The sequence below is a fragment of the Butyrivibrio sp. XPD2002 genome (assembly GCF_000423945.1).
Taxonomy (GTDB): Bacteria; Bacillota; Clostridia; order Lachnospirales; family Lachnospiraceae; genus Butyrivibrio.
Window position 1 is genome coordinate 57672 of the sequence record NZ_AUIY01000021.1, and the last position, 44643, is coordinate 102314.

Sequence of the window (44643 nt, forward strand, 5' to 3'; positions counted from 1 at the left end):
GGATAAATATGGACCAGGCGAAAAATGAGAGATTTATTATTCTCCTTATTTCCGTTGCTTGCGTAGGCCTTGCGATAGAGACTACCCTGGCCGGCTGGGAATTTTGGGTTCCGCCGATCATTATTATTGGTACTCTGGGTCTGTGGCTCATGCATATTTCCGGGAATCCTGAATACAAGGTGCGCAAGGTTGCAGGTCTTGCCTTTGCGATGCTGGCGATCTTTTTCCATGGCGTCCACGAGAGCAGCTTTTTTGATGTTGCTCTGGTGGTTGGTATTTCCATGGTCGCTTTTTCCTTCTACGATGATATATATATGATGAACCTGCTGCTGGCTGAATACATCCTGATCATGGGAATGCAGCTTGTCATGGCCATCGGCAATCTGAACTTTACATTTGATTCCATGACAATATCGAGAATCGTTCTCCATGTAGCCATCGTTACCATGATCTATTATTGCTGCACTAAAGCCATTGATAACAGACAGGAGATGATGCAGTCTGACTCGGAAAAGGAGCGGCGTATCGAATCTGTTGATATGGACATGGAGGACTTTCTTTCCAATATTTCCCATGAGCTCAGAACCCCTGTAAATGTAGTAAACGGCATGTCAGAGATGCTGATTAAAAAGAATGTGGGCAACGAGGCATACTCCATTAAAAATGCCGGAATCCGCCTTGCCTACCAGATCGAGGATATTCAGGATTACACGGAATGTAAGAGAGAGAAGGTAATTCTTGAAGAGGATGAATACATGAGCACATCACTTCTAAATGACGTTGTGGTGGGCTTCCGTTTTCTGAACAATGAAAAAAATCTTGAGATGATCGTGGATATGGATCCGAAGGTCCCTTCAAAGATGCTGGGAGACGTTAAGAAGATCCATAAGATATTCAGGCACCTCTTAGAAAACGCTATAAAATTTACCAGAAAAGGCGGAATCTATGTAAAGGTCTTTACGGAGAACACAGACTACGGTGTAAACCTCTGTATAGAGATGACTGATACAGGTATCGGTATGGACAGATGGTCGATAGCATCTGTCTCCAAGGGCATGTATCAGGTCAATAAGAAAAGAAATCGCAGCTCAGGCGGAATCGGTCTTGGGCTATTTATCGTGTATGGCTTTGCCCACAAGATGGGAGGCTTTGTAAAAATCGACAGTGAGAAGCACGTAGGAACCACTGTCCGTGTGACAATCCCTCAGAAGGTTGTGGACAAGAATCCATGTCTTATGCTGTCAAATGATTTCAGCGGAGACATCATTTTCCATGTCCGCTCGGATAAGTACAAGGTTCCCAGAGTCCGCGATTTCTATCGCTCTATGGCGACTAATCTTGCAGCAGGAATCCGAGTTCCGCTATATCCCGCAGAGACAGTAGGTGAGATAGAAAAGCTGAAGGAAAAGCTTGATATTTCAGTTATTTTCATGGGGCAGGAGGAATACGAGGAAAATCCCGAATACTTCGATGAGATGAGTAAGGGAGATGTCGTGGTGGCAGTATCTGCATCACCTGGCTTTAAGCCAAATACAGGTAGTGCTGTACTTGTAATGCCTAAGCCTCTCTATGCATATCCTGTAATCAAGGTCCTCAACGAAGGTCGCGAAGCAGGTGATCTTACAGATATCGGACAGAATCCAAGACCGTCATTTAAGAATGTCAGAGCCCTTGTTGTTGATGATGAACCCATGAACCTTGTGGTTGCAACAGAGCTTTTCAAGGACTATGAAATCATTACGGATACAGCAGGAAGCGGAAAGGAAGCTATAAGCAAGTTCCGCAATAATGACTATGACGTGGTATTCATGGACCACATGATGCCCGGTATGGACGGCGTTGAAGCCATGAAGCAGATTAAATCCGTGGCAGCAGATATGCATAAGAGCATCGTGGTAATAGCACTTACTGCCAATGCGGTTTCCGGTGCGAGAGAGATGTTCATACAGGAGGGCTTTGACGGCTTCATTGCAAAGCCCATAAATATCGCTGACTTTGAACGCGTTTTGACAAGGGAACTTCCCAAATCAGTTGAAGATAAGGGAGGTCAGTCATTATGAAGAAAAACGGGCTTATAAGAAACATCATGGATGCCATAAGAGATCCTGAGAGAGATATCAAGGAGAGAATATATATAGCCCTTTCCTGCATTTCTGAGGTGACAGTACTGATCGCACTTATCGGCGATATTATTGAGCAGGAAAACCCTCATGAGATCGCCGTCATTGCAGGAACGCTGATATTTGTTCCGGTCATAATGATAATCTCTCTTAAGCTTAATAAGGTTTATGTGGCTACGAAAATTACAGTCCTTGGCCTGGTATTTATCATCCTTCCTTCGCTGTTTGTCTTTGGAGGCGGTGTAGAAGGCGGAGGCGTTCTGTGGATCATCTTCATATTTACTTATGCAGGTCTTGTCCTCACAGGTATGTGGAGAAGAGTGATATTTGTACTCATTGTAAGCATGTCCCTTGGCTGCTACATGCTTGAATACTATCACCCTGAGCTGGTTTATGAGCATTCAAAAAGTGTATTCCTGTTTGATTCGTACATGTCCATTGTACTTGTAGGTATCATCTGCTTTGCCATGACCTGGCTTCAGAATATGTTTTTCAAGGATGAAAATTCCCGTGCCAGAAAGTCTGCGGAAATGGCTGAGGAGCTTACAAAATCCCAGAACAGATTCTTTTCCAGCATGAGCCATGAAATCCGCACGCCCATCAATTCCATATTGGGATTAAATGAGCTGATACTTCGTGACCCTGATGCGACAGATGAGATAGTGCGTGATGCCAATGGAATCCAGGGCTCAGGCAAAATGCTCCTGTCCCTTATAAACGACATTCTGGACTTCTCCAAGATGGAAGCCGGAAATATGAGCATCGTTCCTGTGGACTACAAAATAGGTGACATGCTCTCTGAGATAGTTAATATGGTCTGGCTGAAAGCCCATGAAAAGGGCATCAAGCTGGGCGTCAGCGTTGATCCTTCAGTACCTACGGTTCTCTATGGTGATGAGATACGCATCAGGCAGATAATCATCAATCTTCTTAACAATGCGGTTAAATACACAGGTGCCGGTAGTGTCGACCTGCGCATTGAGAGTGAGCAGAAGAATGAAAAAACAGTGGCCCTTACCATTTCAGTTTCAGATACAGGTATGGGTATAAAGAAGGAAGTTATTCCCTATCTTTTCGATGCCTTTAAGAGAGTGGATGAAGAGAAGAACCGCTACATTGAAGGAACGGGACTTGGACTTTCCATAGTAAAGCAGCTTGTTGACCTTATGGGCGGAACCATCACCGTAAACAGTGTATACGGAGAGGGCTCAACCTTCACTGTTGTGTTAAACCAGGGTATTTCCGACGCCACACATATCGGCGAGCTCAATATTCACAACCAGAGTGCTGTAAACAGGACAATTTATACCAGCAGCTTCAGCGCACCTGAAGCAAGAATCCTCATCGTTGATGATAATGTTATGAATCTCGAGGTAGAGACCAAGCTTCTTGCAGATACCGATATGACGATCGATAAGGCTGTGAGCGGTAAGGAAGCCCTTGAGCTTGACTTAAAGCACAAATACGATGTCATACTGATGGATCATCTGATGCCTGAGATGGATGGTATACAGTGCCTTGAGAAGATAAGAAACCATGCAGGAGGACTTAATCTTGCAACACCTGTGGTGGTTCTTACTGCCAACGCAGGAAGCGATAATAAGGAGCTGTATAACCGTGCAGGCTTCGATGGTTACCTGGTAAAGCCGGTATCCGGTGAGGCTCTTGAAAAGCTGCTTATCAAGTTCATTCCGATAGAGAAGCTTGTTGTGGGCAGAAGCAAGGTTATGAACCTGAGAGAGGACATAAATACCGCTGCAGGCTATTCAGGAAAAGCTCCCGTAATAATCACATCTACAAGTATGTGTGACCTTCCGGGATCACTTCTTAAAAAATTGCACATTCCTATTTTGCCCTTCCAGATCAGGACAGAAGAGGGAGTATTTAAGGACGGCATTCAGATGGGAGCAGATGAGCTTATGCGCTACATAAGAAGCGGCAGAAATGCTACGTCAACACCACCTGATGAAGCGGCGTACACAGATTTCTTTGCAGCAGGATTAAAGAAGGCTCATCATCTTATCCACATATCACTTACTACCAGTATGAGTGATGAGTACAAGATAGCTTCGGAGGCCGCGAAGTCCTTTGATAACGTTACAGTAATCAATTCAGAGTGTCTCTCCTCAGCTACAGGCTTACTTGTTCTCATAGCCTGCAAGCTGATGCAGATGAAGGATAATGTAGAAGAGATAGTAGAAGAGCTTGAGCAGGTAAAAACCCGCTTAAAGTGCAGCTTCATCATGGATACTACTGAGTTCATGGCAAGAAAAGGTCTTGTGAGCTCCGGAATCGACAAGCTGGCAAGAAGTCTTAATTTACATCCGAGCGTTGTCATAAAGGGCAATAAGTATCGCGTGGGAAGCATCTGGATGGGCAACAGCAGGAAGGCCTATAAGGGATATATTGCAAGCGCATTTCCTGTTGATGTGATTCCTGATCCCGAGGTGTGTTTCATAACCTATGTGGATATACCCATGGATATTCTTATGTGGGTTAAGGAAGAGATAAGAAAATATGCTTACTTCGAAAATGTAGTGTTTAAGCAGGCATCAGCCGCTATTTCCTCAAACTGCGGTCCCGGATCCTTAGGAATTATCTACTTTGTAAAGACCAACAAGTCCTACAATCTCTCAAGCTTCTTTGAGAAGGAAAAGATTATCGAGGACGAAGAAGAGGAAGAGCTTCTTTTGGAAGAGGAGCAGGATACAGAAGAAGCTGATGAGGAAGAAAGCTCTGAGGAAGTAGCTGTAGAAGCAGTAGCAGCGGGGGCCCCTGGGCCCAAATGGTACGACGAAATAGAAGGAATTGAGGGCAATGCTGCAATTAAGAACAGCGGCTCAGAGGATGCCTTTAAATCAGTTCTTAAGATATTCTATGAGTCCATCGAGGATTATTCCAAGGAGCTGGAGGGCTATTTTGAAAACAGTAACTGGCCTTCCTACACCATTAAGATTCATGCCCTTAAGAGCTCCTGTAAGCTCATAGGCGCACTTAAGACCTCCAAGAAGGCTGAGAATCTTGAGATGGCAGGAAAAGCTGATGACATAGAATTTATCAAGGAACACCATGATGAATTCATGGAGGAGTACAAGGCCTATAAGGAAAAGCTCAGTAAGGTATTTGAGGAACCCAGGGATGAAACGGCGGGAAAGCGTAGTAAGCCTGTAGCGGATGCGTTCCTTCTGGGTATCGTCTACGACGGACTTAAGGAAGCAGCTGAAGCCATGGATTACAGCGCAGTTGAAGACATCATGAACGACATTAAGCGCTATGAAATTCCTGACGATGAAAAGGAAAAAATTGAAGCTCTGTCAGCCAGGGCGTCGCAGCTTGATTATGACGGAATCCTGGAGATATTAAAGTGATGATGGTGTAATGTGTATTAGAAGGGAAATTCTGCATGGAAACAGTAATCCGGATAAATGATGCGGTGAATAACTTTGCATGGGGAACCTTCGGCCTTTTCCTGCTTTTGGGAACAGGTCTTATCTGCACGGTCATTACGGGCTTTTTCCAGATCACACACGTTGTACACTGGGTGAAGAACACCTTCGGGATAATGAACGGAAAGGGCCGCATCATAAATGATGCAGGAGCCTTATCCCAGCGAAGGGCCTTCTGGACATCGTTATGCGCTACCATAGGTACCGGCAATATTGCGGGCGTTGCCACAGCTATATGCATGGGCGGCCCGGGAGCTGTATTCTGGATGTGGGTTGCGGCCTTTTTCGGAATGATGGTCAAGTACTCAGAGAACCTTCTTGGAATGTACTACAGGCGAAGAAACATAGAGGGTGCCTGGTCGGGCGGACCTATGTATTACCTTCAGGATGGCCTTGGCTCCATGAAGCATTGCAAAAGGCTAGGGAAAATTCTTGGAATTTTGTTCTGCGTTTTTACAGCGCTGGCGTCCTTTGGAATAGGTAATATGGCGCAGATAAATAAGATAACTTTAAATGTTGAGGCCGCCTTCCTGGCGGGGAAGGATACCGGAGAGTATATAGGAATTCCCAATGCTGAATGGGCAATAGGACTGGTTTTACTTGCTGCCACGGCTGTCATTATTCTTGGTGGCTATAGAAGAATGACAGCGGTTTCAGAGCTATTAGTGCCGTATATGTCCTTCTTTTATGCGGTGGGCTGCATCATTGTTATCATGATGAATATCAGAGGAATACCTGCTGTATTTGCAGCTATTTTCCGATTTGCACTTGGCCCTTCTGCAATAAAAGGAGGGGCAGCAGGATCAGCTGTGGCGCTGGCCTTAAACACTATTAAAAATGGCTGTAAGCGAGGCGTATTTTCAAACGAAGCAGGACTTGGCTCCTCAGTTATGGTTCACAGCACCAGCTGCGTAAGAGAGCCGGTTCATCAGGGACTCTGGGGCATAGCAGAGGTGTTCCTTGATACGATGGTTATATGCACGATCACGGCTGTTGTAATCCTTAATTCGGGATTCATAGACTTAGAGACAGGACTAGCAAAGGAAGGCGTAAATGATGCCACACTGGTGACACAGGCCTTTGGAGCACACTTTGGAAAACCGGGAGAGTGGTTTGTGGTTCTGGCGATTACCCTGTTTGCATTTACAACGGTGCTTGGCTGGTCTTACTATGGCGCGAAGGTTACGGAGTACCTGTTCGGGGTTACGATGGGTAAGCTATACAGATTTCTTTTTGTAGGACTTATACTTTTTGGTGCGGTTATGGAGTCCAATCTGGCATGGGATATTTCAGATACCTTCAACGGTCTTATGATGATTCCAAATCTCATTGGACTTGTAGCTCAAATACCCCTTATAATAAGATTAACAAAGAATTATACTGATAGAAAAATCAAAGGTAAAAATGTAGACGCTATTCTGTCCTATGACGCAGACATTCAGAAGGAAGCTCTAAGAGCTGTCCTTAAGGGTGCAGATTAACTCGTGGTGATGGAGGAAGGTGCATAAATGGAAAAGATAACAGCTATGCTTATCAGTGATAAGGAAAGTATAATTGTTCGAAGCATTGAGATGAAGCTGACTGAGATGAAATTCCATTCAGTTATCACAAAGGCTAAGATCGAACGTATAGAAGCGCACAGGAATGATGCGGATCTTTTCATTATCTATCTGCCTGATGAAATATCCGATGACCTTATGAAGTCATTGGTTTATCTTGCTGATTATTCACTGGATAGCGGTAAACCGATCGTTCTCATCGGTGAAGTTGAGATGAAAGGAATACTTGTTTCAAGGCTGAAAAAGCTGGGTGAGTATCTCATCTGGTTTGACAGACCGCTGGATATAGAGGACTTCGGATTCATGGTCAAAAGGGCTATGGAAAAGAACAAGAAGCAGGCTGTCATGAAGCGAATCCTGATAGTGGACGACGATCCCAATTATGCCAAGATGGTAGCAGAGTGGCTTAAGGACTCCTACAGAGTAGATATCGTGGCATCAGGTGCACAGAGCCTTACCTTCCTTACCAAAAACAAGGTTGACCTTATTCTCCTTGACTACGAGATGCCGATCGTTGACGGGCCCCAGGTGCTGCAGATGCTAAGAGAGGATCAGACAACAGCCTCAATCCCCGTAATCTTCCTTACGGGAGTTGATAAGAAGGAGAGCGTAGCTAAGGTTATAAAGCTTAAACCTCAGGGGTACGTTCTGAAGTCAGCGACCAAGTCAGACCTTCTTGTTACCATAAGAGAATTTTTCAATAAGTAAAAAATGTTTTGTTTTAAAACATCATATTGATATAAAAGCATTAAAATTGGTATAATAAGTACAAGATATTGCATTTTGATTATCTATTTGTGATTGAAAAGGTTTGGAGTAGTATATGAAAACAGTAACGATAGATTTCACTAACAATGTACTTAAGATTATGGCCAAGAAATATGCGGATACACGTGAGTTTGAGGGATTAAGGAAGGAAACTCTGGCATCGTTTTTCCCGGAAAAGAAGTTTATGGAAGATTATAATTCATATACATGGGATTTTGATGCGGATATTTTCATAGTTAATCAGGATAAACGCAAAATTGTGGCAGAATCCGGAGATATCCGGTATTTTCCGGAACTAATTATTCCGATGCCGAATCTATCAAGAAAATATAAGGACTTTATGAATATAGTGATGACAGTCTAAAATGGCTGTCATCTTTTTGTTTGCAAGGGCATGCCGCTTACGCGGTGGCTGGTGGATTACCTCGGGCTCAGAATCTAGGAACAATCAGATCCTGCCGGGAATTTTGGAGATTTTTAGGATGGTTTTGAGCTTATTCGGGATTTTCTGAGGGAGCGTTTTGAACTTTCTGAGTAGAAGTTACGTCTGTATCTGTGAAATGTGAAAGTTGGGCTAAAGGTAAGGCTTTTTGGAAATATGTGGTGAGTCAATCATGGTGAGAGATGGATAATAGGTGTAATGAATTTTGAATTAGAAATCTGCTGTTACGTCGATGATTGGCAAAAGAAATAATTGGTGAATCCGCAAAACAAAGTTGATAAGTCAGGAGCATAAAATATATAAAACAGGTGTAAATATATTTTTGATATGTACACCAGGAGGCAAGATAATGCAAGGGTTGGTGTAAAGGGTATTCGATGAAGAGCTTTTTCTTACACCAGGGGCAATATAAAAGGGAGAACAGGTGTAATTGATATCGATAACAAGAGCCATAGTTGCGCCGGGAGCGGCATAAATAGAATACCGGTGCAACGATTTTTGTAGTTTAGACCTGTAGTTACAACAGAGGAATAAATAATGGAAAAGGAAGTAATGATTTCTGCTTCTCATTTAAAGAAGAGTTTTCGTATAGGCTGGAATAAGCAAAGCTGTGTAATTAAAGATGTAAGTCTGGATATTAATAAGGGTGAGACTCTGGCCCTGGTAGGCGAATCAGGCTGTGGGAAGAGTACCCTTGCAAGACTTCTTCTTAGAATGCTTAAGGCTGATGAGGGAACCATATTATTTGAGAACAGGGAGATATCAGGTCTATCCGAGAAAAATTTTAGGTCCTACAGAAGGGAGATGCAGATGGTGTTTCAGGATCCTGCATCGTCACTTGATCCCAGAATGAAGGTAAGGGATATCATAGCAGAGCCCCTTAAAGCGTGGCATGTTTACAACTCCCGCAAGGAGCTTGAGGAGAGAGTATTGGAGCTTGTGGACATGGTGGAGCTGCGGACTGACTGCCTTGACCGCTATCCGCATCAGTTTTCGGGAGGACAGCGTCAGAGAATCGGGATAGCAAGGGCGATAGCCTTAAATCCTAAGCTTCTTGTCTGCGATGAATCCGTATCTGCGCTGGATGTCTGTGTGCAGGCACAGATATTGAATCTTCTTAAGACATTAAAAAAACAGATGGGGCTCACCTGTCTTTTTATCAGTCATGATCTGTCTGTTGTCAGCTTTATTGCTGACAGAGTATGTGTAATGAAAGATGGCAGAATCTGTGAAACAGCGCCTGCCGCTGAGCTTTATGCCAATCCTCAGAATGAATATACGAAATATCTGTTGTCGTCTGTGCCGCAGATTATACGACCTTAAGCTCCCTACTTATATGTGTGCTGACTTGGTTCAAGACCAAGCTCTGTAACCAGCTCGGAACTATCGGTAAGTCCGATATAGTATGCGGTCAGCTCACTTACTTCATTATTGATTCTGTCATACAGATATCTGGTTGATCTTAAGTCAGAACAGCAATACATGAGCTCGTTAGGCATATTGTTTTCGAAATATTTTACCGCTGTCTTATCAATTCCATAGGTATCATCGGTTGTATACAGATCAGGTGCTCCAAAGGTATGCAGTATCTCGTGAGCATAAACCGCAGGGCAGTTTGCTTCCGTATCATCTATTGTGAAAAGGTATACGATCTCATAGGGATAGGGCATACCCTCATACCAGTCTCTGGTACTTGTGATGTTGCGATTATTCCAGTCGGTGTTAGTTATAACGAAATAAATCACATTGTCAGCATCATACTTGTCCTGAAGAGCATATGTATCAATGTTCTTATCTATATATTTCCATACACGGTAAGCGCGGGATTCTGCATCAGACATATCACAGTTTAAGCTTACGCTGTAGAACAGATCAGGGTTTTCATGAAAATCCGTTATGAATTCTGCTTCCTTTCCATAGCTTTCTGCTACATCTTCAATATAGTCGCCTGCTATCTGCATATAACGGTTTACTTTATTAACAGTATTCTGATCTATCTTAGAATCAAAATCCCAGGAATAGGTGTCATCATCACAAAAAATGCTTACAACTATGGTTCTGCCCACCGGCGTATTGGCAGTACCGAGAGGGTATAACTGGTTGGTCATTTCTGCAGTCTGAGTCCTTAAAGACTGTGTGATAAACGTAAGTAAATGTATTAAAAAGATTAAAAATGTTTTTATGATTCGCATTACTAGAATTTAACGTATCAGCAAATAAAAATCAATCCGTTTTAGTATCCGTTTTAGTACATCCGTTTTGATGAACATAATTTAGAAAAAATTTAGATTATTCAACGTTAATATTTATTGTTAGCAAATTAAATAAACTTATAATTATATTGAGGCATTATTCATAATTTACCGGGAGGAAACTCAGTAATGAAAAAGACATCAGAAGAGGCGCTGCTTACAAAGCTATACTTCAGACTGCTGTCTTATCAGGTTCTTTTGCTAATTATTAACGCTCTTACAGGCATAGTTGATAGCCTTTTTGCCAGCAACTTTATAGGAAAAGTTGCCATGAGTGCTATCGGTTATTATTCGCCGCTTAATCACTTTTTATTTGCAGTCAGCATAACTCTTGTCAGTGGTTCACAGCTTCTAGTGGGTGAGGCTATGGGCAAAAACGACATGGATTCAGTTAACAAGTTTTTCTCCACGGATGTCATTGCCGCGGTAGTGATTGGAATTACCACATCAATCATTCTTGCACTGTGCGCACTTACCAATTTCACGCAGCTTTTCATCCCTGATCAGCCAGAACGAAGTGCCATGAATCTGTACCTTATAGGTCAGGCCTTCGGAATCCCGGCTCTTGTTCTGGGGCAGCAGTTCTTTGCTTTTCTTTCACTTGAAAACCAGACTAAACGTACCATGGTAGCCAGCTTTATATGTATCATTACCAACACCGTGATGGATGGCATTTTGGTAGTAGGTATGAAGCTTGGAACGCTGGGGCTCGGGCTTGGAACAGCTCTTGGTATGTGGGGCTTTCTTATTACTATGGGACTGTTTTATTTGTCGGGGAAATCGGAGATGAAATTCCTGGGCAAAGTCTTTTCATTCAGTGATTCAATCCATATCATTAAGCGTGGCTATCCCGGGGCGTTGTCGAGATTTGTGGAAATGTTCAGGTGTTTTATCATAAACGCTCTTATATTGACCTATGTGGGAAGCGTTGGACTGTCAGCCTTTGCTGCTGTTAATTCAGTAATGGCTGTTTTTTGGCCACTTCCATATGGAATGCTTGCGGTAACGCGTATGCTGTTTGGAATTACCATAGGTGAACAGGATCGCAGATCCCTGCAGAATATAAATCGGATAGTTCTGGTTAAGTGCACTATTTTTCAGGTCTTAGTAGCAATGCTTATAGTCGCACTTGGAACACCGCTTACTCAGATGTTTTACCGTGATATGAGTGACCCCGTTTATAACATGACACTTATGGGTTTTAGGATATTGCCGCTATGTATGGGATTTTCCGTGTGGTGTCTGCATTTTGGCTGTTACGGTCAGACCATGCAGAAGAAGGGCCTGTCACATGTACTGCCTATTATGGATGGAGCGGTCTTCGTGATTGCGTGCTCAATATTACTTATCCCGATAATGAAAATGAACGGTCTTTATGTAGCAAATGTTCTTAATGGCGTTTTGTGCTGCTCGTTTATAGTTATATACGCGGCGGCATGTCTTAGGCGCCTTCCGAGGAACCTGGATGAACTATTGGTTATTCCCGATGAATTTGGCGTTTCGGATGACGAGCGAATAGATATCAGTATTACGCAGATTGAAGAAGTGACCGCTATTTCAGAGCAGGTTGTGGATTTTTGCAGAAAGAAAAATATTGATGAAAAGAGAGCTTTTTATGCCGGACTTGCCCTTGAGGAAATGGCAGGAAACGTTGTGGAGCATGGATTTACCAAGGACACCGAAAAGCATTCAATCGATATACGCGTAGTGCATAAAAACAATGATATTATCCTTAGAATAAAGGATAATTGCAGAGCTTTTAATCCATTGGAAAGAACTACGATTCTTCAAACAGATGAAATTACAAAGAATGTGGGAATAAGACTTGTAAACAAAATCGCTAAAGAGATGAATTATCAGAGTCTGCTGGGACTCAATGTTCTTACAATAAAGATATAATTCCAAGGAGACAATGACGCTATATGTTCATAAATGAAGAGAGCCAAGCTTACTGCTTGGGGAATGGCAATCTGCTTTTTGCTGGTCCATATTCTTATGATCAACATTTCGCATGAATCAGCCTAATCCAGGAACTGTATCAATCTGTTTTGGAAATCATGGTAGTAGGGCTTCTCGATATAAGCAACATGAGAAGCGCCTTCGATTACTTCCAGTACAGAGTCACCTGGCAGCTCATCAAGGCACGCGCTTATTCTGTCATAGTTAAGATATGGATCGCAGTCTCCGCATATAACAAGTGTGGGGACTGTTATTTTTGAAAGGTCTATAAGTGACTGTGATTTATCAACACAGATATCTCGCCTGCCACCGTTGGGGCTGGTCTCTTTATCATAGTGCCAGGAGCTTGAACAAAAGAGCTCAATGACAACAGGATCTGTAACTTCGTAATTAATGGTACCATCCTCATTTTTTTGAAAATCATCAGCAGCATGTTCCCAGCTGTTATGATGGAAGGGCTCAGTTATTTCATATTTACCAACGCCGGAGAGTATCGGTGCATACAAAACAAGCTTTTCTATATGCTCAGGATGAGTAGTCACAAAACGGCCGGTTGTCACGGTTCCCCAGCTCCATCCGAGAAGGTCTATCTTATTTTGTCCTGACACTTCACATATCTTTTCTACTGCAGCATTGATATCTTCTGCTGCGTAATCCGAATCAGGAAGGAAGCCATCAGACACTTCTCCCGATTGTCCAAAGCCTGCTATATCAAGGCGCCATACAGCATATCCTTTTCGTGCAAGAAAACGCACAAGACTGTAATCTTCATAATCAATATCAAATTCGTGGGATGAATAGGTGACGCCGTGAATTAGAAGAATATTCTTATTGGCTTTTGTGCTTTCTGAAGTCATACAATCCAGATGCAGGGCGATACCGTTTCTTTCAAGCGGAACTTCTTTATAGCTATATTCCACAGCAGCTTCAGGAGTTTTAGTGCCAGCACTGTTTTTGTTAGTAATTCCGCAGCCTGCAACCGCTGTGATACATAAAAATAGCATCACTATAAAAATCGATATTTTTCCGATATTCTTATTGTTTTCAAATTTGGACTTATATGTTCTCATATTATGCTCCTTCAAAAATAATTATAAAGTTATTTGGTTTGCGAACAATGCGGATTAACGGTGAATAATCTAAAATTTTTCTAAATTTAGTTATGATGAAGTCAGGAGATTATGGTTATTTAAGAAAAACTTTAGAAAATGTGACACTATTTATGATGCAGTCTGTCTTATAATAATTTGAGTAAGACAATTCCTTGGTGAGAGGAGGATATCATGAGTAGATTTGACAAAAGATTTTTAGCATTGTTTTGTGGAATACTGATAACGGTAGCAGGCTGTGGTAATTCAGAGCCTCTCGTTGGAAGTGATGCAGTACCTGAAGCGGAAGTCGAAACGACAGAGGTTGTTGATGGCGAAACTGCAAAAGCATCCTCCGTTGCTGATGCGTCGGAGAAGCTTCCTGTTTATGAATATCCTGACAAGACGTCGCTTCTCTATGAAGTGAATAAATATCTTATAGAAAATGTTGCGACTAATTATGAACCTGCAGATGTCAGCATACCTGTTATCACTATAACTACTACAGATGACAGCAACCCGGATGACATTGTTGTATACGGTGATTTCTATATTGATAATTACAATCTCAACGTAAATATTCTTGAGTGTGAATCAGGTGGTGATTATCCCGGAGCAATGCACCTTAAGAAGACTGACACAGGCTATGAAGTTACTTCCTTTGATGTATGCAAGGATGGTAGCAGCTTCGATTCCAGTGCTAAGGAGATTTTCGGAGAGCATTACGACGATTTCATGAAGGTGTTCCAGACAATACAGGGAACAAGCAGAGAGGAACAGAGAAAGCAGATTATTTCCGAGTATGTTAAGACAAATAATCTCTCAATCACTGCTTTCCAGGACTACGGATGGGATCCGGTTATGCTGGATTAAATAAGATATTATTTGTGGCTTTAGTAAAGTCCGCTCATATAAAATAATATGTGACAAAAAAGGCAAAACAGGTAGCAAAAAACTGTCTGTTTTGCTCTTTTTTTATTGAATAGGAAATTCCTATTCAATAAAAAAGCACTCCGTGGGATGCACACTCGCGCGAATGGAAGATGTTGCATTCTGCAACCGCGCTCGGTGCGAGAGTTTTGCAAGCAAAACTCTATTTTATGGAAATTTAAGTTTGGTGATACGACTTTATTTCCACTTAATATTGTTATTAAAAATTTCAGAATATGTTACATTTAGTGACATTTTTTTTCAAAGCACCTCACGTATAATATTTTTAGAAAACTAAGTCAGGAACAACCTCCTATCACCAGAGAGGCGACCTCGGCAATGATGTTATCCGTGATCTGATGGCTGTTACACCTGAGGCAACTGGTACAAAATATTAAAGAATGAAGAAAACTTCCGGACGAAATAAATACATATTAGTTCAGTATGGAAACTTGTTTGTTATGGCCTTTGCTGTCATGGCTGTTGTGGTGGCAGTTCTTGCCCTGCGTGGCTTTAGACAGCAGGCCAGAATAAGCGAGAGTGAAACTGCGTATTCACAGGCGCAGCAGACAGAGGAATACATCGAGACCTTTAAGGCGTATCCATTCCTTTTGGAATATTGGCATGAGCATAAGGATGAGCTGTCGGAAAGTGACGATGTGATGCTGGAATTCATGAAAAATCCTGCAGCCATGTTTGAAGAATTCAAAGTGTCTTCTATATATGATTTCACTATGGAAGACGTAGAGAACATGGATGATGGACAAAAGCGTAAGATAGCATTACTCAGTTACTGGATAGCGGTTGATCACTTTACGTTCATCAATGATACGGAGAAGGATACCCTCGATGGTCCAATGCTTACTACGGCCAATGAAGACCGGGAATACTGCGTGCTTATCAACACCTCTGAGAATCCGATTCCTACAGGGGATAATCTGATCTTTAAGCAGGCTCAGAAGATTTATAATCCTGAGAAGGAAATAGAGGATGTTGATGACAGTATTTTCTATATTGAAGATAATGAGGGCGGATATTTTACAGGAGTGCTCTATCCTGTGAAATATGAGGATAAGCTGATAGGACTTATAATCATTGAGCTCCGGGAGGCTTATCTTAAGGAAACCAGTTTTAACTACACCAATACTCTGCTTATAATAATTGTCTTTTTGTCATTTTGTATGTGCGGATTTTTGCTGGAAAAAACCAATCGTGCTGTCATTAAGCCGATTACTCAGATCCAGCAGGGACTTAGAGAATACACCAATAATCTGAATTCTCTTACAGTGATCAGCAAGATGAGAAGCATAAAGAGCAATAATGAGATAGGAAGACTTGCCGATGATATAGCTGCTCTTGCCGAAAGGGTTGCTAAATACGAGGAAGAGAAAAGTGCACATATTGCAGAACAGACAAAGATAAAGGCTGAGTTAAATGTAGCTAACAATATCCAGCGCAAAATGCTACCGGACAGCTTCCCTGACAGGGACAGCGAGAAGAGATTTGATATCTATGGAATCTTAGCTCCCGTAAAGGAGATTGGAGGAGATATATACGATTTCTTCTTTGTTGATGATGACCATCTGGTGCTTATTGCAGCTGATATTACAGGTAATGGCATTCCTTCCGCACTTTTCATGATGGAAGCAAGGACGCTGATTAAGCTCAAGGCAGAGGAGGGTAAAACTCCTTCACAGATTCTTACTGAGGCCAATGACTGGATAATCGGACAGAATGAGGACAATATGATCATTTCACTCTGGATGATGAAAATCGAGCTTTCGACAGGAAGAGCTCTTGAAGCCAATGCAGGTTATGAGAATCCGGCCTATGCCCAGGGCGGTGGCAAATTCGAATTTATAAAGAATAAGCATTCAGTGGTTCTTGGAGCGGTTGATGGAGCAACATTTAAAGAGACGGAATGGAAGCTTGAGCCTGGAGATAAACTGTTTGTTTTCTCAGATGGTGTTATTGATGCGACCAATCATCACAGGCAGTTCTTTGGAGCAGAGAAGCTTCTTGAAACACTAAATGAGGTCAATGACCTTGATCAAAAGGAAATTCTGGAGCATGTAAAGGGTGGTATAGATAAGTTTATCGGGAAGGTTCCGTTATTTGACGATCTTACAATGATGGGGATTACATATTGGGGTTCGAGCGATGCAAAAAAAGAGTAAAGGAGAGATACAATATGAAGAGATTTTACAAATGTTGTTTTTCGCTTTTTTGCGGAGCACTTATAACGGTTACCGGCTGTGGGAGCAGGGCACAGGCTTTGGCAGCTAATGATGTAATGCCTGAAAGGACTGCAGTGATCAGTGAGGATCTGGTTGCAAAGGCAGCTACCCCCGAAAAGAAATCCACCGTTGCACTTCCTGCTTACGAGTATCCTGAGAAGGATTCCGTTCTTTATGCGGTAAGTAATTACCTTATAGATAAGCTTGGAAGTCAGTATGAGAAGGCTGATGTATGCATCCCTGTTATTTATGACATTTTCATCGATGAGAGTAATAGTGATGATATCCGTGTTGGTGGAGATTTCTGGATATTTAATTACAATCTTAAGGATGACACATTGGAGACTGATTCCTGCGGAAACTATCCCGGACTGATTCATCTGAAGAAGTCAGGTAGTGACTATGAGGTTACAAATTTTGAGATACTTGAGGAAGACGAAGAATTTGACGCTAAAGTAAAGGGAATATTCGGAGATTACTACGAAGCCTTTATGTCAATCTATTCAGATGCAGATGGCAGAGAGGAAATCAGAAGACAGGTTATCGCCGAATATGTATTCAGTAATGAGCTTCCTATAACCCAGTATCAGGATTATGGCTGGGATCCGATTCTGCTTGGCGATACCGGAGGTCGTGAGGAATTTGAGAAGCTTTTGACCGAAAGAGAGAAACATCCCGTATTGGAGTTTACAGCTATTAAGTAATTACTTGCATTAGAAGAACGTATTCTTTCGAAAACCTTGAAAACACTAGTTCTGGAAGTTTCAATATCTATTTTTTACAAGAATAATCAGATTTTTTTGACACTTATCACCAAAAAAGGCTTAAATACGGAAAAATTCGACACTATTTGCTAAAAAAGGCTTGTTTTTCAGCATTTTGGGTGCTAGTATAGTCAATGTAGTTAAATTTTCTTATTATTGGAGGAAAAATAATATGAACAAGACAGAATTAGTAGAAGCAATTGCAAAGGAGACAGGTCTTTCTAAGAAGGATTCTGAGAAGGCTGTAAAGGCTTTCGTTGACGTTGTTTCAAAGCAGCTTAAGAAGAAGGATAAGGTTCAGCTTGTTGGCTTTGGTACATTCGAGACCACAAAGAGAGCAGCAAGAACAGGTAAGAACCCTCAGACTGGCGAGAGCATCAAGATTCCCGCTTCTGTAGCTCCTAAGTTCAAGGCTGGTAAGGCTCTTAAGGATCTTGTTAATAAGAAATAATTAAAACTTCAAATAGAAAGCCGGTAGTCAGATGACTACCGGTTTTTTATTATAAAAAAAATTTTTATTTTTTATGTCGCCTTTTTTGTCTTTGATTCGTATTAATATATAGAGAACAGGAGGTGAAAGTAAATGGGATGAAAGAAATAGAAGAGATTTTTAAAAATGCAACATTTACCGATGAATCGCATAAAGCCCGCTTGCGAGCCCAGCTGTTCAGTGAAAATATAGTAGCGTATAACACTTATGGAGGTGGAAAAATGTCTGACGAGAAGAAATTACAGGATGCAAACTTAGCAAATGAGCTTTCTGATGATGATCTTGATAATGCAGCCGGTGGATTGGCTTTTGGTGTAATAGCAAGTGAACTTGTTATGAGATCAAAAACTCCTGTTTTAGCACAGGATTGTGTTTTAAGACCTGAACAGCTTAAACAGAATACACTTTCCGGAGGCCCTCAGAGAAGACCTAACGATACTACAATTTGCTAAATTTAATTGAATAAATGACAATATAAAGTAGAAACCTTGCATATTTCCCAGTAAATATGCAGGGTTTTATTTTTTTTATGAAATATTCTTACATAGTTTATAAACGGAAAATCGTCATACTGTACAATAAAAGTGGTATATCGTGTCGAAGGAGGATGACTTATGGAAGATAATAAGATTTTCAGAGAAAAAAGTATAGAACGTGTATCTTCTCCTGAACAGTTAAACGATTACATCCAGGTTACTACGCCTTCGATCTGGATTATTTTGCTTGCGGTTATAGTACTTTTAACCGGAACTCTCATCTGGGGAATTTTTGGTGAGATCCATGTTAATACCGAAGCTGGCGAAAAGACTGTTGCTCCTATTACGTGCATTCTCAATTGAGAAAGGAATTTCGTATGAGCATGGGCAGTAATAAAAAAATTAAAATGCCTGTAGAGAAGGGGGTTGCAAAGGTTCCGGTGGTGATGCAGATGGAAGCACTGGAATGCGGCGCAGCCAGCCTTGCTATGATCATGGCATTTTATGATAAATGGATTCCGCTGGAGCAGGTACGAGAGGACTGCGGCGTATCCCGTGATGGCTCGAAGGCCGGCAATATTGCAAGGGCTGCCAGAGCTCATGGGTTTAATGCCAAGGGCTATCGCTTTGAGATAGAGACTCTTAGGGAAAACGCCACCTTTCCCTGCATTGTTCACTGGAATTTTAACCATTTCATAGTTCTTAAGGGCTTTAAGAACGGAAAAGTATATATTAACGATCCTGCAAGAGGTGATGTGGTCCTTACAGACGAGGAGTTTGATGAGGGCTTTACCGGCGTTACGATTCTTTTTTCTCCCGGAGAAGGGTTCGAGCCATCCGGTGAGAAGAAGAGCATGATAGAGTTTGCAAAAAAGAGACTCGAGGGAACGGGGGTAGCCTTTGCATTTGTAGCAATTACCACATGTACGGCATCGCTTTGTCTTCTTATTGGTGCCGGATTAGCAAGGTTCTTCATGGATTATATGCTTCCGGGCACTAATCCGGGGCTTGTAAATGTGTTCTTGCTTTTTTTATCTGTGATCACAATGGTCCACATAGTTGTGCTGTGGATTTGCGCCATTTATTCCCTTCGCATCAGCGGTAAGTTTGATGCGGTAGGGAATGCCACTTATTTCTGGCATGTACTTAGGCTTCCGATGAAGTTCTTTTCACAGAGAATGGCCGGTGACATAGAGCAGAGACGTCTTACAAATGCGGTCATAGCGGATGTTCTTGTTAACACCTTTGCTCCGCTCCTTATAAATGCCGCGATGCTTGTGTTCTACCTTCTGTTCATGATCAATTATTCGGTGGTCATGACTCTCGTAGGAGTGAGTGCGGTTTTCATAAATCTGTTTCTGTCGCACCTTATCAGTGCCAGGAGAGTGAACATAACCCGCGTACAGATGCGTGATATGGCAAAGCTCTATTCAACCACTGTATCCGGAATTGAGATGATAGAGACCATTAAGAGCAGCGGCGCAGAGAACGGCTTTTTCAGAAAATGGGCAGGCTATCAGGCCAGTGTGAATGCGCAGAATGTTAAGCTTTCAAAGCTGAATGCCTACTTTGGAAATGTGCCTTTTATTATCATGACGCTGACCAATAATCTGATCCTTATAATGGGCGTTTACATGGTCATGACTGGAAGATTTACAGCAGGTACAGTGCTTGGATTCCAGGGACTTTTTGCACAGTTCCTTGTTCCCGTGGAGTCATTTATAAATGCCGGTCAGAGTCTTCAGGAGATGCGTACCGAGATGGAGCGTATCGATGATGTTATGGAATATCCACTGGATCCTTCGGTTGTTAAGGAAAAGGTGGATGACACTATTGATGCATCAAAGGGTAAGCTCTCCGGCAGGCTTTCAATGAAGGGCGTTACCTTTGGCTATTCAGGTTTGATGCCACCGCTTATTCAGGACTTTAATCTGGAGCTTTATCCCGGGAAAAGCGTTGCATTTGTGGGTGGCTCCGGCTGCGGAAAGAGTACCTTGAGTAAGCTTATTTCAGGACTGTATCAGCCCTGGGAAGGTGAGATATTATTTGACGGCGTTCCCGCTGAAAAGATAGACAGAAGCGTTTTTACATCCTCAGTAGCTGTCGTTAATCAGGAGGTAATCCTGTTCGAGGATACGATCGCCAACAATATCAAGATGTGGGATCAGTCCATAGAAGATTTCGAGATGATCCTTGCTGCCAGAGATGCCCAGATCCATGAGGACATCATGCAAAGGGACGGCGGCTATCAGTATAAGATGACGGAGGGTGGCCGGAACTTTTCAGGAGGTCAGCGTCAGAGAATAGAGATAACGAGGATTCTTGCTCAGGATCCGACGCTTATCATTATGGATGAAGCAACCAGTGCCCTTGATGCACAGACGGAATACAGCGTTGTAAAGGCGATCAAGGACAGAGGAATTACAAGTGTGGTAGTTGCCCACAGGCTTTCTACCATAAGGGACTGCGACGAGATCATAGTGCTTGATCACGGAATGGTTGTAGAACGTGGAACACACAGTGAACTGATGGCGAAGAATGGTTTGTATACTCAGCTTGTTACCAGTGAGTAATCGGGGAGCTTTTATATGAGCTGGTTTGATGAACAAATCAAAATACGTGAAAACGCCGACATGGAGGCCTTCGAGGATTCATGTCTTAGAATAGCGGGTTCCGTTATGGGAAAAAGCCTGACCGCAGCTCTCCATGATGAGAGGCAGCAGGCTAAGGACGCTGTCGGTGAGGTGCTTAAATACTACCATGTGGCAGAAAGAGAGATTCCCGAAAAGCTCACTTCTCTTGAGGATATTCTGGAATATCTACTGCGACCAAATGGAATGATGATAAGGGAAGTGACTCTTAGAGAAGGCTGGAGAAAGGATGCCTCCGGTGCCATGCTCACCACCCTAAAGGGCAGTAATACGCCCCTTGCGCTCATCCCGGCAGGTATGTCCGGCTATAAATACAGAGATGCCGAGACGGGAAAATATGTAAGGGTTACGGCAGCAAGGGAGAAGCAGATAGCCACTGATGCTATAGCTTTTTATAAGCCCTTCCCCATGAGGAAGCTGGGGATGAGAGATGTGATCTCTTATATTTGGGCAAATATTGATAAGGGAAGTCTGTACGCATATTTAGGGATTTTTACCCTTATAGCTCTGCTTGGACTTATTGTTCCTTATATTACAAAGAGCATGTTCGCAGACGTTGCTGTGTCAGGAAACATGGTAGCTCTTATAGCAATTTCGATATTTATGATAAGCGTATCTCTTGGAAGAATGCTGTTTGGAACGATTCGTGATCTTTTCCTTGAGAGGATTGCACTTAAGCTTGATCAGACCGTTGAAGCTGCCACCATGATGAGAATTCTTGCACTTCCTACGAGGTTCTTTGGGAACTATGCATCGGGTGATCTTAGCACAAGAATAAACTACATGAACCTCCTTGTTACGCAGCTTATTAATATAGGACTTTCAACAGGACTGACGGTGCTTTTGTCCTTTATATACATAATTCAGATATTTACCTTTACGCCAACGCTGGCTGTTCCGGCGCTCACCGTTACGCTTCTTATCATCATAGTTACGGCTATGGCGGTTGTTGTAAGCACAGGCATAAACCGCGTTCAGATGGAGCTTGCTGCCAAGGAGAGCGGTCTTGCGTATGCGCTTATTGCAGGTATTGAGAAGATTAAGCTTTCGGGTGCTGAGAGACGTGCCTTTGCAAAGTGGGGCAGAGCGTACTCCGAGCAGGCTGTTTATAAATATGATCCGCCGCTTTTCGTAAAGACAAGCTCAGTTCTGATAACGGCGATTTCTCTTATCGGAACTGTGATCATATACATGATAGCCATAAAAACTCAGGTCAGTATCCCTGAGTACTATGCCTTTAACTCAGCCTTTGGAATGGTGAGTGCTTCCTTTGCAACCTTCTCCGTTATGGTTACATGTGTTGCTCAGATAAAGCCTATTCTGGAGATGGTAAGGCCTATCATGGAGACTGTTCCCGAGGTCGCAGAGGATAAGCCTGTTATAGAAAGGCTAACCGGAGCAGTTGAGGTTAATAACGTAACCTTCAGATATGATGAGGACGGACCGCCTGTACTTGATAACCTTAACCTTAAGATCAAGCCGGGTCAGTACGTTGCGATCACTGGGAAAACCGGCTGCGGAAAGTCAACGCTTATGCGTATTCTGCTTGGCTTTGAGACTCCTCAGCGAGGTGCCATTTATTACGACGGCAAGGATATAAAGAGTATCGACCTTAAATCCCTCAGAAGCAGGATCGGAACTGTTATGCAGAACGGTTCACTTTTCATGGGAGATATTTATGCAAATATAGTTATCTCCAATCCTGAGCTTACTCTGGATGATGCCTGGGAAGCGGCTGAGCTTGCCGGGATGGCAGATGATATAAGACGCATGCCAATGGGCATGTTTACGATGATAGCAGAAGGCGCCGGCGGAATATCAGGCGGTCAGAAGCAGCGACTTATGATAGCAAGAGCTATCGCACCAAAGCCTAAGATTCTGATGTTTGATGAGGCTACAAGTGCCCTTGATAACATCACTCAGAAGCAGGTGTCGGATTCCCTTGAGACACTTAAGTGTACAAGGATTGTTATCGCTCACAGACTTTCAACCATTAAGAACTGCGACAGGATTATCGTGCTTGATGGCGGAAAGATTATTGAAGATGGAACCTATGACGAACTTATGAAGCTGAACGGATCTTTTGCGGAGCTTGTTAAGAGGCAGCAGGTAGAAACAGATGAAGGATAAAATGCCATTTGAAGAAGTTTATAGTTCTTGCTACGACAGGGTATATAAGAGTGTGTACATGCGCATTCTTGACCGGGAGAGCACTGAGGATATCGTACAGGACGTATTTATCAAGGCTATGAATGCCTATGACACTTACGATCCTGAGAAGGCCTCGGTATTCACCTGGATTTCCAGGATTGCGACTAATACTCTTACGGACTTTTTCAGGAAGGATAAATCGGACAAGTTAGTTTCATACGATGTATATTTAGAGAACGGCTTTGACCCCGGGGCAGAGGATCCGGAGCTCGACAGACTGTCAGATGATTACAGCAAAGAGGCGTATATCATACTTAAAGCGCTGACGGACGAGGAACGAGAGCTGTTAATGCTCAGGTTTGGTATGGAGCTCTCCTACGGTGAAATTGCAGAGCGCATCGGATCAAATGAAAAGGCAGTCGCCAAGCGCATGCAAAGACTTCTGACAAAATGCAAAGAAATGAGGGATAAGGGATGAGCGCAGGCAATAAAACTTCAAAGGATTTATTGAGTAAGCTTTTCTTTAATATGCTTCCTGTTCAGATTCTGATATTTGCCATGGGATCCATAAATTCCATCGTTGACGGTGCCATGGCAGGAAGATTTATCGATGCAGCATCTGTCGGAGTTATTGGACTGTTCTATTCCGTGGTTCGGCTTATTTTGGCGATAAGCTCAGTATTCTTAGGAGGAACCTCAGTACTGTGCGGAAGATATATGGGAAAAGGCGAGATGGATAATACGGAAGGTGTTTTTTCATTAAACCTGACCATTACTGTAATAACAGGTCTTGTCTTCACGGGCGTATGTCTTGGAGCTCCTTCTCTTGTCGCGGATATTCTTGGCTCAAGCGAGGAACTTAAGCCCAGTCTGATGACATATATTGTCGGTTATTCCTTCGGTGTTCTTCCAATGCTGCTTTCTGACCAGTTGGCATCATTTCTTCAGCTGGAGAGACAGAACTGGATCGGATATATCGGAGTAGCCGGAATGATAATCTCAAACGTTACTCTTGATGTACTTTTGGTAGCTGTTTTTAAGCTTGGAGTCTGGGGCCTTGCCCTTGCTACCTCCATCAGTAATACAATCTATCTGCTTATTCTTTTACCTTATTATTTTACTTCCAAAGCGCAGCTTCACTACAGCTTTAAAAAGGCTAAGTGGAGTGATCTTGGGAGCCTTATCGGTATAGGCTTTCCCGGCGCGCTTCTTATATTCTGTCTGTCCTTTAGAGGAATTGTCATAAACAGAATCCTTCTTAAATATTCAGGTAATGACGGACTTTCTGCCATGGCCTCCTTTAGCATGGTCAGCGGAATGTTTATCGCATTTTGCCTTGGAAACGGATCTATTGTTCGCATGTTTGTCAGCATCTTTGTAGGAGAAGAGGATAAGTATTCCATCAAAAAGGTTATGAAAATAGTTATGACAAAGGGTTTGCTTATCAGCATAGTATTTGCGGCATTTATTTACATGATTTCACCCCTGCTCACCAGTATATTTTTTGCTGATAAAAATTCCAACGTATACCACCTTACATATCAGCTTTTTGCCATATATGCCTTTTGTATTCCCCTGGTACTCATATGTCAGGTTTTTACCAACTATCTTCAGGCTTCGGGGCATTATATTTTTGTGAATGTTCAGTCGGTATTTGATGGATTCTTTGCCATGGTAATACCTGCCATAATTCTGGCACCTGTTATGGGAACACTTGGAGTATGGATAGCAAACCCCATCGGAATTATTCTGACTATACTGACTGTTCCTGTATATAGCCTTATCTATTGGAAAAGAATCCCCCGGAACATGGATGAGGTATTTTTCTTCAAGCCCAACTTTGGTGTTGAACCCAAGGATTCACTTGATCTTCCGATAAGGGATATGAACGATGTGGCAGACTCCTCCGAGAAGGTACAGAATTTCTGCGAAGAGCATGGTATAGGAAAAAAGGCCTCCATGTACTCGGCTCTGTGTCTGGAGGAGATGGCAGGAAATGTAGTAAGGCATGGTTTTACTGCAGATAAAAAGAAGCACGCTTTGAATATCAGGGTTGTCTACTTAAGAGGCGATGTAATGCTCAGAATCAAGGATGACTGTATACCCTTTGATCCTTCAGAGATGGCAGAGATGGTTGCTCAGAATGAAGAGACTGAAAACATAGGAATCAGGATGGTATACAAGCTTTCCGAGGAGGTTACCTATCAGAATCTGTTGGGATTAAATGTCCTTACAACCACTATAAAAGAGGATAACCTTGCATCTCTTGAGGCTAATGATTTCCTTCTTGAGAAGACCCTGCTGAAGCTTGATAAGGATCTTCACAAGAGGTTTAAGGAGGTGGCGATGGTGGCTCAGAATGTCCTTAATAAATACAGGGCAATTTTTCCGGAATATACGGACCATTCCGAGCTTCATAGCCTTACCGTAATCGATTCCTGCAACCATCTGATCGGAGAGAGTCAGGTGAAAAAGCTAAACGCTGACGAAATATATATACTTTTGGTTGCATGCTATCTCCACGATGTTGGAATGGGTATAAGCGAGAAGGATTACGAGGAGTTTAAGGAAAAACTGGGTGGAGATTACTATTTTGCAGACCATCCGAATGATACTAAAGCAGATTATGTAAGAATCTTCCACCATGAGTTCAGTGGACTTTATATTGATAAATACTGGGAGATTTATGATATCCCTTCACCTGAATATGCTTATGCAATTAAGCAGGTTGCGAGAGGACACAGGAAAACTGATCTTTTCGATGAGAATGAATATCCTTCGGATTACAAGCTTCCAAATGGAAATACGGTATGCCTTCCTTATCTTGCAGCCCTGATTCGTATTACGGATGAAATCGATGTGGTTGCAAGCCGCAATCCTATGATACTTTATGATATCAGCACTCTGACAGACGAAGAGGAAATAAATCATAACAAAAGGCTTTTTGCTGTTAAGTCCATGAAGATGACAGAGGAGACCTTCCTGCTACTTGCAGAGGAGAAGGATGAAGCCATCATTAAAGCCCTTGAAGATATGGTTGTATCTATGCAGGAAAAGCTGGACTACTGCAGACAGGTTGTGGAGAAGAGAACGCCGTTTAAGCTTACCCAGAAGAAGATACTTCTGAATGTTATCAGGAGATAGGGTAAGCGTGAATGCGAAAGGAGCATAAGATCATGATGATAAAACCTGTTATTAAACGATTGGATATGATTTCATGTGTATTATGCAAAGATGCTCCCTGTAGTGCTGCATGTCCGAATGTGGATCCCGCCAGGGCTTTGCGTGGGATATGGTTTGACAATCAGGACGTGGCAGCGATGAAGCTTCCTGAGAATAATCTATGCGCCGGCTGTGATGCACCGTGTGAAGCTGCGTGTGTAAACAGTGGGAGAGTTCCCATAAAGCAGCTCATGACCGATTTACATGAAAAGGTTCGCCCTGAAGTAGAGATTGCAATACCTGATAATGAAGAGAGACTTAAATGCGATTTATGCGGAGTGCCGATTGAGAATCCATTTTTACTGTCTTCCTCTGTGGTGGCTTCTACATACGATATGTGTGCAAGGGCATTTGAAGCAGGCTGGGCTGGAGTTTGCTTTAAAACCATCTGTTCACTTGATATCCATGAAGCTTCTCCAAGATTTTCCGCAATCAAGGGAGATAATGGAAGCCTTATCGGCTTTAAGAATATTGAGCAGCTTTCAGACCATAGCGTTGCAGAAAATATGGAGATATTCAGGCGACTTAAGGAAAAATATCCCTCTAAATTTATTCTGGCATCGATCATGGGACAGGACGAGGCTGAATGGGAATCCCTGGCTAAGTGCTGCGAGGAAAACGGAGCGGATGCCATAGAGCTTAATTTTTCATGTCCAAATATGCAGGAGGATGGCCTTGGCTCAGATATAGGGCAGGTGCCTGAACTGGTGGAGAGATTCACAAGGGCTGCAAAAAGAAGCACTACAATTCCTGTGCTTGCAAAGCTTACACCTAATGTTGCCACCATGAGTCCTGCTGCAGAGGCTGCACTACGTGGCGGAGCAGATGGTATCGCTGCGATAAATACCATAAAGAGTATTGTTGGTGTCAGTCCATATACTTTTGTTTCAGCACCGGCTGTAAAAGGATTATCAGCAGTTGGTGGCTACAGCGGAAATGCCGTAAAGCCAATAGCTTTAAGATTTATAGCTGAGATAGGACAGAATCCAAAGCTTAAGGGAATGCATATAAGCGGAATGGGCGGAATTGAAACCTGGAGAGATGCCCTGGAGTTCATTCTGATGGGAGCCGGTTCGATTCAGATCACTACTGCCGTGATGCAGTACGGCTACAGGATAATTGATGACCTTAAGGAAGGCCTGAATTATTATCTTGCCCAAATGGGAATTAAATCCGTGAAGGATATCATTGGTGCGGGCCTTGATACAGTCAGTGATACAACTGATGTGCTGGAGAGAGACACGATTCTTTTCCCTGCATTTGATCTTGAAAAGTGCAATGGATGTGGAAGATGCGTTATCTCCTGTAATGACGGGGGGCACCAGGCGATCAGATTCGACGACCGAAAGCCTAAGCTTGATGGAAGCAAGTGTGTGGGGTGTCATCTGTGCAAGCTTGTGTGTCCGGAGGATGCAATTGTTGCGGGGAAGAAACGTATTGGAATGGGGAGAAGTGGCTGATTATATGAGGCTCATGGAGTTGGAAAAAGAGCCTCTGGAGGTCAGAAGCAGCGTATCGCAATTGCGCAGACCCTGGCAATGTAAGTGTAATTGAAAAGCCGATGACGCTGTGTCATCGGCTTTTTTGATAAGTATCTGTCTTATTTGTTTTGAAAAAATATAGATACTATTCTGGTTGTTTCGCTTTATAAATTGCTGAGGATATAATTCCAGATGGCAGTGGTAGGTTTGGGATTATAATGAATTCCGTCAGGTGATATCTCGATATTGCCTTTTACGAAGGTATACAGATCTATGACCTTTACTCCGTGGGAGCTTGCCCATGAAGTGATTTCCTGATTGAAGGCAACCATCTTCGCATCGGGGTAGTTGGCTGTGTCAAAATCCCCGCTAAGGAATGCGTCATTTGTGGGACCTACAGTGCAGATAACAACCTGTTTTCCCTGGTTAAGAAGATTCTGATAAACCTGCTCATAGAGCGCGGCATCGTTATTATCGTTACATCCAAGCCATGAAACCAGTGTATCAAACTCATCCATGCTGTGGCTTCCAAGTACATCTGTAAGGTACGCGCAGTGACAGCCATCTCTTGCAAACACTCTTATTCCGCCGGCGTTTAAGTCATAGACTTCTGAAACATTTCCATCAAACATATCAACGGTTCTGGAATCTCCAACGAAAAAGATATTGCCGTAGCCGGTGTTGTCCTGCTGATTTGCGCTATCATCCTCGGGAGTTTTTTCTTCTGTTTTTCCGGCATCTGATGAGTCACTATCATCGGTGTCGGTATCTATATCAGATGAGTCAGCATCTTTATCGGAATCAGTATCTGTATCAGCATCAGGTGTGTTGGTGCTTTTGTTGCTGTAATTTGAAGAGTCATCATTGTCGCTGCTATTATCGGCTGAACCACCGCCTAAACCTGAAGCAGGTGAATAGTTGTTGTGGTCTGTGTCAGAGCCGTCATCATCAGAAGAATTATCACCAACTGATGAAGAGGGTCCTCCTCCGAAATCTATATCAGTATCGGATCCATTTGAAGGATCATCACCGCTGCTATTTGAAGGTGTACTATAATCACCGCCGTCATCCGGAATGCTATCATTTGCTGATTCCGGTGCGCTGTCACTTGGAGCAGCTTCCATACTTTCGTATGAAGAAGTAGGAGTCTCCTGAGTCTGTGTGTTAGTGGCGTTACCGCAGCCTGTTATTACAAGACACGCTACCAGCGCCAAAAATTTGCCTTTTTTCATATTGTCTCCTCCATTCTGGTCATTGTTGTCTGAATTTCGAATGTGATTTGTCTTTATATAGTCCCTCTTACGTCAATATTTTTATATTTGTTTGATTGACTTACCAGATTGTCGATATATTGTTTAAATGTAAACGCTACCATGAACTCGTTAAGTCAGTATATAGTTTGCAAACTATATAGACTTACTTTTGTGCTTGCTTATTTCCGAAAAGGCAGCAATTTTTCAACCAATCCGGACTTATTTTGTATTACTGACTTAACAGAGTGCTGAGATGTGCAGAAAAACATATACAAACAAACTATAATACGACAAACATTACGTCAATTTTGCAAAAAATCACCCTTCAGACTGAGTTTTCCCAAAAAAACTTTCCTAAGTATAACACAAGAATGTGAATTTTACGTCAACTATCCCAATTTCTACCAATTGACGTAAAAGAAATGCCCACAGAAATCACCCCACAACTTCGAACGGCCTACATACCGACCGCTTCACCCTCTGCCGCAGCATTTTTCCAAAAAAACAATACCAACCACATGAAAAGAAACATAAAAGAAATACAAAAATAAATAAGAAAAGAAAATCCCAAAAGCCAAAATATAAAAATAATATTATATATTTATTGGTTTATTGTTTTGAACCCAAAATCTAGTTAAAATAGAAATAGATTTTCTTTTTTAGAATTATCTTATGGCAGGAGGGATTTTGAGTGGACGAATTCATTGAGAGACTTAAAAATGATGAAGAGTTCAGACATGAGCTCAGAGATTTTCTTGCAGGTAAAACTGATGAGATGAATGAAATAATCGACGAGTACAACAAGAAGAGGGACGAACTCGTAATTGGCGCTATCAAGGACTATGCCGCGGAGAATGGCATGAGCATTTCTGATTCTGCGGAATCTAAGAAGAAATGCCGCGAGATATGTGAGTCAGTTCATAAGAGCCAGGTGGAAGAGTACGAAAGTGCCCTTAAGATGCTATTCGCATAATTCGTTTTGTCGGAGGTATATCATGGATAAATTCTTTTTGAAGTTAAAACAAAATCCAGATCTTCGCGCGGGCTTTGGCGCCAAGCTTCATTCGATTGACGGTGAGGTTGCGAGCCTTACGGATGAGCTTAATGATAAGAGAAATCAGCTTATACTTGAGGGAATGTCCGAGTTTGCAGGCACTCATGGTTATAAGCTTAGTCCTGATGAGGTTAAGAAGGCATACATTTCCGAGTGCAGGAAGATTGATGCTGATTATAAGACTTACTACAAGGACTTCTTTATGGAAGGCGTTGTAGACGAGTTCTGAAAATAATAAATGGGAGGGTATGAAAAATGGTTAAAGATGGGAAGGTTTTTGTTGCCAGAGCAGATAATGGGGAGGCTCTGTATCTTTTGCCTAAGATGGCAAACAGACACGGACTTATTGCGGGTGCAACTGGTACCGGTAAAACAGTTACATTAAAAGTACTTGCGGAATCCTTTTCCGATATGGGGGTTCCTGTTTTTCTTGCGGACGTAAAGGGCGACCTTGCCGGCATGATTCAGGAAGGCTCCGGAATGGAGGATAGGATTCAGAGCTTTTCATTAGAGAATACAGGATATGAATATAAAAAGTATCCTGTTACATTCTGGGATATTTTCGGGGAAAAGGGTATTCCGCTGAGAACCACCATTTCCGAGATGGGTCCCATTCTTCTTTCACGTATTCTTGGACTTAATGATCTTCAAAGTGACATTCTTACAATTGCTTTCAAGATAGCCGATGACAACGGCTGGTTCCTTTTTGATACCAAGGATCTGAAGGCTCTTCTTAATGAGCTTTCTGAGAATAATAAGGATTACGCTGCTGACTACGGCAAGATGAGTCCGCAGTCCCTGAGCGCTATTTTAAGAGCGGTGGTTTCTCTTGAGACCCAGGGCGGCGACGTATTTTTCGGAGAGCCTGCGCTTAACCTTACAGACTGGTTTACAACAGACACTAACGGAAAGGGAATGATCTCAATTCTTGATTCCGAGAGTCTTATAAATAACGGCGTTTTATATTCCACCTTCCTTTTGTGGATGCTCTCTGAGCTTTTTGAGACTCTTCCGGAAGTGGGAGATATGGAAAAGCCCAAGATGGTATTCTTCTTTGATGAAGCACATCTCCTTTTCAAGGATACCTCCAAGGCGCTCCTTGCTAAGATTGAGCAGGTGGTTAAGCTTATCCGTTCAAAGGGCGTCGGTGTTTACTTCGTAACCCAGAATCCTAGGGATATTCCCGATGGAGTTCTTGCGCAACTCGGTAACAAGATTCAGCATGCGCTTCATGCCTATACTCCCGCTGATCAGAAGGCGGTTAAGGCTGCGGCTGAGTCCTTTAGAGAGAACCCTGATTTTAAGACCTTTGATGTGATAATGGAGCTTGGAACAGGACAGGCTGTGGTTTCCTTCCTTGATGAGGACGGAACACCCGGCGTTGTAAGAAAAGCGTTCATTCTTCCTCCTATGAGTAAGATTGGCGGAATAGATGACTCTGCAAGAGATAACGCTATAAAGGGAAGTCTCCTTTACAGCAAATATGCTAATGCCGTTGACTCTGATTCAGCCTATGAGATGCTTCAGAGAAAGGGCGTCCTTGATGCCGAAGCTGCTGAAAAAGCAAAAGCAGAGGCAGAGGCTGAGAAGGCAAGACTTAAGGAGGAGGCTGCCGCTATAAAGGCTAAGGAGCGTGAGGCAGCTGCTGCTATAAAGGCAGAGGAGCGCAAGAAGCAGCAGGAAGAGGCTGCCAAGAAGCGCGCAGCAAAGTCCGTCGCATCTACTGTCAGCGGAACAGTTGGACGAGAGGTCGGCAAGGCAGCCGGCAAGGGCTTTGGCAGATTCGGTAAGACACTTGGCGGCAATATTGGGGCCAGCCTTGGAAGAGGAATAATCGGAACACTCTTTAAGCTTTAAAATAATCAGACTTGGAGACTTATTAACATTATGTGGTTTTTGATTCCAATAGCATTTTTCATAACGGCAGCGCTGCTGTCAGTGAAATTCAGGGAGAGCATATGTGACACCATTGCGGTGACAGGAGCTATACAGATTCTTTTTCTGTATGTCCTGGCACTCTTCCGTGGGATGAAGTTCATATATGTTTCATCCATTGCAACGATCCTGATCTTCGGCGGACTTTGTCTTGCGGATTTTATGTTCAAAAAGACCCCCGGAGTCAGTCAGAAGATCATACATATAAACCATAACAGACATAGCTTTAAGAGATGCCTTCAGGTCTTTGCAAGGCCTGAGGTTTTCGCGTTTATATTTATCATTGCAGTGGTGACCTTCCTTACAAGGAATCAGATTTTTACATGGTGGGATGATATCAACTTCTGGTCATCGGATGCAAAGCAGCTCTATTATCTGAATGGCTTTCCCGGAAAATATGGAAATGTATCTCCTGAGTTTGGAGATTACCCTCCGGTGACCTCCATTTTTAAGTGGATATTCCTTGAGATCAGTTCTAAAAAGTACATGGAAAGTCTTCAGTTTGCAGGCTACTACACACTGAATTTTGTATTTCTTATGCCGATCGTTAAGGGAGTCAGCACCAAGCTTGCGGCTCCTGCAACCTTCCTGGCATTCATGCTTCCCGGAATCATCAACGGAATCATCTTTTACGGAACACCCGCGGACATTACCATGGGTATTGTCTACGGTGCTCTTTTGTATGCTATCTGGGATAAGGACGGACATCAGAACATCTTCTATTATGGAAGGATTGCGCTCTACACAGCGGTTCTTTTGCTGACCAAATCCGTTGGAATCGAGTGGGCTGTTTTCGCTCTTATTTTCTTCTTTATGACCAATCCCGGAAAGGGAAGAAGAGCATCAAAGGTAAAGGGCATCTGCCTTGCAGCACTTTTTGCAGCGACCTTTTACGGAAGCTGGCTCCTGTTCTGCTTTATTAACAGAAGAGTTGCCAAGGCTACAGGCCTTGGAATAAGGATGGCTACAGGCTCCTACGTTGTACCTGCCAACGCCGCTCAGAAGGCGTGGTATTTCTTCCTGGGACTTTGGACCATGCCCATGCATGCAGACCATAACGTCACCTTTGATATGCCCATCGGAGTGATGATCGTCCTTATTTTTGCAGCACTTATTCTGATGATTAAAAAGGAGATCATTCCTCACAGAGAGAGGAAGAGATTTGCTCTTTTCTTTGGGCTTTCAGGAATAATCTCTTATGGAATTATTTTCATAGCACACATATCTCTGTTCCAGGCTGAGGATCAGTACCTTGATGCCTTCGCAATGACTAATTCTCTTGCAAGATACGGCGCACCCTTTACCATGGGAAGCATGTATCTTCTTATGGGCGTTGCCCTGACCTATGCAGGCAGCAAGAGGGCTGTCGAGGAAGCAGGGAATCCTGACCATGATGATTACTGGAAGAACAAGAGGAATATCATTTATATTCTTATCATACTTTTTGTGCTTCTAAATGCGGACTATGTGGGCACCTACAATTCTCTTTACGGATATCGAAAGACCCTTGAGGAGAAGGCTGCTTATAATGCGGATATGATAGATGATGGTGGTCAGCGCTTTATTGAGGCTCTGTACGGACACAGGGTTCTCTGGGGACACCGCGTACTGAACCTTCGAAGCGGCGATCCGGGACATTGGGTTCACGATACATATTTAAGTAAAGAAGTTTCCCCTGTTCCCGCAGTTTATGATACACTTACTGAGTCTGATGATGCCATTACATTGACAGATAAGATAAGAAAGAGCCATGCGGAGTATGTTTTTGCTGAGTCTGCACAGCTCTATGATAAGAATGCCTTTTCAGGATTTATGGAAAATGGCGAAGAATTTGAATTTTGGAAATTATATAAGGTAGAGGATACCGGAGATAGCTTAAAGCTCATACCGGTGTACCTGTACTGATATGGAGTTACTAATCTTAAAACATGAGTGCAACAGTACCGATAATAATACCGGCCTACGAGCCTGATGAAAAATTAATAAAGCTTTTGTCTGAGATAAATACGGCAGGCTTTTCACCGATAATCGTTGTAAATGACGGCTCTGACGATGACGTCTACGGGGGCATTTTTAAAAGAGCCGAAAATGACTATGGCGTTATAGTCTTAAAGCACGCAGTCAATATGGGAAAGGGCAGAGCGTTAAAGGATGCGTTTAATTACTGTCTCGTTGAGTACTCTGACCTTGTGGGTGTTATCACCGCAGATGCGGACGGACAGCACACCACCACTGATATAGGCCGCGTCAAGGCGGAGCTTATGGAGTATCCGGACAGCCTTATTATGGGCTGCAGGGATTTCGATGAGAGTGGCATTCCTGCCAGATCCGTTTTTGGCAATAAGACCACCAGCAGAGTCATGAAATCCCTTGCGGGTGTCCACGTATCCGACACACAGACAGGGCTCAGGGCTATTCCTGCCAATTTCATGAGATATCTTTTAAATGAAAATGGTGAGAGGTTTGAATTTGAGACCAACATGCTCCTTGCTACCAAGGCTGAGGGAGTTCCCATCAGGGAGGTGGATATTCAGACCATCTATATCGAAGAGAATAAATCCAGCCATTTTCATCCTATCAGGGATTCCATCAGAATTTATGCAGTGTTTGGCAAGTTCATAGTTTCATCGTTGTCATCAAGCCTTGTTGACATGCTGATGTTTGCTCTGTTCTGCAGAATATTCAGAAGAGTACAGGGCCTTCCTGTGGGATACATCATGCTCTCCACCATTTTAGCGAGAGTCGTATCCGCCACCTACAATTTCAGTGTGAATTACAAGGTGGTATTTAAGGGAACCGAGAACAAGTGGATGAGTGCGGTGAAGTATGCCGTTTTGGCAGTTATGATCGTTCTCCTCAGCGGCTACGGAGTTACCTATATTTACAGATTTTTCCCCAGCGTTCCGGAAGTGCTGGTAAAGATACCTGTTGACTGTATCCTGTTTTTGCTTAGCTTCTGGATTCAGCGCGAGTTCGTATATAAATAGAAATGGAGCAATATGAGACCGACACCCAGAAAAAAATCAAAAACTTACAACCTTGGAATGATGGCGCTCCTGTTTCTGTGCGCTATTTACATAATAATCTATCCGCACATCATAGCACCCAATCAGGCGAAGACTGAGGATGAGCCTGCAGAGAGCTCATCCTATGAGAAGGTTGAGAACGCAGCGGAGGTTATAACCGGTACGGATGAAGCGGCGACAAGTGCAGCCGAGTCAGCTATTGCAGCTATTGAGGAGAAGGAGAAAATCGCAGCTTCCGCCACCTACAGTTTTTGGAGCGATGAGAAGCTGAGAAGCCACTTTGAAAAGCATGGCCATGAGATGGGATTTTCTACTCAGAAGGAGTACCTTGACGCAGCCAATGCGCTTATAAATAACCCCGAGGCCCTTCATAAGACAGAGGCAGAGGACGGGGATGCTATTTACTATCTGGAATCCACTGATGAGATAGCCTTTGTATCGACTGACGGATATATCCGTACCTACTTTATTTGTTCGGGAAAAGACTATTTTGAGAGACAGTAGAATTATAAATTAATTATAAAGAGGAGAAATCTTTATTTAGTAAAAATTAACAACTGTATTTCGTCTATTCTGATAAAATAATATGTGTGGAAAAGTTTTGTAACTGCGATCATATATTTTCTTATTCAGGAGGACATTATGGATAAATATCAATTCTCCCGTGCCAATCAGCGAGCGTATGCGGTATGCCTTATTATTGTGTGTACCTGTGCACTCGCCTTTATTATTGAGGGGGTTACTCAGGGCTTTTCTGGAGGCAGAATACTTGAGCTTGTATCTGTTGCCGTCAGCATAGCTGTTATGAGTGCCGGCGTTACAAGATTCAAGGAGGAAAAGCTCGGCTCGGTTCTTATTATGATTGGAGCTACAGTTACCTTCGTAATCGTTATGCTCGTTGAAAACCAACTGTTCTATGTTATGTTCGGACTTCCGATCCTTGTATGTGCCGTTATCTATATGAACAGGCGTATCATAATCGGAGGAAGCACAGTAATCTTACTTATGTATGTTATCTGCGCTTTCCGTGTTATGGCGAGACAGGATAGGGGCATGACAGAGATCGTCCTTTCAGGAATTGCCACAGTACTCCTTATCATGTCAGCATATTTTGCTCAGAACCTCCTGTACACCTTTAATGAAGAGCATTTTTCAACAATTGAAGAACACAATCAGGTGCAGGAAGCTGCAAGCAAGGATATGGGTAAGGTTGCACGCAGAATTGCCAAGCACTTCGATCAGGCCCAGGGCAGTATAGCAGAGCTGGAGTCCATCATTGAGAATACCTCTAATGGAATGAAGGATATTGCCGGATCTACAGAGAGCACAGCTAATGCCGTTACCGATGAGGCTCAGAAGGTTGCAGAGATCAGAGAACAGACACAGGTTGCAGATGATCAGCGCCAGCAGATGATCGATGCTTCTGCCAGCACCAAGGAAACCATCGCAGAGGTTGCAAAGACAATCGAGGTTCTGCGTGACAAGGCAAGAGGCGTTCGCTCAGCCAGCCAGATTACAGCAGAGTCCACCAAGGCCGTTCTTAATAAGGTGGAGGATGTACAGAAGATCCTGGGATCCATCATGGCGATTTCAAAACAGACAAACCTCCTTGCTCTGAATGCATCAATTGAGGCAGCAAGAGCAGGTGAAGCAGGAAAAGGATTTGCGGTAGTTGCTGAGGATATCAGACAGCTGTCAGAGCAGACCAACAACGCTTCAAATGAGATCACAAAGATTATTGGAGAGCTTACCGAGGATGCCAACAAGGCTATGGAAAGTATCGATAATACCGTTGAATCCGTTGAACTTCAGAATGAAGTTATCCGTGATACAGCACAGGCCTTTGAAACCATCGACAGCAATGTTGAGGATCTCATTGGCAAGATCGAAGAGATCGGAAACAGCATGGAGATGATCAATAACTCTACAAATGAGATCAATGATAGTATCTCCAATCTGTCTGCTACCAGCCAGGAGGTTGCAGCCCTCTCCAGTGACGGACTTAAGAATGCACAGAATGCTGTTGAGAAGTTTGAGAACTTCAAGGATTCACTTGATGGTATTTATAAGGAAGCTCAGAGACTTAAGGAAATTAATTTTGATTCCGACGATTCCGATGATGATTAATGAGTAGCAGGAAAAGGAGGTTTTTATATGAGAGTATTATTTGCAGCCGGACGTGTTCGTGAGGTTACCGATGTGGAAGTAGTAGGAATGGATGTCGGTGATGGCCAGATCATTGGAACACAGGTGAACTTTATCATGGCAAACGGCAATAAGATAGAGTACATATACAGTCAGGGCGTTCCGATCGAGGAATCCGGACAGAAGGCTGTAGAATTCGTTCAGGAGCTCTATAAAAACGGATATGCAGATTTCTCACAGGAAATTGTAGAGATGCTGTAAGCTTAAAAAATTATATAGGAAAAATAAGAAACGCCCTTGCTCGCAATGAACAAGGGCGATATTTTTGCTTGTTTACAGCATCACCGAGATAAGTATTGTAAGACCGGTACATACAAGTATAAGTGCGATCATGCCGACATTCAGGATCGACTTTATGCTGAACTTACCCTGGATCGGAGCTCCGGGAGTGTTCTGAAGCAGATTACCTTTTGCAATAAACATGATCAGAAGAATAAATCCTATAATGGCTAATCCATACTGAACGAGGTTGTAAATGATCATACCCGGTGAAGTAGCGTTTTTAAGTGTAGGATCGATCAAAAGCGGAATAAAGGCGCCGAAGCAGTTGAAGGTCATGTGCATGATGATCGTATATATAAGGCGTCTTGTGTAAACGTATACGTAAGCAAGTACTATTCCCAGGAAGAATGCATAGAAGAACTGGAATATATTGGTGTGAATAAGACCGAATATAAAGCCTGATACAAAGATCGCATTCCATTCGCCGTAACGTCTGCAGTAGCCTACAACAGCGTATCTAAAAAGTATCTCCTCGAATATCGGAGCAAGTATTACTGTGAGAAGAAGCACAAGACCCAGGGGCATATCCGAGATCATTGAGGTCAGAAGGTTGTTCATATCGTTGCCTGTGACAAGAGATACGAGATATGCAAGTCCTGCACCTATCGCTGATCCGATTATTCCAAGAGGGAACATAAACATAAGGAAATTGAAAAATTCCCAGGGTGTGAGATTCCTTTTCAGGGAATTCTCGTAAGGAGTGGAGAATTTAAAACCGCTGAGTGTGGGAATATCTCTGTGTCCTCTGGAATTAAGAATCAAAATTGTGAGCGGAATACAAACAAAGTAGCTTACGCACATGGAAGCAAGGTTGATCATTCCTGTGTTTGAGCTGAACCTGGTAGTTATCTCTGTTACAAGAGCCGGATCAATAGTCGGTGTAGACATGCCGCCATCTGCCATCATGCTAAACATATAAAACAGTGTATAAATAAATGAGGCAATTGCCACCACAACTGATGCGAGAACGTTGGATAATATCATGTAGAAAACTATAGCTATACCAAGATGCGAATATTTTTTTGCAACTGACATTAAGATAAACTCCTTTTCTTAAAAATCTAATAGAAGTATACGAAATAAAGTCGTGCGTGTAAAGGAAACATAGATATGATATTATATGGGTTATGAAAGAAAGAGACGAAAGCAGAATCGGTATCAGACGCACCACCAGAAGCCAGTACCGAAGAGAGCTAAAGAAATTTATAAGTGAAGGAAAGGGTCATTACAGATGCAGATTTGCAGACCTCGCCTATGAGATGGGTGATATGTACCGCAAGGGTATAGGAGGACCTTCGGACATATCCAAGGCTTACTATTATTATCTCCAGGCAGAGCATGCAGTGATGCTCAGACTCCAGGTGAAAAGGGACAGCGAGGACGAAGCTTTTCTTGCGAAGATCAGACTTGTCCTTACCCAGCTTCGTAGAAAGCTTGGATACGGCAGTGAGAAGCTCTATTGCAGCACACACCCCTTTGTTCTTTATCAGGCTCTTGAGGAGGGACATGATATCATGATCTCCTTCAGACACATGAAGAGTGGAAGGATAAAGATCATAGGCGCAAGGATTCCCAAGGCAGGAAGAGAAGAGTGCAAAAGATCAAGAATGCTCATCACCTATGACAGATTCCACTATTGTGAGCTTAAGGATTTCGTTATCACCTACGCTCAGAATGTGCAGGGACTCTGGTACGCTGAGACTGAGGACTGTATAAGGGTAGACACCATCACTCTTGTAATGGATGAGCTTGTGGGTAACAGATGTGAGTTCTACTACCGCGATAAGCTTGTGGCCTATATTTTTGCTGAGGATTATGTTGTCAGCTCAGGTCGTCCAAGATATATGAGATTTTAAATTGATAGTTAAAATAGCCAGGACTGCTGCAGTAATGCGGCAGTCTTTTTAGTTTTTTATATTTTATAAAATGTTTATGAAATATACATAGTTTGGGATGGCCGCTTATGAGATACTAAATATAACAATTATATTCGATACTATTATTATTAGGAGGGGAAGTAATGATTTGTACGAATTGTGGAGCAAAAATACCGGATAATTCAACAACTTGTGAAAAATGCGGAGCGAAAATAGAAGCTCCCGAGACTGAAGAAAAGACCAGAAACAAAGCTCTCAGCGCCGTATTGATCATTGTATTTATATTGGGCGCGGTTGCGGCTATTTTACTTTTGAACATCAGGAAAAACAGCCCGCTTCACGGGGCTAAGCTTAAAAAACAGGTAGTCTGGGAGACGGAGGATCTGACCGTTTCCGTAAAGGGACTAAAATACGATAAGGAAAACACCGAGAATCCCTATTACATCGAGATGAAGGCTGAGAATAAGGGCTCTGCCGATAAGGTTGTTACCTGCGAAGCAGCTGCAATAAATGATGTAAAGGTGGATGCTGACTTTGAACTAAATGTTCCTGCAGGCGGAGAGGCCGAAGGAAGGCTTACATTTACGGACAGATACCTGAATTCTCTGGATATATTCAAGACCTTTTCAACAGTATCATTAGCACTCAGATCAGATGATCAGATAAGTGGCAAGGTCTCCATGAAGACAGGGCTTAAGAAGAATAAGGCTACTCTGAATAAGGGTGATGCTACCCATCAGTATGATGAAAATAATGTGATCGTAAATTATGAGGCTCTTGATGTGGGCTACAGCGGATTTGGACCTGCAGTTGTACTCTATGTGGAGAACAACAGCGATGAGGTTATCCGCGCGAGAATAGGAGAGGCGAAGGTAAATGGCACCGTAGTTGAATGTAAGACTGATGATACGGGATTATTACCTCACACAGCAGGATACGTTCAGTTTGTTATTGATAACGAGCAGCTTACAAGCAATAACCTGCTTCCACTCAGCAAGGTGAGTACGAAGATCGAATTTTATGATCCTGTGACACAGGAGACAAAGTTCACTGCACCTATACTTATAAACAATCCGTAGGAAACTTTTTGACATACTTGCGTACTAAAGAAGGATAGAAATATAGATTGGTTGCGAAGCGTGAGAATAAGCTTCGGAAACGATTTTTAATCAAATTTTATAAAATTTATGAAAAATCGTAAGCTTTTATATTGTTTTTCTGCAAAAGTATGATAAAATCTAAGTATGTTAAGAGTTTGATGAACAGGTATACAAAGTATACAATTTTATAAATCGTTCTGCGGTTTATATTCTATGAGGGAGAAAGAGACCGGTACATAAGTACCGGCTCTTTTGTTTTTATGTATAAAATTATTGTATTTCAGCTTTCTTCTTCAGCGGCTTCAATGACGCCTTCTATCTTATTCCGTAGCCATACAATATCCTGATCAAAGGCCTTAAGAAGTGCTGCGGAGTATTTCGATTTCCTGATGGCATCGGTTTTCCTTACTGCAGCAAGGGAGGTCTGAAGCTCCTTTATTTTATCCAGGGTTTCAGTCATCTCATCGGAAAGAGAAGAGGAGCCGCGGATGCAGCCGTCAAGGACGCTTCCGATGCGGTTTCCCTTGTACATGATTTCTCTTGCGGAGGACATGACATCCGACCTGAAAACATCGAGGGCCTTTAAGTAGTCATCGCAGGCGGCGTCGCGCTTTTTCATGACCTCACGGAAATCCTGGTTAAGAGTTGAAAGACTCTGGATGAGAATGTTCGTGTAGTTAGTACTCTGTCTGTAGTATTCGTTACTTGCAGAGGAGTACATGTCGGAATATCTGGTGGCATCCCTGTGGGCAGACTGAATTGTGTGCACAGAGGAGCGCACTGTCTTAAAACCGTTCTCAAGAGCAAGGAGCTCTGCGTCAAGGGCTGCGGATATATCGTGGATTCTCCTTGAGAGGTCACCCACCTGTGCTGCAACCTTGGTTGAAAATTCACGGCTCTCCTCATTCATGTGAGTTGCTTCTATAGTAGTGTGGATTGCAAGAAGATCTGCCTCGGATGAGAGAGCCTCAAGCTGTTCCTTCTTTTCCGAGAGACTCTGAACCTGCTTGTGATACTGCTCCAATGAGGACAGAGTGTACTCAACGCTTTTTTTCAATATGTGCGAAAAAGAAGAGTAGCTTCTTATCTGTGACACTAGCCCCGGATCAGGCATATATTCCTCGGAGAGCTTGGGAAGATTGATCTGTGGAATCTCGGTCTTGTCCTCGAAGGCTGACTTGTCGGGAAGGTCCGGGATATTGTCAGTAGTATCTTTAATAGAAGAGAGGGCGTCGCGCACCTTCTCTATGGTTTCGTTTAATGTTTTTACATCGCTGATATGCCCTTCAGATGCGGATATTATCTCAGTGATATCTGAATCCAGCTCTGAATAGCTCTCGTCCTGATCAGATGAAAATGAATCAAGGTCGCCCTCAATCTGGTCTCTTCTTCCTTTTAATGCTGTGGGAATATCGCGAATAGGCGCTATGAGGTCAGTGAGCTTTTTGCGCTTAACTACCTCCTGCCTGCTGATGGTAGGGGCAAACTCTTCCAGCGGCAAGTAACTGTTATCATATTCTTCTTCGTATTTCCTGCCGAAAAGTGCCAAGATTGTCGCCTCCCCCAAAAAAGATAATGCAATTATAATATTCTAAAAACCGATAGAAATCATTGCATTCCTTCTTCAAGTATATCATATAATATGGCTATTTTACAAAGGGTTAATACCACAATTACTTGTAATTTTAATAGTGCAGAAACACAAAATATGGTATAATCATGACATAGACAAAAGGGTCAGGTTACCTGTTTCTTCTATATGGAAAATGTCTGATTTTCCGATGACCTGATAGCACTCGTCTAACTAAATAGGATGGGGGGAAGTGCATGAAAAAAATCTATGTACTCGATACTAATGTCCTCATTCAGGCACCACATGCGCTTAGGTGTTTCGATGATAATGATGTCGTTTTACCTCTGGTGGTACTTGAAGAACTGGATACGCACAAACGCGACGAAGGTGAACGCGGTGCCAATGTCCGAGAAGTAATCCGCTTGCTTGAATTGCTGCGGGAGAAGGGAGATCTTACCAAGGGAGTAGAACTACAGGACGGCGCAACCCTACGAGTTGAGAAGAACTTTAAGGACGTCGAACTGCCCAAGGATATGGTGGAGTATAAATCAGACAACCGTATCCTCAGAGTTTGCAAAGGGCTGGCAGATACCAGTAAAGAGGAAGTTATCCTTGTAACCAAGGATATTCTGATGCGTATCAAGGCGCAGCTTCTGGGTATCAAGGCTCAGGATTTTACAACTGAACAGGTAGTATCACATGGAGAGCAGTACTCCGGACGTATAAGAGTTTACGCACCGGAAGAGATTTTTAAGGAGTTTAGAAGAAAGGGAGTTCCGGTAGATGCAGTTTACACCTGCGACGAGAACGGCGATAAGGTGAAGCCGGAGCTTTATGAGAACCAATTTGTAATACTTCAGGGTGACCAGTCCACCAATAAGACCCAGATGGGCAGGGTTGACCACGGTGTCATCAGGAAGCTTGAATTTGAAAAGGCTCAGCCCTACGGCGTAACACCCAGGAATGCAGGTCAGTATTTCCTTCAGGAAGCACTGATGCAGCCTGCTGAGAAGGCACCGCTTGTAATAGTAAAGGGTATGGCAGGTACAGCCAAGACCTTCTATTCACTGGCAGTAGGCCTTGAGAAGATGGTGAACCGTCCCACAGGCGAGTACAGACGAATTCTTATCTGCAGACCCAATTCACAGTTTGATGATGACATCGGTTTCCTTCCGGGAGACGAGCAGGATAAGATAGGACCTCTTATGAGACCTATCATCGATAACCTAGAGCAGCTCATCGACTCAAGTGAAGAGGAGAGATATGCTGATGAGAAGGAGCTTCAGGATAAAACTGATGAGATCTTCGAGAGAGGAATTGTTCAGACAGAAGCTCTTAACTTTATCAGAGGCCGTTCTATTTTAAAGACATATCTGATAATCGATGAGGCCCAGAATATGACGCCTGCACAGGCTAAGGGTATCATCACAAGAGCAGGTAAGGACACCAAGATCATTCTTTTGGGAGATCCCAACCAGATCGACAGACCCTTCCTTGATGAGAGGACCAACGGACTGTCATACGCTTCAGAGCACATGAAGGGCTCCGAGCTTTGCTGGCAGATATCCCTGGTGGCAGAGGAGTGCGAGAGAAGTAAGCTGGCTATGGATGCCATCGGTAGGATGAGAGATAAGGTAATTGTTTAAAAAAAAAATAGTGGTAAACAAAAAGCAGGTCACAACCCATATCGGGAAGTGACCTGTTTTATTACTGTTCGTATAAAAAATATGCAACCCTTTACTGCTGCGGAGGAACCGGATTATCCGGAGTATCCTGTGAAGGCAGCGGTCTTGTATCAGTTGTGTAGTCAAGCTGACCGGGAGCAAAGTTTTTGCAGGCTGAGAGAAGTGTGATCGAGCCTACGATAGTGATGATGTTGGCTAATACTGAAAATCCCACGGAGACATTCTTATCGAGTCTTGATAGTTTCCATTCTTTTACCCTCCTCGTAAGAAAAGGTAGTGTCTAATCGACACTCCTTTTTTCTTTATAAATCCTCTATTTTTCGGGAGTTCAAAATAAAAAGAGCATTGACCTCCCTTTTGGTATAATGTTAACGACCAAGAAAACATCCCGCAAAGGAAACAATGCTCGTGAACATTATACTTTATTTACTTGAAATCATCCATCAGCTCTATCAACAAAACTGCTGGTTGATCAACTTTATCTGTAGATATATTCCGCTTAAACAGTGGGCTTATGAGGATTCTCATTCTCCCAAATATCAAAAATTTAAGATTGATAAGCTCCCTTTGATTCTGAATGTAGAGCCCTGGGATTACAGGGATTTCATGGCTTACCT

Annotated in this window: 35 protein-coding genes and 1 pseudogene; 30 read left to right on the plus strand and 6 right to left on the minus strand. The window is 42.9% G+C overall.

Annotation, left to right across the window (positions count from 1 at the left end):
• Positions 1–8 precede the first annotated feature (8 nt).
• The 6 genes from G587_RS0112135 (at position 9) to G587_RS22610 (ending at position 9658) form a co-directional block, all read left to right on the plus strand.
• Entirely contained in the window at positions 9–2060 is a 2052-nt protein-coding gene (locus G587_RS0112135; protein ID WP_026492470.1) for a response regulator, read from the plus strand.
• Complete coding sequence (locus tag G587_RS22595; RefSeq protein ID WP_051201001.1) at positions 2057–5488, plus strand: DegV family protein; 3432 nt, start codon at positions 2057–2059, stop codon at positions 5486–5488. The genes G587_RS0112135 and G587_RS22595 overlap by 4 nt, the downstream gene beginning before the upstream one ends.
• Positions 5489–5523: 35 nt before the next feature.
• The gene (locus tag G587_RS22600) at positions 5524–7047 is read left to right on the plus strand and encodes an alanine/glycine:cation symporter family protein (RefSeq protein WP_035786555.1); all 1524 of its coding nucleotides are present in this window, start codon (positions 5524–5526) and stop codon (positions 7045–7047) included.
• A 27-nt stretch (positions 7048–7074) separates the two neighbouring features.
• Positions 7075–7833, plus strand: a complete 759-nt coding sequence (locus G587_RS24515; protein WP_051201002.1) for a response regulator — start codon at positions 7075–7077, stop codon at positions 7831–7833.
• A gap of 115 nt (positions 7834–7948) precedes the next feature.
• Positions 7949–8257 (plus strand): hypothetical protein, encoded by a 309-nt coding sequence (locus tag G587_RS0112155; protein ID WP_026492471.1) that lies wholly within the window; start codon positions 7949–7951, stop codon positions 8255–8257.
• Between the two features lie 615 nt (positions 8258–8872).
• Complete coding sequence (locus tag G587_RS22610) at positions 8873–9658, plus strand: ATP-binding cassette domain-containing protein (protein WP_051201003.1); 786 nt, start codon at positions 8873–8875, stop codon at positions 9656–9658.
• 5 nt (positions 9659–9663) lie between these two features.
• Here G587_RS22610 and G587_RS0112165 read toward each other — a convergent pair whose 3' ends face one another.
• A complete protein-coding gene (locus G587_RS0112165; RefSeq protein WP_026492472.1) occupies positions 9664–10443 on the minus strand; it encodes a hypothetical protein in 780 nt (259 codons plus the stop codon).
• Positions 10444–10716: 273 nt separating this feature from the next.
• Between G587_RS0112165 and G587_RS0112170 the strand changes: the two genes are divergently transcribed.
• The gene (locus G587_RS0112170; RefSeq protein WP_026492473.1) at positions 10717–12486 is read left to right on the plus strand and encodes an MATE family efflux transporter; all 1770 of its coding nucleotides are present in this window, start codon (positions 10717–10719) and stop codon (positions 12484–12486) included.
• 122 nt (positions 12487–12608) lie between these two features.
• Here the strand turns inward: G587_RS0112170 and G587_RS22615 are convergent, their stop codons facing one another.
• Complete coding sequence (locus G587_RS22615; RefSeq protein WP_051201004.1) at positions 12609–13616, minus strand: alpha/beta fold hydrolase; 1008 nt, start codon at positions 13614–13616, stop codon at positions 12609–12611.
• 213 nt (positions 13617–13829) lie between these two features.
• On the opposite strand from G587_RS22615, the gene G587_RS0112185 reads away from it, so the two are divergent.
• The 11 genes from G587_RS0112185 to preA all read left to right on the plus strand — a co-directional run bounded on the left by G587_RS0112185 (position 13830) and on the right by preA (position 28015).
• Positions 13830–14507: a hypothetical protein gene (locus G587_RS0112185; RefSeq protein WP_026492474.1), complete on the plus strand. Its 678-nt coding sequence runs from the start codon at positions 13830–13832 to the stop codon at positions 14505–14507.
• Positions 14508–14965: 458 nt separating this feature from the next.
• Entirely contained in the window at positions 14966–16741 is a 1776-nt protein-coding gene (locus tag G587_RS0112190) for a PP2C family protein-serine/threonine phosphatase (RefSeq protein WP_026492475.1), read from the plus strand.
• Positions 16742–16755: 14 nt separating this feature from the next.
• Entirely contained in the window at positions 16756–17505 is a 750-nt protein-coding gene (locus G587_RS0112195; RefSeq protein ID WP_026492476.1) for a hypothetical protein, read from the plus strand.
• Between the two features lie 232 nt (positions 17506–17737).
• A complete protein-coding gene (locus G587_RS0112200; protein ID WP_022761419.1) occupies positions 17738–18016 on the plus strand; it encodes an HU family DNA-binding protein in 279 nt (92 codons plus the stop codon).
• 137 nt (positions 18017–18153) lie between these two features.
• Complete coding sequence (locus G587_RS0112205; RefSeq protein ID WP_026492477.1) at positions 18154–18507, plus strand: hypothetical protein; 354 nt, start codon at positions 18154–18156, stop codon at positions 18505–18507.
• A 162-nt stretch (positions 18508–18669) separates the two neighbouring features.
• Complete coding sequence (locus G587_RS0112210; RefSeq protein WP_026492478.1) at positions 18670–18894, plus strand: hypothetical protein; 225 nt, start codon at positions 18670–18672, stop codon at positions 18892–18894.
• Positions 18895–18914: 20 nt separating this feature from the next.
• A complete protein-coding gene (locus tag G587_RS0112215) occupies positions 18915–21104 on the plus strand; it encodes an NHLP family bacteriocin export ABC transporter peptidase/permease/ATPase subunit (protein ID WP_242830080.1) in 2190 nt (729 codons plus the stop codon).
• 15 nt (positions 21105–21119) lie between these two features.
• Positions 21120–23312: an ATP-binding cassette domain-containing protein gene (locus G587_RS0112220; RefSeq protein ID WP_026492480.1), complete on the plus strand. Its 2193-nt coding sequence runs from the start codon at positions 21120–21122 to the stop codon at positions 23310–23312.
• Positions 23302–23811, plus strand: a complete 510-nt coding sequence (locus G587_RS0112225; protein WP_026492481.1) for an RNA polymerase sigma factor — start codon at positions 23302–23304, stop codon at positions 23809–23811. Before G587_RS0112220 ends, G587_RS0112225 begins: the two co-directional genes overlap by 11 nt.
• The gene (locus G587_RS0112230) at positions 23808–26477 is read left to right on the plus strand and encodes an HD domain-containing protein (protein ID WP_026492482.1); all 2670 of its coding nucleotides are present in this window, start codon (positions 23808–23810) and stop codon (positions 26475–26477) included. The genes G587_RS0112225 and G587_RS0112230 overlap by 4 nt, the downstream gene beginning before the upstream one ends.
• A 32-nt stretch (positions 26478–26509) precedes the next feature.
• Positions 26510–28015 (plus strand): NAD-dependent dihydropyrimidine dehydrogenase subunit PreA, encoded by a 1506-nt coding sequence (gene preA / locus G587_RS0112235; RefSeq protein ID WP_051201008.1) that lies wholly within the window; start codon positions 26510–26512, stop codon positions 28013–28015.
• Between the two features lie 185 nt (positions 28016–28200).
• Here the strand turns inward: preA and G587_RS0112240 are convergent, their stop codons facing one another.
• Positions 28201–29268, minus strand: a complete 1068-nt coding sequence (locus tag G587_RS0112240; RefSeq protein WP_026492484.1) for an SGNH/GDSL hydrolase family protein — start codon at positions 29266–29268, stop codon at positions 28201–28203.
• Positions 29269–29980: 712 nt separating this feature from the next.
• Here G587_RS0112240 and G587_RS0112245 point away from each other — a divergent pair.
• The 8 genes from G587_RS0112245 (at position 29981) to G587_RS0112280 (ending at position 37710) form a co-directional block, all read left to right on the plus strand.
• Entirely contained in the window at positions 29981–30262 is a 282-nt protein-coding gene (locus G587_RS0112245; protein WP_026492485.1) for a hypothetical protein, read from the plus strand.
• Positions 30263–30284: 22 nt separating this feature from the next.
• Positions 30285–30572 (plus strand): hypothetical protein, encoded by a 288-nt coding sequence (locus tag G587_RS0112250; protein WP_026492486.1) that lies wholly within the window; start codon positions 30285–30287, stop codon positions 30570–30572.
• A 26-nt stretch (positions 30573–30598) separates the two neighbouring features.
• Positions 30599–32200, plus strand: a complete 1602-nt coding sequence (locus tag G587_RS0112255; protein WP_026492487.1) for a helicase HerA-like domain-containing protein — start codon at positions 30599–30601, stop codon at positions 32198–32200.
• Between the two features lie 30 nt (positions 32201–32230).
• Positions 32231–34183 carry a hypothetical protein gene (locus G587_RS0112260; RefSeq protein WP_026492488.1) on the plus strand — a complete coding sequence of 651 codons (1953 nt, stop codon included), beginning with the start codon at positions 32231–32233 and terminating at the stop codon, positions 34181–34183.
• A gap of 23 nt (positions 34184–34206) precedes the next feature.
• Positions 34207–35265, plus strand: a complete 1059-nt coding sequence (locus tag G587_RS0112265) for a glycosyltransferase (RefSeq protein WP_026492489.1) — start codon at positions 34207–34209, stop codon at positions 35263–35265.
• A 12-nt stretch (positions 35266–35277) separates the two neighbouring features.
• Entirely contained in the window at positions 35278–35808 is a 531-nt protein-coding gene (locus G587_RS24520; protein WP_051201005.1) for a hypothetical protein, read from the plus strand.
• A gap of 138 nt (positions 35809–35946) precedes the next feature.
• Positions 35947–37431, plus strand: a complete 1485-nt coding sequence (locus tag G587_RS0112275) for a methyl-accepting chemotaxis protein (RefSeq protein WP_026492490.1) — start codon at positions 35947–35949, stop codon at positions 37429–37431.
• Positions 37432–37458: 27 nt separating this feature from the next.
• A complete protein-coding gene (locus G587_RS0112280; protein WP_026492491.1) occupies positions 37459–37710 on the plus strand; it encodes a hypothetical protein in 252 nt (83 codons plus the stop codon).
• Between the two features lie 72 nt (positions 37711–37782).
• On the opposite strand, the gene G587_RS24525 is transcribed toward G587_RS0112280, so the two are convergent.
• Positions 37783–38826, minus strand: a complete 1044-nt coding sequence (locus G587_RS24525; protein ID WP_051201006.1) for a CPBP family intramembrane glutamic endopeptidase — start codon at positions 38824–38826, stop codon at positions 37783–37785.
• A 92-nt stretch (positions 38827–38918) separates the two neighbouring features.
• Here G587_RS24525 and G587_RS0112290 point away from each other — a divergent pair, with 92 nt between their 5' ends.
• A complete protein-coding gene (locus tag G587_RS0112290) occupies positions 38919–39647 on the plus strand; it encodes an SEL1-like repeat protein (RefSeq protein WP_026492492.1) in 729 nt (242 codons plus the stop codon).
• 164 nt (positions 39648–39811) lie between these two features.
• Positions 39812–40747, plus strand: coding sequence for a zinc ribbon domain-containing protein (locus G587_RS0112295; RefSeq protein WP_026492493.1), 936 nt, complete (start codon positions 39812–39814; stop codon positions 40745–40747).
• Between the two features lie 301 nt (positions 40748–41048).
• On the opposite strand, the gene G587_RS0112300 is transcribed toward G587_RS0112295, so the two are convergent.
• The gene (locus tag G587_RS0112300; RefSeq protein WP_026492494.1) at positions 41049–42317 is read right to left on the minus strand and encodes a hypothetical protein; all 1269 of its coding nucleotides are present in this window, start codon (positions 42315–42317) and stop codon (positions 41049–41051) included.
• Positions 42318–42595: 278 nt separating this feature from the next.
• Between G587_RS0112300 and G587_RS0112305 the strand changes: the two genes are divergently transcribed.
• Positions 42596–43987, plus strand: coding sequence for a PhoH family protein (locus G587_RS0112305; protein ID WP_026492495.1), 1392 nt, complete (start codon positions 42596–42598; stop codon positions 43985–43987).
• A 91-nt stretch (positions 43988–44078) separates the two neighbouring features.
• Here G587_RS0112305 and G587_RS25505 read toward each other — a convergent pair whose 3' ends face one another.
• Positions 44079–44240 (minus strand): hypothetical protein, encoded by a 162-nt coding sequence (locus G587_RS25505; RefSeq protein ID WP_155829527.1) that lies wholly within the window; start codon positions 44238–44240, stop codon positions 44079–44081.
• A 194-nt stretch (positions 44241–44434) separates the two neighbouring features.
• Here G587_RS25505 and G587_RS26760 point away from each other — a divergent pair.
• Positions 44435–44643: pseudogene (locus tag G587_RS26760) on the plus strand (transposase); the annotation flags it as partial.

Excerpts from the sequence above, each read along its gene's own strand:
- G587_RS0112135 (WP_026492470.1), top strand. The coding sequence starts at position 9 with ATGGACCAGGCGAAAAATGAGAGATTTATTATTCTCCTTATTTCCGTT.
- G587_RS22595 (WP_051201001.1), top strand. The coding sequence starts at position 2,057 with ATGAAGAAAAACGGGCTTATAAGAAACATCATGGATGCCATAAGAGAT.
- G587_RS22600 (WP_035786555.1), top strand. The coding sequence starts at position 5,524 with ATGGAAACAGTAATCCGGATAAATGATGCGGTGAATAACTTTGCATGG.
- G587_RS24515 (WP_051201002.1), top strand. The coding sequence starts at position 7,075 with ATGGAAAAGATAACAGCTATGCTTATCAGTGATAAGGAAAGTATAATT.
- G587_RS0112155 (WP_026492471.1), top strand. The coding sequence starts at position 7,949 with ATGAAAACAGTAACGATAGATTTCACTAACAATGTACTTAAGATTATG.
- G587_RS22610 (WP_051201003.1), top strand. The coding sequence starts at position 8,873 with ATGGAAAAGGAAGTAATGATTTCTGCTTCTCATTTAAAGAAGAGTTTT.
- G587_RS0112165 (WP_026492472.1), bottom strand. The coding sequence starts at position 10,443 with ATGACCAACCAGTTATACCCTCTCGGTACTGCCAATACGCCGGTGGGC.
- G587_RS0112170 (WP_026492473.1), top strand. The coding sequence starts at position 10,717 with ATGAAAAAGACATCAGAAGAGGCGCTGCTTACAAAGCTATACTTCAGA.
- G587_RS22615 (WP_051201004.1), bottom strand. The coding sequence starts at position 13,616 with ATGAGAACATATAAGTCCAAATTTGAAAACAATAAGAATATCGGAAAA.
- G587_RS0112185 (WP_026492474.1), top strand. The coding sequence starts at position 13,830 with ATGAGTAGATTTGACAAAAGATTTTTAGCATTGTTTTGTGGAATACTG.
- G587_RS0112190 (WP_026492475.1), top strand. The coding sequence starts at position 14,966 with ATGAAGAAAACTTCCGGACGAAATAAATACATATTAGTTCAGTATGGA.
- G587_RS0112195 (WP_026492476.1), top strand. The coding sequence starts at position 16,756 with ATGAAGAGATTTTACAAATGTTGTTTTTCGCTTTTTTGCGGAGCACTT.
- G587_RS0112200 (WP_022761419.1), top strand. The coding sequence starts at position 17,738 with ATGAACAAGACAGAATTAGTAGAAGCAATTGCAAAGGAGACAGGTCTT.
- G587_RS0112205 (WP_026492477.1), top strand. The coding sequence starts at position 18,154 with ATGAAAGAAATAGAAGAGATTTTTAAAAATGCAACATTTACCGATGAA.
- G587_RS0112210 (WP_026492478.1), top strand. The coding sequence starts at position 18,670 with ATGGAAGATAATAAGATTTTCAGAGAAAAAAGTATAGAACGTGTATCT.
- G587_RS0112215 (WP_242830080.1), top strand. The coding sequence starts at position 18,915 with ATGGGCAGTAATAAAAAAATTAAAATGCCTGTAGAGAAGGGGGTTGCA.
- G587_RS0112220 (WP_026492480.1), top strand. The coding sequence starts at position 21,120 with ATGAGCTGGTTTGATGAACAAATCAAAATACGTGAAAACGCCGACATG.
- G587_RS0112225 (WP_026492481.1), top strand. The coding sequence starts at position 23,302 with ATGAAGGATAAAATGCCATTTGAAGAAGTTTATAGTTCTTGCTACGAC.
- G587_RS0112230 (WP_026492482.1), top strand. The coding sequence starts at position 23,808 with ATGAGCGCAGGCAATAAAACTTCAAAGGATTTATTGAGTAAGCTTTTC.
- preA (WP_051201008.1), top strand. The coding sequence starts at position 26,510 with ATGATGATAAAACCTGTTATTAAACGATTGGATATGATTTCATGTGTA.
- G587_RS0112240 (WP_026492484.1), bottom strand. The coding sequence starts at position 29,268 with ATGAAAAAAGGCAAATTTTTGGCGCTGGTAGCGTGTCTTGTAATAACA.
- G587_RS0112250 (WP_026492486.1), top strand. The coding sequence starts at position 30,285 with ATGGATAAATTCTTTTTGAAGTTAAAACAAAATCCAGATCTTCGCGCG.
- G587_RS0112255 (WP_026492487.1), top strand. The coding sequence starts at position 30,599 with ATGGTTAAAGATGGGAAGGTTTTTGTTGCCAGAGCAGATAATGGGGAG.
- G587_RS0112260 (WP_026492488.1), top strand. The coding sequence starts at position 32,231 with ATGTGGTTTTTGATTCCAATAGCATTTTTCATAACGGCAGCGCTGCTG.
- G587_RS0112265 (WP_026492489.1), top strand. The coding sequence starts at position 34,207 with ATGAGTGCAACAGTACCGATAATAATACCGGCCTACGAGCCTGATGAA.
- G587_RS24520 (WP_051201005.1), top strand. The coding sequence starts at position 35,278 with ATGAGACCGACACCCAGAAAAAAATCAAAAACTTACAACCTTGGAATG.
- G587_RS0112275 (WP_026492490.1), top strand. The coding sequence starts at position 35,947 with ATGGATAAATATCAATTCTCCCGTGCCAATCAGCGAGCGTATGCGGTA.
- G587_RS0112280 (WP_026492491.1), top strand. The coding sequence starts at position 37,459 with ATGAGAGTATTATTTGCAGCCGGACGTGTTCGTGAGGTTACCGATGTG.
- G587_RS24525 (WP_051201006.1), bottom strand. The coding sequence starts at position 38,826 with ATGTCAGTTGCAAAAAAATATTCGCATCTTGGTATAGCTATAGTTTTC.
- G587_RS0112290 (WP_026492492.1), top strand. The coding sequence starts at position 38,919 with ATGAAAGAAAGAGACGAAAGCAGAATCGGTATCAGACGCACCACCAGA.
- G587_RS0112295 (WP_026492493.1), top strand. The coding sequence starts at position 39,812 with ATGATTTGTACGAATTGTGGAGCAAAAATACCGGATAATTCAACAACT.
- G587_RS0112305 (WP_026492495.1), top strand. The coding sequence starts at position 42,596 with ATGAAAAAAATCTATGTACTCGATACTAATGTCCTCATTCAGGCACCA.